Source organism: Xanthomonas sp. LMG 12460, from assembly GCF_009192895.1.
In the GTDB taxonomy this organism is placed as follows: Bacteria; Pseudomonadota; Gammaproteobacteria; order Xanthomonadales; family Xanthomonadaceae; genus Xanthomonas_A; species Xanthomonas_A sontii.
In genome coordinates this window covers 1-56698 of the sequence record NZ_NKUH01000018.1, presented here as the reverse complement: position 1 = coordinate 56698, position 56698 = coordinate 1, and the positions used below count along the sequence as shown (strand labels likewise).

Here is a 56698-nt window from a genome sequence, read left to right as displayed (position 1 = left end):
CGCCGGCGAACTGCTGGCGCTGGCGGCGCTGTTCGTGATCCTGCAGGCCGGCGATCCCTGGCAGATGGGCCTGTCCAGCCTGGCGCTGCTGGCGATGCTGGTCGGCCTGCCGCTGCTGTTCGTGGCCCTGGGGCGCTGGGTGGCGCCGCAGGCGCCGGGCTCGGAGTTCTCGCTGCTGGTGATGGTCGGCCTGATCGCCGCCTACATCACCTATTCGCTGGGCGTGTACTACCTGGTCGGTGCGTTCATCGCCGGGCTGGTGGCGCGGCTGCTGCGCCAGCGCATGCCGCTGCTGGCCTCCGACGAGAACCTGCAGGCGGTGCGCCTGTTCGCCTCGTTCTTCGTGCCGTTCTACTTCTTCAACGCCGGCACCAAGGTGCCGAGCGGGGCGCTGAGCCTGCATGCACTGGGCCTGGGCCTGGCCCTGACCGCCTGCGTGTTGCCGCTGCGCATCGGCATTCTGTGGCTGCAGCGGCGGGTGCTGTTCGGCGAAGGCGCGCGCAGCAGCCTGCGGGTGTCGCTGGCGCTGTCGCCGACGCTGATCTTCACCCTGGTGCTGGCCGGCATCCTGCGCGACCGCTTCGCCATCGCCGACGCGCTGTTCGGCGCGCTGCTGCTGTACGCGGCCCTGACCACGCTGCTGCCGGCGCTGCTGCTGCGCATGCCGTTCGACGTCAGCCCGCTGGAGATGGCGCCGGCCGCGTCGACCGATCCCGCGTCGGCGCAGGCACCGACGGCGCCGGACGAGCCGGTGGCCGAGGCGCCGTTGGCGGACGCACCGACGTCGCCTGCCGGCGCGCCGGAAACGGCGCCGCGGCCCAAGCCCGGGCCGGCGTGATGAGCGGGGACGCTTGAAAGCCAGCGTGCGGCCCCCATACTGGCCGCCTCCGTTGCTCTCGCGTTTTTGCCGCCATGCCGATCTACGCTTTCCAATGTGCCGCATGCGGTCACAGCTTCGACCGCCTGCAGAAACTGTCCGATCCCGATCCGGAGACCTGTCCGTCCTGCGCCGCCCCTGCGGTCAAGCGCCAGCTCACCGCGCCGGCGTTCCGCCTGTCCGGCAGCGGCTGGTACGAGACCGACTTCAAGAAGGACGGCGACAAGAAACGCAACCTGGCCGAGTCGGGGAGTACGGCCAGCAGCGGGGACAGCAAGCCCGCGGCCGCCGCGACGACGTCCGACGCGCCGGCCAAGCCCGCTGCGGCGGCCACGCCTGCCGCCGCGCCTGCCGCGGCCAAGCCTGCGGCGACCTGAGTCCCGCCAGGCCGCGCCAAGCCCGCGGCCTCTCGTAGGAGTGGCTTCAGCCGCGACCGAGCCTTGCCCGGTCGCGGTCGATCCAAAAGAGCAAGAGCCGCTCCCGAAGTCGACCTGTCACGCCATGCATCCGGCCACGCAGCACGCCGCGTGGCCCGTTGCCTTGGCTCAGCGCGCCCCGAAGCGTGCCCGGCAGCCGCCGTTGACCCACACCGTATTGCCTTCGTAGCCCCAGGTGCGGCCTTCCGCGCAGGTGGTGCCGGACAGCTGTTCGATCAGTTCCGGGCGGCCCTGACGGCGGTCCCAGGCGCAGGTGCGCAGGCGCTTGTCGTCGCTGCTGCAGGTCACCGTGTAGCCGCTGTCCAGCGGCGGCCGGCCCGGCCCCCAGCCACCGCCGCCGCGGCCCTGGGCGAACTCGCCGCGACAACCGTCGTCGACCCACACCGCGCCATCGCGCGAGCCCCAGGTGCGGCCCTCGATGCAGCGGGTGTCCGACAGCTGCCGCACCAGCATGGCGTTGCGCCAGCCGGTCGGGCAGATGCGCTGGCGCTGGTCCTGGCTCTCGCAGCGGACGGTGCCGGCCACGCCGCCACTGCCGCCGCCGTCGCCCCAGTTGCCGCCCCAATTGCCGCGACCTTCGACGAAACGACCACGGCAGCCCTGGTCCACCCACACCACGCCGGGCGCCGAGCCCCAGGTGCGGCCTTCGATGCAGGGCGAATCGGACAGGGTGCCGACCAGTCGCGCAGGCCCGCGAAACGGCGTGGCGCATTGCTGGCGCCGGCGGTCGTTGCTGGAGCAGGCGACGGTGCGGCCGTCGAAGCCCGGTTCCTGCCGCCAGCCGCCGCCGCTGCCGCGCAGCGAGGTGGCGATGTCCTGCTGGATGTTGCCGAAGCCCCAGCCGCGGTCGATCTGGTCCAGGTAGAACTCGAGCTGGTCGTCGGGGATCTGCCGGCCGCGCGACTGGTCGGCGTACTCGCGCTCGATCACCCGGACCCGCCCGGGGACCGACAGTTGCCGCAGGTCCTGCGGCGCGTAGGCGCGGGCGCTCTGGGCCGCGGCCGGGGCGCTGGCCAGGGCCAGCGCGGCGATCATCAGCCAGCCACCAAGGTGCTTCAACATGGGTTCTCTCCTCCCCGTGAATGGTGCGCGGACTATAGCCGCAGGCCAACTTAAGCCAGGATGAGTCATGCGCGATTTGCCCGGGCCGACGCGCCGCCGCAGAATACCGGGCTTGCCGGCGCCTTCTGCGCCGGGCGCCCCCTGTTTGGAGCTAGCGATGCGTACCCACTTCTGCGGCCTGGTCGACGAGACCCTGATCGGCCAAACCGTCACCCTGGCCGGCTGGACCGACGTGGCCCGCAACCTCGGCGGCGTGTGCTTCATCGACCTGCGCGACCACGAAGGCATCGTGCAGGTGATGGTGGAGCCGGAGAACGCGGAGGTGTTCAAGGTCGCCGCCAGCCTCGGCTACGAGGACGTGCTGCAGGTCGAGGGCGTGGTGCGCGCGCGGCATGCGGTCAACGACAAGCTGCGCAGCGGCAAGGTCGAGGTGATCGCCACGGCCATCACCGTGCTCAACAAGGCCGCGCCGCTGCCGTTCCACGCGCACGAGAACCCGGGCGAGGAAACCCGCCTGAAGTACCGGTATCTGGACCTGCGCCGCCCGGAGATGCAGCGCATGCAGCGCACCCGCATCAAGCTGGTGCAGGCGCTGCGCCGCTACCTGGACGAGCGCGGCTTCCAGGACATCGAGACGCCGATTCTGACCAAGGCCACCCCGGAAGGCGCGCGCGACTTCCTGGTGCCGGCGCGCATGCATCCCGGCGAGTTCTACGCGCTGCCGCAGTCGCCGCAGCTGTTCAAGCAGATCCTGATGGTGGCCGGCTTCGATCGCTACTACCAGATCGCGCGCTGCTTCCGCGACGAGGCGCTGCGCGCCGACCGCCAGCTCGAGTTCACCCAGCTCGACATGGAGTTCGCCTTCGTCCGCGAGCGCGACGTGCAGGACTTCGTCGAAGCCATGGTCCGCGCCATCTTCAAGGAGGTGGTCGACGTCGAGTTGGCCGCCGAATTCCCGCGCATGACCTGGGCCGAGGCCATGCGTCGCTACGGCTCGGACAAGCCGGACCTGCGCATCGCCCTGGAACTGACCGATGTCGCCGAGTTGGTCAAGGACAGCGACTTCGCGGTGTTCACTGCGGCGGCCGCCGACCCCGACGGCCGCGTCGCCGCGTTGCGCATTCCCGGCGGCGCCAGCCTCTCGCGCAAGCAGATCGACGAGTACGCCGCGCACGCCGCCAAGTACGGCGCCAAGGGCCTGGCCTACGTCAAGATCGCCGACAGCGGCGAGATCAGCTCGCCGATCCAGAAGTTCTTCGGCGAGGCCGCCTTCGCCGCGCTGCTCGCCCATGTCGGTGCCGGCAACGGCGACATCGTGTTCTTCGGCGCCGGCGCCTACGGCAAGGTCTCCGACTTCATGGGCGCGCTGCGCCTGAAGGCCGGCAAGGACTTCAACCTCATCGCCGACGGCTGGCGGCCGCTGTGGGTCACCGATTTCCCGATGTTCGAGTGGGACGAGGAGGCGCAGCGCTACGTGGCCCTGCATCATCCGTTCACCGCGCCGGCGGTGGACGATATCGCCGAGCTGCGCACGCATGCCAAGACCGCGGTGTCGCGCGGCTATGACATGGTGCTCAACGGCAACGAGATCGGCGGCGGTTCGATCCGTATCCACCGTCCGGACATGCAGAGCGCGGTGTTCGAGCTGCTCGGCATCGGTGCCGAGGAAGCGCGCGCCAAGTTCGGCTTCCTGCTGGATGCGCTGAACTACGGCGCGCCGCCGCACGGCGGCATCGCCTTCGGCATCGACCGCATCGCCGCGCTGATGGCCGGCACCGAGTCGATCCGCGACGTGATCCCGTTCCCCAAGACCACCGGCGCGCAGGACCTGATGACCGACGCGCCGTCGCCGATCGCCGACGCGCAGCTGGCCGAAGTGCACGTGCAGGTGCGCCCGCAGGCGCAGTGATCCCTTTCTTCCAACCGTAGCGCAGGCCGACACATGAGCGAGACCGCATTCAATCTGGAGTGGGAAACCCTCGGCAACGAGGGCGCAGTGGAGGCCATCGTCACCCAGCGCGCGCGCGTGTTCGGCGGCTGGCTGGTGCGCGCCGGCAGCGGCGCCAACGCGCCGCTGGCGTTCGTGCCGGATCCGGAAGGCCGTTGGGACGGCGAGGACTTCGGCGAGGACGATTACGAGTACGAGGAAGACGACGAGGAAGAAGAGGACGAGGAAGAAGAAGGCGACGACGAAGACGAGGGCGACGGCGAAGAGGCCGACGCCGACGCCGCGCACCCGGCGCGCTGAGCCGTGCTGATTCGTCGCGCCACGCCGGACGATGCCGCGGCGGTGACCCGCATCGCCACGGCCACCTTCTGCGAAACCTTCGGCCATCTGTATCCTGCGCAGGACCTGCAGGCCTTCCTCGACGAAGCCTATTCGATCGAGCGCGCGCAGGTGGTGCTGGCGCATCCGGACTACGCGATCTGGCTGGTCGAGCATGACGGCGAGGTGGTGGGACACGCTGCCGCCGGCCCTTGCGGCCTGCCGCATCCCGACGTGACGCCTGGCGATGGCGAACTGAAGCGCCTGTACCTGCTGCGCGCGCACCAGAACGGCGGCTGGGGTGCCCGGCTGTTCGATACCGCCCTGGCCTGGCTGGAGCGCGACGGCCCGCGCACGCTGTGGCTCGGCGTGTGGTCGGAGAACCTGGGCGCGCAGCGGTTCTACGCGCGCTACGGCTTCGAGAAGGTCGGCACCTACGAATTCCCGGTAGGGCAGGTGCGCGATCTCGAATTCATCCTGCGCCGGCCGCCGCGCGCGGCCTGACGCCTGCCGCCGGACCTCGTCCGGGCATGCCGCGTCGACACAGCGGCAACGAGTGCGCGCTACAGTGCTGGCCTGTCCAGCTTGAGGAGAGCACGCCATGTTCCGACCGTGGATGGGAATCGCCGCCGTGGTGCCGCTGCTGGCCGCGTGCGCGCCACCGGCGTCGCTGCAGCCGGCCAGTGCCGGGCCGACGGTGCAGGGCGATGGCCGCTGCAACGTCGAGGCCGTGGCCTGGGCGGTGGGCCAGGAGGCCACCCAGGCGACCATGAGCCGGGTCTGGAAGGAGAGCGGAGCCGGCGTGGTGCGGCCGATCGCGCCGGGCCAGGCGGTGACCCGCGACCTGCGCCTGGATCGGCTCAACGTGTTCCTGGATGGCAGCAATCACATCGTCCGTACCACCTGCGGCTGAGTCGCCGATGGCCGCCGCGCCCCAGGTGCTGTTGCTGCATGGCATCTGGAACGCGCGGCCGTGGCTGCTGCCGCTGGCGTTGCGCCTGCGCCGCGATGGCTGGCGCGTCGCCAGCTTCGGCTATTCGACCGCGTTCGGCGGCGCCGAGGCCGCGCTCCCACGGCTGCACGCCCGCATCGAACGTATGGCAGCCACCGGTCCGGTGGCGCTGGTCGGGCATAGCCTCGGCGGCCTGATCGCCTTGCAGGCCTTGCGGGAGGTGCCCTCGCTGCCGGTGACCCGGGTGGTGTGCCTGGGCAGCCCGCTGGCCGGCAGTGCCGCCGCGCGCGCCCTGGCGCAACGGCGGCTCGGACTGGCGCTGGGCCGCAGCGCGGCGCTGTTGCAGCAGGGTGTGGCGCGCTGGGACGGGCTGGCCGAGGTCGGCGTGGTCGCCGGCACCGTGGCGCGCGGGCTGGGCGCACGCTTTGTCGCGCTGGGGCCGGAGTCCGACGGCAGCGTGGCCCTGGCCGAGACCCGCGTGCCCGGCCTGGGCGATCACTGCCGGGTGCGCGCCAGCCACAGCGGCCTGCTGTTCTCGGCGCAGGCCGCGCGGCAGACCGCCGCCTTCCTGCGCGACGGCCGCTTCGCCGCCTGAGCCGGTCGCCAGACATCGAGCGTCCGGCGGCGGCGGTGGCCGGCGCCGCGTCGCGGTGTCCGCCCGACCGCCTTGGCGCCGGCACAGGCGATGCCGCCGCTCAGGGCGTCACGAAGGTCTTCAACCAGTCCAGCGTGGGGTTGAGCGCCCAGGCGGCGGTGCCGCTGCGGTAGTTGCCGTCGACCAGCACGCCCGTGCACTGGGTGCCTGGATAGCCGCCGAAGCCCATGAAGCAGTGGTCGGCGTAGAGGTCCTGCACCTCCCGGTCCTTGACGACGTACCAGCCGCTGCCGTTGCTGCGGAAGCACGACTGCTGCCCGTCGCAGCGCAGGCCGGTGACCAGTTGCGCCTGGGTGCGGGCGACGTTCTCGGTGCCGCCGACGAACATGTCGCGCTCGCCGTTGATGATGCGCAGGCGATCGGAAGGCAGGCTGTGGTTGCCGTCGGCGATGCAGGAGGCCAGGTTGTAGTAGGCGGTGTAGGTCGTACCGGTGCCCTGGCCGAACGAGGCGGCGACCCGGGGATCGTAGTCGTGCGCCAGCACCGAGATGATCGAGCCCTGGCTGAGCCCGCCGGTCACCACGCCCTTGGAGCAATCGGCCTTGTCGCGGGCGCAGAGCTGGGCGATGGCGCTGTTGATGTTCTGCGCGTCGAAGATGGCCTTGGCGCGGTTGCCGATGACGCCGCAGCTGCCGAAGCTGGCGTTGTCGTACTCCACCGAGGCCGCCACGAAGCCCTTGGCCGCGGCGGCATTCACCGCGGCCATCGCCCAGTTGCTCTGGTAGTTCTCGCCGGTCCCGCCGATATGCACGTAGACCGGGTACCTGCCCGTCGCGCGGGGTTCCTGGCCGCTGATCGAATAGGTGGTGACGCCGGCGTTGTAGCGGCCCCTGAAGGCATCGGTCTGGGCGCTGGCCAGGCCCGGGGCGGCAAGGGCGAGCAGGCCCAGGCAGCGCAGGGCCTGCGACAGGAACGGGGCGGGGGTGGTGCGGGGCATGAGGGATCTCCTTTCGGTGCGATGGAAAGCGGGCGCGACTTACGCGTTCAGCCTCCAGGTGGGGCATGACAGTTCTGGCAGCGATGTGGCGCGCATGGGTAGACAGTCCGCCAAGGTTCGACCGGCAGCACGGGCCGACGCGCGCTGGAGTGGGCGCCGGCCGGGGAACGGGCGGCATGCGCCGGTCGCACGCGCGGTCGGTCGTCGGCGCGGCCGGGCCGCGGGATGTGCGCGGCATCAGGTAAAATCCGCGTCTTGTCCTTACAACTGTCCGGAACGCCCCATGGGTAGAGGCCCCTCGATCGAAGCCCGCAAGAACGCATCCGATGCGAAGCGCGGCAAGATTTTCACCAAGATCATCCGCGAGATCGGCGTCGCCGCGCGCGCCGGCGGCGGCGATCCGTCCAACAACCCGCGGCTGCGCGTGGCGATGGACAAGGGGCTGGCCTCGAACATGTCCAAGGACGTGATCGAGCGCGCGATCAAGAAGGCCACCGGCGAACTGGAAGGCGTGGAGTACGAGGAAGTGCGCTACGAGGGCTACGCCCCGGGCGGGGTGGCGGTGATCGTCGACTGCCTGACCGACAATCGCGTGCGCACCGTGGCCGACGTGCGCCATGCCTTCAGCAAGTGCGGCGGCAACATGGGCACCGACGGCTCGGTGGCCTTCATGTTCAAGCGCCTGGGCGTGCTCAGCTTCGCCGCCGGCGCCGACGAGGAGAAGATCACCGAGGCGGCGATCGAGGCCGGCGCCGACGACATCGTGGTCTACCCCGAGGACGGCGCGATCGACGTGCTGACCGCGCCGGAGGCGTTCCAGTTAGTCAAGGACGCCATGGACGCGGCCGGCCTGGCCGCCGACCACGCCGAAATCACCTTCCGCGCCGACAACGACATCGCCGTGGACGGCGACACCGCGGTGCAGGTGCGCAAGCTGCTGGACATGCTGGAAGACCTGGACGACGTGCAGAACGTCTATTCCAACGTCGACCAGGCCGCGCTGAGTGACGGGGGCTGACACCATGAAACCCGGGGGCCGGGGCCCAAGACCCGGAACCCGGAGCGGCGTCGTGCCGGTGCCGGAGGCATCGCCGACGTCGATGGCTGCCACGGGCATCTCTGCCCGCACGGGCGCTGCTTTTACGATTCCCGATTCCCGATTCCCCAATCCCGGCTCCACCCGCATCCTCGGCATCGACCCCGGCTCGCAGCGCACCGGCGTGGGCATCATCGATGTGGACGCGGCCGGCCGTACCCGGCATGTGCACCACGCGCCGCTGGTACTGCTGGGCGAGGGCGACTTCGCGCTGCGGCTCAAGCGCCTGCTGCACGGACTGGATGCGCTGATCGAGGAGTACCGGCCGCAGGAAGTGGCGATCGAGCGCGTGTTCATGGGCAAGAGCGCCGACGCGGCACTGAAGCTCGGCCATGCCCGCGGCGCGGCGATCTGCGCGGCGGTGCTGCGCGAACTGCCGGTGCACGAGTACGCCGCCAAGGAGATCAAGCTCGCCGTGGTCGGCAAGGGCGCGGCGGAGAAGCAGCAGGTGCAACACATGGTCGGTCTCATGCTGAGCCTGACCGGCAAACTTCAGGCCGACGCCGCCGACGCACTGGCCGTCGCCATCACCCATGCCCACGTGCGCGCCACCGCGCAGCGCCTGGGCGTCAGCACGCAGCAGGCGTGGAGTAGAAAATGACAAAGGCTGGGAATCGGGAGTCGGGAATCGGGAATCGGAACAGCAGAAGCGGTGAAGCGGCCACCCGCTTTGCCCATTCCCCATTCCCCATTCCCCAATCCCGGCGCCTCGCACGAGGCGCCCAATGATCGGCCGTCTGCGCGGGATCCTGGCCTACAAGCAGCCGCCGTGGCTGGTGATCGACGTGGGTGGGGTGGGGTATGAGCTGGAGGCGCCGATGAGCACCTTCTACGACCTGCCCGACGTCGGCCGCGACGTCATCCTGTTCACCCACTATGCGCAGAAGGAGGACAGCGTGTCGCTGTACGGCTTCCTGCGCGAGGGCGAGCGGCGGCTGTTCCGGGACGTGCAGCGGGTCAGCGGGATCGGCGCGAAGATCGCGCTGGCGGTGCTGTCCGGGGTCAGCGTCGACGAGTTCGCGCGGCTGATCACCGCCGCCGACGTCACCGCGCTGACTCGCATCCCCGGTATCGGCAAGAAGACCGCCGAGCGCATGGTGGTGGAGCTGCGCGACCGCGCGGCCGACTTCAGCGGCGGTGCGCCGATCACCGGGCAACTGGGCACCGACGCGGTGTCCGAAGCCACGGTGGCGCTGCAGCAGCTCGGCTACAAGCCGGCCGAGGCGGCGAAGATGGCGCGCGACGCCGCCGCCGACGGCGACGAGGTCGCCACGGTGATCCGCAAGGCCCTGCAGGCGGCGCTGCGCTGACCTTGGGTCGGTTTGGCTTTCCGCTCTTTCTTCACGTTCTGGCGCTACTCTTCCCACCATGTCCAGCTCCTCCAGTTCCGCCGCCCGCCCGGGCAGCCACGATCCGCACGCCAAGACGGGCTTTGGGGTGATGCTGACCGCCATTGGCGTGGTCTTCGGCGACATCGGCACCAGTCCGCTGTACACGCTCAAGGAAGCGTTCTCGCCACACTACGGGCTGACCCCGGACCACGACACCGTGCTGGGCATCCTGTCGCTGGTGTTCTGGGCGCTGATGCTGGTGGTCACGGTCAAGTACGTCACCGTGATCATGCGCGCCGACAACGATGGCGAGGGCGGCATCATGGCGCTGACCGCGCTGGCCCAGCGGACTCTGCCGGGCGGCTCGCGCTCGATGTACGTGGTCGGCATCCTCGGCATCTTCGGCGCCTCGCTGTTCTTCGGCGACGGCGTGATCACCCCGGCCATCTCGGTGCTGTCGGCGGTGGAAGGCCTGGAGGTGGCCGCGCCCAAGCTGGAACCGTTCGTGGTGCCGATCACCCTGGTGGTGCTGGGCATGCTGTTCATGGCCCAGCGCTACGGCACCGAGCGGGTGGGCAAGGCGTTCGGGCCGATCACCCTGGTCTGGTTCGTGGCGCTGGGCGCGATCGGCGTCTACAACATGACGCGCGCGCCGGAAGTGCTGCACGCGCTGAACCCGTGGTGGGGCGTGCGCTTCTTCGCCGAACACAACTGGCACGCGGTGTTCGTGCTCGGTGCGGTGGTGCTGGCGGTGACCGGCGGCGAGGCGCTGTACGCGGACATGGGCCATTTCGGCGCCAAGGCGATCCGCCGCTCGTGGCAGTGCGTGGTGCTGCCGATGCTGACCCTGACCTACCTTGGGCAGGGCGCGCTGGTGCTGCGCGATCCTGCGGCAGTCAGCAATCCGTTCTACGAGGCGGTGCCGGAGTGGGCGCTGTACCCGATGATCGTGCTGGCCACCGCGGCCACGGTGATCGCCTCGCAGGCGCTGATCACCGGCGCCTACTCGGTGGCCAGCCAGGCCATGCAGCTGGGCTACATCCCGCGCATGCACATCCGCCACACCTCGCACTCCACGATCGGCCAGATCTACGTGCCGGCGGTGAACTGGTGCCTGCTGGCGCTGGTGGTGGTGGCGGTGATCGGCTTCGGCGACTCCACCTCGCTGGCCACCGCCTACGGCGTCTCGGTCACCGGCACCATGCTGATCACCACCGTGCTGATGGTCATCTACGCGCGCGCCAACCCACGCGTGCCGGCGCCGCTGCTGTGGCTGTTCGCCCTGGTCTTCCTGGCCGTGGACTGCGCGTTCTTCTACGCCAACATCATCAAGTTCCTGGACGGCGCGTGGTTCCCGCTGCTGCTGGGCCTGATCCTGTTCACCCTGATGCGCACCTGGCGCCGCGGCCGCAAGCTGCTGCACGACGAGATCCGCAAGGACGGCATCAAGCTCGACACTTTCCTGCCCGGGCTGATGCTGGCGCCGCCGGTGCGCGTGCCCGGCACCGCGGTGTTCCTGACCGCCGACCCGATGGTGGTGCCGCACGCGCTGATGCACAACCTCAAGCACAACAAGGTGCTGCACGAGCGCAACGTGTTCCTGACTGTCGAAACCCTGCAGGTGCCGTACGCGGCGGCCGGGCAGCGGCTGAAGATCGACGCGATCGGCGACGAGTTCTATCGCGTCTACGTGCGCTTCGGCTTCATGGAGACCCCGGACGTGCCGCTGGCGCTGATGCGCTCCTGCGACCAGGGCGGGATCTACTTCGACCCCATGGACACCACCTATTTCGCCAGCCGCGAGACCATCGTGGCCAGCGCCAACCGCGGCATGCCGATCTGGCGCGACAAGCTGTTCGCAGTCATGCACCGCAACGCCGCCCCCGCCACCGGCTTCTTCCGCATCCCCGGCAACCGCCTAGTGGAACTGGGCGCGCAGGTGGAGATCTGAGGCCGCGACGGTGTCGCGGCCTTGGGAATGGGGAGGCGGGAATGGGGAACAGGGAAAGGCAACGGCCGCGGCGTCTGGCCTGAAACCAGGCGGCGACCATCAAAGTAAGCGCCAGCCGTGCCGCCAACCGCTACTATTGTCCGCTCGATTCCCCATTCCCGATTCCCCAATCCCGGCTTTCCATGGACCGCATCATCGCCAGCAGCGCCACCCGCGAGGATGACGCGGCCGAGGCCAGCATCCGCCCCAAGCGGCTGGACGACTATCTCGGCCAGCAGCCGGTGCGCGAGCAGCTGTCGATCTACATCGAGGCGGCCAAGGCGCGCGGGGAGGCGATGGACCATGTGCTGATCTTCGGGCCGCCGGGCCTGGGCAAGACCACGCTCAGCCATGTCATCGCCAACGAGCTGGGGGTCAATCTGCGGGTCACCTCCGGCCCGGTGATCGAGAAGGCCGGCGATCTGGCCGCGCTGCTGACCAACCTGCAGCCGCACGACGTGCTGTTCATCGACGAGATCCACCGCCTGTCGCCGGTGGTGGAAGAAGTGCTGTACCCGGCGATGGAAGACTTCCAGATCGACATCATGATCGGCGAGGGCCCGGCCGCGCGCTCGATCAAGATCGACCTGCCGCCGTTCACCCTGATTGGCGCCACCACCCGCGCCGGCCTGCTGACCGCGCCCTTGCGCGACCGCTTCGGCATCGTCCAGCGCCTGGCCTTCTACACCCCGGACGAGCTGGCGCAGATCGTGCGCCGCTCCGCCAGCATCCTCGGCATTGCCTGCAACGCCGATGGCTGCGCCGAGATCGCGCGCCGCGCGCGCGGCACCCCGCGCATCGCCAACCGCCTGCTGCGGCGGGTCCGCGACTTCGCCCAGGTCCGCGCCGGCGGGCAGATCGACCTGGCGGTGGCGCAGGCCGCCACGCAGATGCTCAAGGTCGACGCCGAGGGCTTCGACGAGCTGGACCGGCGCATGCTGCGCACCATCATCGAGTACTTCGGCGGCGGCCCGGTCGGCGTCGAGTCGCTGGCCGCCTCGCTGTCGGAGGAGCGCGGCACCCTGGAGGACGTGATCGAGCCCTACCTGATCCAGCAGGGCTACCTGATCCGCACCGCCCGCGGCCGCATGGCCACCAACAAGGCCTATCTGCACCTGGGCTTGCAGCCCAAGCACCGGGAATTGGGAATCGGGAGTGGGGAATCGGGGGCGCTGTTCTAGGATGTTCTGGTTACCCAGCTATCGACAGGAGCGCCGCTCTTGACTGCCGATTCCCCATTCCCCGTTCCCGATTCCCGGCTATTCAGTTGGCCGACACGCGTCTACTGGGAAGATACCGACGCCGGTGGCGTGGTCTACCACGCGCGCTACGTGGCCTTCCTGGAGCGGGCGCGCACGGAGTGGTTGCGGGCGCTGGGGTATGGTCAGGAGCGTCTGCGCCTGCAACACGATCTGGTGTTCGCGGTGCGCGCGATGCAGCTCGACTTCCTGCGCCCGGCACGCCTGGACGATTCCCTGCAGGTCGGCGTCGCGCTGTCGCAATGCAAGCGCGCCAGCCTGGTGTTCGCGCAGTCGATCCGCCGCGACGACGGGGAGCTGCTGTTGCGCGCGCAGGTGCGGGTGGCCGCGCTCAGCGCCGGCAGCTTCCGCCCGCGCGGCATGGACGACGCGCTGCACGATGCATTGAAAGTTCTTGAAATCACTGAAGCCGAATTACTGAGGAACGACGGATGATCGCATTGCTCCTGGCCCTGCAGGACACGGTGGTGGAGGCGCTGCCGCAGGACGTGACCCAGACCGCCACCCAGGCCGTCGCCAGCACCGCCGCCCACGGCGGCATCAACTACCTGGACCTGATGGTCAAGGCCAGCCTGCCGGTCAAGGTGATCGTGCTGCTGTTGCTGCTCGGCTCGCTGATCAGCTGGGTCATCATCTTCCGCAAGGGCAAGGTGTTCAAGGACGCCAACCGCGAGGCCGACGACTTCGAGAACCGCTTCTGGTCCGGCACCGACCTGAGCAAGCTCTACGCCGGCGCCACCGACCGCAACCGCGTGGTCGGCGGGCTGGAGGCGATCTTCGAGGCCGGGTTCCGCGAATTCACCCGCCTGCGCGACAAGCGCCGGCTCGATGCACGCATCCAGTTGGAAGGCGCGCAGCGGGCGATGCGCGCGACCTACGCGCGCGAGGTCGACCGCCTGGAGCGCAACCTGGAACTGCTCGCCAACATCGGCTCCACCGCCCCGTACGTGGGCCTGGTCGGCACCGTGTTCGGCATCATGGTGACCATGCACGACATGATCAACAGCGGCCAGCAGGCGGGCATCGCCGCGGTCGCGCCGGGCATCTCCGAGGCGCTGTTCGCCACCGCCATCGGCCTGTTCGTGGCGATCCCGGCGGTGTGGGCCTACAACCGCTTCACCACCCGGGTCGAGCGCCTGGCCGTGCGCTTCGAGACCTTCTCCGAAGAGTTCAGCTCCATCCTGCAGCGCCAGGCCAGCGGCGACTGAGCGTCGCCCGCCTGTCCACGACTCCCAGGATTCCCGCATGACTGCCGCCATTTCCCGCCGCAAGCGCCGCAAGCTCAAGTCCGAGATCAACGTCGTGCCGTACATCGACGTGATGCTGGTGCTGCTGATCATCTTCATGGTCACCGCGCCCTTGCTCAGCCTGAGCGTGGACGTGGACCTGCCCGATTCCACCGCGCGCTCGGTGGAGAGCAAGAAGGATCCGGTGATCGTCACCGTCGATGCCGAAGGCCGCTACACCCTGACCCTGCAGGACGGCAAGCCGGAGAAGATCGCCGCGCCGGAGCTGAAGGCGAAGATCCAGGCCTTCGTCGGCCAGAACAAGGACGTGCCGGTGTTCGTCGCCGCGCCCGGCACCTCGAACTACCAACTGGTCATGGACACCATGGTCATGCTGCAGCAGGCCGGGGTGCCCAAGGTCGGCTTGATGAGTCAGCCCGGAAACAATGCACGCTGAAGCCGAAAACCGACCGCCGCTGGCCAGGGGCGACAACGACGGCCTGATGTACGGCATCGCGCTGGCGGTGGGCGTGCACGTGCTGATCGCACTGCTGTTCTTCCTGGCCTGGTGGTGGTCGCCGGTGCGCCAGGTCGAACCCGCCGCCGGTTCGCCGATGGTCGAGGCCTCGCTGGTGGTCTCGGCCGCCGACGTGCGCTCGGCGCAGAAAGCGGTGAAGGACGCGCCCAAGCCCTTGCCCGAGCCGCTGCCCGAACCGGTCAAGGACGTCGCCGAAGAAGACACGGTGCCGCCGCCGCAGCCGCTGCCCACGCCCAAGCCGCAGCAGGCGCCGACCCCGCAGCAGCAGAAGGCGCAGGACTTCGTCCCGGTGCCGGACAAGGTCGACCAGGACCGCGCCACCCGCACCGCGATCTCCCAGGAAAAGGAGAAGCAGGAGCAGGAGGCCAAGCGCCGCCAGGAACAGATCGACCTGACCGAGCAGAAGCGCCAGCAGGAGGCCGAGCAGAAGCAGCGCCTGGCCGCGCAGCAGGAAGAGGAGCGGCAGAAGAAGATCGCCGACATCCGCAAGCAGCGCGAGAAGCTGGAGCGCGAGGCGCAACTGGCCCAGCAGAAGCTGCAGCAGATCGCCGACCTGAACGCCAAGAAGGCGTCGGCGGCCGCGGCCACCACGCCGCAGCAGGCGCCGGGCCAGAACGGCACCAACACCGACCTGCAGGCCAAGTACGCCGCGGCGATCCAGCAGGCGGTGCTGAGTCAGTGGGTGCGCCCGGACTCGGTGCCGCTGGGGCAGAAGTGCAAGATCTCGATCACCCAGATCCCAGGTGGCCAGGTCATGCAGGCCAAGGTCAGCCCCGACTGTCCCTACGACGAGGCCGGCCGCCGCTCGATCGAGGCCGCGGTGCTGCGTGCCCAGCCCTTGCCCTACCGTGGCTTCGAGACCGTGTTTGCGCGCAACCTGACCTTCAACTTCACCGCCCAGGACCAATGACCCCGGCGGCTGACGCCGCGTTGCGCGCGCCCCAGCCATCCACCCGACATGCGATGGGCGATAATGTGCTGCGTCCTGCCATCGGCTTCACATGGCGATGGTTCATGATTGCGAATACGTTCACCCGCGCATTGCTATCTCTTGCGCCTTTCCGATCCTGCTGAGCGACCCATGAAGAAACTGCCGCGCTGGCTTGCCGTTCTCACCGCCCTGTTGCTGCCTCTCGCCGCGTCCGCGCAGGACAAGGGCCTGGAAATCGACATCGTCGGCGGCAATGCCTCGGCGACCCCGATCACCGTCGTGCCGATGCCGTACCAGGGATCGGCGACCCCGCCGAGCACCGACGTCGCCGCGGTGGTTCGCGCCGACCTGGATCGCTCCGGCCAGTTCCGCAACCTGCCCGAATCGCAGATCGTGGAGCGCCCGACCCGCGGCAGCGAGGTGCAGTTCGCCACCTGGCGTGCGCTGAAGCAGAGCTATCTGGTGGTCGGCCGGGTGATGGATGCCGGCGAAGGCGCCTACCGGGTCGAGTACGAACTGTTCGACGTGGGCAAGGGCGAGCGCATGCTCGGCCTGGCGATGACCGCTCGCGCCAACGCCATGCGCGACGTCGCCCACCAGATGGCCGACGCCATCTACGAGAAGATCACCGGCGTGCGCGGCGCGTTCTGGACCCGCATCGCCTACGTCACCGCCAGCGGCAAGGGCGGGGCGATGCGTTATGCGCTGATGGTGGCCGACTCCGACGGCTACAACCCGCAGACCATCGTCCGCTCGGCCGAGCCGCTGCTGTCGCCGAACTGGAGCCCGGACGGCAAGAAGCTGGCCTACGTGAGCTTCGAGCGCGGCAACTCGTCGATCTACATCCAGGACATCGCTACCGGTGCGCGCCAGCTGGTGTCCAGCTTCCGCGGCATCAACGGCGCGCCGTCGTTCTCGCCGGACGGCAAGAAGCTGGCCCTGGCGCTGTCGCGCAGCGGCAACCCGGAGATCTACGTGATGGATCTGGGCAGCAAGCAGCTGACCCAGCTGACCAACCACTTCGGCATCGACACCGAGCCGACCTGGGCGCCGGACGGCAACAGCATCTACTTCACCTCCGACCGCAGCGGCCGCCCGCAGATCTACCAGGTGCCGGCCACCGGCGGCAGCGCCACCCGCATCACCTTCCAGGGCAACTACAACGCGACCCCGAGCGTGTCCTTCGACGGCAACAAGCTGGTCGTGGCCCAGGGCAGCGGCAACACCTACAAGATCGCGATGATGGACCGCAGCCTGGGTTCGCCGCGCTGGAGCACGCTGTCGACCGGCTCGCTGGACGAGTCGCCGAGCTTCGCCCCCAACGCCAGCATGGTGCTGTATGCGGCGCGTGAAGGCGGCCGTGGCGTGCTGTACGCGGTCTCGGCCGATGCCCGTGTGCGGCAGCGCCTGGTGCTCGCCGATGGCGACGTGCGCGAGCCGTCCTGGTCGCCGTATCGCACCGCACGTTGACATGTAAGTTTGGTGTTAATATTTCGCTGTTGAACCCCTCATCGGCCCAGGAGCCACAAGGTATCCCCATGAACAAGACCACCCGCGTTCTGCTTGTTTCGCTGTTGTCCGTTGCAGCTCTGGCCGGCTGCGCCAAGAAGGTCAAGGAACAGCCCCAGACCGACACCACCGGCACCACCGGTACCACCGCCCCGACCGGCCCGTCGACCTCCGGTCTGTACGGCCCGGGCGACCTGGACACCGATTCCTGCCTGCGTCAGCGCGTGGTCTACTTCGACCTGGACAAGGACACCGTGAAGCCGGAGTTCCAGGCGATCATGGCCTGCCACGCCAAGTACCTGCGTGACCGTCCGTCCTCGCGCATCACCCTGCAGGGCAACACCGACGAGCGCGGTTCGCGCGAGTACAACATGGGCCTGGGCGAGCGTCGTGCCAACGCCGTGTCCTCGGCGCTGCAGGCCAACGGTGGCTCGGCTGCGCAGCTGACCGTGGTCAGCTACGGCGAAGAGCGTCCGGTCTGCACCGAGTCGAACGAGTCCTGCTGGTCGCAGAACCGTCGCGTCGAGATCGTCTACACGGCGCAGTAAGAAAAGATGCGTATCGGTGTCCTTACATCGATGATCGTCGCGGCGGCCCTAGTGGCCGCCGCGCCGGCTCATGCGCAGCGCGCAAGCCTGGCCGACCGCGTTTCCGCGCTCGAGCAGCAGGCCATGAATACCCAGGCCAACACCGACATCCTGAACCAGCTCAACCAGCTGCGGACGCAGATGCAGTCGATGGAAGCCACGATCGAACAACTGCAGCACAGCAACGACCAGCTCAAGCAGCAGATCAAGGACCAGTACCTGGACCTGGATGGCCGCGTGGGCCGGCTGGAGAGTGGTGCAGGGGCAGGGGCGACGCCGTCGCTGCCGCCGGCCAGTGGCACCGCACCGGCTGTCGCGCCGGCCGCGCCCGCAGGCAAGCCGTCCGCCGTCGCCGAGCCGCCGCCGTCTGTGCACGGCGACGCCGGCACCCTGGCCGCCGCGGGTGACGAGCGGGCCGCCTACAATGTCGCCTTCGATGCCCTGAAGGCGGGCAAGTACGCCGACTCGGCGAACCTGTTCCAGAACTTCCTGCAGGCCTACCCGAACGGCGTGTATGCGCCGAACGCGCTGTACTGGCTGGGCGAGAGCTACTACGCCACCAAGAACTTCCAGTTGGCCGAGGCCCAGTTCCAGGACCTGATCGGCCGCTATCCGACCCACGACAAGGCGCCGGGCGCGCTGCTCAAGCTGGGCCTGTCCCAGTACGGCGAAGGCCGCGTCCAGGATGCCGAGCAGACCCTGCAGCAGGTCGGCGCGAAGTATCCTGGCTCCGATGCCGCGCGGACCGCGCAGGACCGCCTGCAGTCGATCCGTCTCGGCCAGCAGCTGCGCTGAGCCCCTAACGCTGCCGCCGCCGTCGCGGGAGCACTTTTCTCCCGCCATGGCCGCCGTTCCCAGCGATATCGTCCAAAGCCCGCTGCCCCGCCTGAAGCTGACGGAGATCTTCCTGTCGCTGCAGGGCGAAGCCGAGAGCGCCGGCTGGCCCACCGTGTTCGTGCGCCTGACCGGCTGCCCGCTGCGCTGCAGCTACTGCGACACCGCCTACGCCTTCCATGGCGGGCAGTGGTGGGACATCGACGCGATTCTTGAAGAAGTGGCGCGCCATGGCGTGCGCCACGTCTGCGTCACCGGCGGCGAACCGCTGGCGCAGAAGCGCTGCCTGCAGCTGCTGCAGCGCCTCTGCGACGCCGGCTACGACGTGTCGCTGGAGACCTCCGGCGCGCTGGACATCGCCGAAGTCGACCCGCGGGTGTCGCGGGTGCTCGACATCAAGACCCCGGCGTCGCAGGAAGCGCACCGCAACCGCTGGGAGAACCTGCCGCTGCTGACCGCGCGCGACCAGATCAAGTTCGTCCTGTGCGGCCGCGCCGACTACGAATGGGCGCGCGCCGTGGTCGCCGAACACCGACTGGACACGCGCTGCACCGTCTGGTTCTCGCCGAGCAAGAGCGAACTGACCGCACGCGACCTGGCCGACTGGATCGTCGCCGATCGCCTGCCGGTGCGGTTCCAGATGCAGTTGCACAAGCTGCTGTGGAACGACGAGCCGGGGCGGTAGCTGCGCGCTGGCGCGCAGCTAGGAATCGGGAATGGGGAAACGGGAATTGGAGAGCGCCGCGCGGTAGGCGTGGCTCTACCTGATCCGCTTTCGCTTCTCGAAGACCTTCGGTCTTCCAGGTCCAGCCTGACTGCTACGCTTTTCCCATTCCCGTTTCCCCATTCCCCACTCCCGGCACCCAGATGAAAAACGCCGTCGTCCTTCTCTCCGGTGGCATGGACTCCGCCGTCGTCGTCGCCATCGCCCGTGCGCAGGGTTTCGCGGTGCATGCCTTGAGCGTGCGCTACGGCCAGCGCCATACCTCCGAACTGGACGCCGCCGCGCGTGTTGCTTCGGCGCTCGGCGCGGTGGCGCACAAGACCGTCAACGTCGACCTGCGCAGCATCGGCGGCTCGGCGCTGACCGACGACATCGAGGTGCCGGACGCCGGTGGCGACGGCATCCCGGTCACCTATGTGCCGGCGCGCAACACCATCATGCTGTCGGTGGCGCTGGGCTGGGCCGAGGTGCTGGGCGCGGCCGACATCTTCTGCGGGGTCAACGCCGTGGACTATTCCGGCTATCCCGATTGCCGCCCCGAGTTCATCGACGCGTTCCAGACCCTGGCCAACCTGGCGACCAAGGCCGGGGTGGAGGGTGCCGGGCTGCGCGTGCATGCGCCGTTGCAGCACATGAGCAAGGCCGACATCGTGCGCGAAGGCGTGCGCCTGGGCGTGGACTTCGGCCTGACCGTGTCCTGCTACCGCGCCGACGACGCCGGCCGCGCCTGCGGCCACTGCGATGCCTGCCGCCTGCGCGCGGCCGGCTTCGCCGACGCCGGCGTCGCCGACCCGACCCGCTACGCCTGATTTCGCGAAACGCCCCATGCTGGGGTAGACTACGCGCCCCGGTGCAACGCCGGGGTCTTGTTTTGGGCCGTTAGCTCAGTCGGTAGAGCAGAAGACTTTTAATCTTTTGGTCGATGGTTCGAATCCATCACGGCCCACCACTCCGCTCAGCGGGTCACGCGTCGCCTTTGGCGGTTTTTTCGCCAGCTTCGGACATCACTCCTGAATTCAACGCGAGGTGCGCTGCTTCCTTGTCGGGATTGCGTGGTCGTCGGCTTGCTGCATTCACTTCCGCCATTGCGCGAAAGCTGCAAGCGTGGCCAGTCGCACTGGTTGGCAGCCACCGCATCCCGATCGCTCACCCCAAAGGCTGCAGGAGCAACGCGAGGCACAAGCCCAGCATGAACAGCGCGACCGCCGCATCCAGCAACCGCCACGCAGCGGGCTTGCGGAACACGGGCTGCAGCAGCCGCGCGCCGTAGCCCAGGCTGCCGAACCAGGTCGCGCTGGCCAGGCAGGCGCCGAGTGCGAAGGCCCAGCGCAGTTGTCCCGGGTAGCGCGTGGAGAGGCTGCCCAGCAGCACCATGGTGTCCAGGTAGACATGTGGATTGAGGAAGGTGAAGGCCAGGCAGGTCAGCAGGACGCGTTGCCAGCTCCGCTGATCCTCGCCGTGCGCCAGCAGGCCGCCAGTGCCGCGCCAGGCGCGTCGTGCCGCAAGTAGCGCGTAGGCGCCGAGGAAGGCCGCGCCGCCGAAGCGCAAGGCCTGCAGCACGCCGGGCCAGGCATCCACCACGGCACCGATGCCGGACACGCCGAGGACGATCAGCGCGATGTCGCTGGCGGCGCACACTACCACGACCAGGCCGACATGCCGACGCTGCAGTCCCTGGCGCAGCACAAAGGCGTTCTGCGCGCCGATGGCGACGATCAGACCGGCGCCGGCGACGAGGCCGGCCAACAGTGCGTGCAGCCCCATAGCGTTGAGGTTCTGGAACATGGGCGAGCATGCTGCACGCGTCGGTGTGATTAGCCAAACTCGTTTTTCTGTACGCTCTGAAGAATCTCTAATCCGCAAAACCGCCATGGATCTGCTCCACCCCCAGCTGTCCGCCTTCGCCGCCGTCCTGGAAGAAGGCAGCTTCGAGGCCGCCGCGCGCCGCCTGGCGCTGACGCCGTCGGCGGTCTCGCAGCGGATCAAGGCACTGGAAGACCGGCTTGGCCAGGTGCTGATCGTGCGCCAGGCTCCATGCCGGCCGACCCCCGCCGGGGAGCGCCTGCTGCGCAGCGTGCGGCCGATGCAGGTGCTGGAGGCCGAGGCGGTGGCCGACCTGTTGCCCGCGCCTGCGAGCAGTGCAGCGGCACGCAGCATCGCCATCGCCGTCAACGACGATTCGCTGCAGACCTGGTTCCTGGATGCGCTGGCGGCGCTGCACGACGCGCATGGCTACCTGTTCGATATCCAGGTGGACGACCAGGACCACACGCTGGAGCTGTTGCGCAGCGGCGCGGTGCTCGGTGCCGTCACCTCCGTTGGCAAGGCGTTGCAGGGCTGCAATGTGCTGTCGCTGGGCGCGATGCGCTACCGCGCGATCGCCTCGCCGGCGTTTTTCGCCCGCTACTTTGCCGACGGCCTGGATGCGGCGGCGCTGGCCCGCGCCCCGATGATCGTCTACAACCGCAAGGACGCGCTGCAAGAGCGTTTCGTGCGGCGCATCACCCGCGCGCGGTTGCACCCGCCGATCCACTACCTGCCGACCTCCATCGGCTTCGTCGAGGCGGCCGCGCGTGGACTGGGCTGGTGCCTGGCGCCGGAGCCGATGCTGGTGGCCGCGCTGCGGCAGCGGCAGATCGTGGTCGTCGATGCGCAGCGCTGGCTCGACGTGCCGCTGTACTGGCAGCATGTCGCGGTCCGTTCCAGGACGCTGCAGCACATCGCTCAGGCGCTGCGTGCCGCAGCGAAGGGCATGCACGCGTCAGCGCCGCTTGCCTGAGCGTCGCTCGCGGTGGGTCGCTTGCTCCGGCGCCGACCATCGTCCAGGGCGACCTCCTGCTTGTGACGGCAGCAGTGCATCGACGCCGAGTGCTGCTGGGGATCAGGTCGGGGTCGTTTCGCAGGTGACGCCGCTCGGCCTCATGCCGCCTCGCGCAGGAACGCAGCGCGGGCGTCTGTGTCCGCAGGGCGCATCAGGATCCCGGTCAAGGCGTCGGTGATGGGGGGACGAGCCGTCAGGGAGAAGGCAACGGCGGACGACGGCATCAGGCCTGCGCCGTGCTGAAGATCCCGGCCAGGCTCTCGCTCAGGATCAACTGCAGATGCATGCGGTTGAGCTCCACGCCGGTGGTCATCATCATGTGCAGGCCGCCGCACATCGCCGCGACCGCGTAGACGCGGGCCTGGAATTCGGCTTCGCTGCCGCTCCAGCCGTGGTCGCGCAGCATGCGCCGCAGCAGGTCGCCGAGGTTCTGCACCAGGGACACGTTGAGCCGACGCGCGTACTGCGCCAGTTCGGGGTCGCGTGCGGCGGCCAGGTCCATCTCCAGATCCAGGCGCCGCCGCCGCTGGTTGGCATCGGCCACCAGCCAGTCTTCCAATGCCCCGGCGATGAACGTGGTCGCGTCCTGGTGCGGCGGCGGTTGCAGCAGCCACATGGTGCGGATCGCACGCTCGTAGCCGCGTTCCATCAGCGCCTGGACCAGGCTGCGCTTGTCGTCGAACTGCCGACGTACCGCGCTGCAGGAAACCTCGGCGGTCCCGGCGATCAGTTCGAAGGTGGTGGCGCCGAGGCCGTTCTCGACGATGCAGCGCTCGGCCGCATCGAGGACGTCATCGTGCAGGCGCTGCTCGCGTTCGCGGGCGCTGTGCAGCCGGACTACGTTGGACATGGCGTGAGCTCGGGGGGAAGCGATGCCACATGAAGGGGAGGTATGCCGGGCGACCGGCCGCGACGCGCACGCGATGCGTGACGCCGCCGCGGACGGCATGCCGACAAAGGCAGCGCGATTGTAGACGCGATGCGTCGCGGTCGCGCGTGCGGCGGCAAGTCGGTCGATCCCGTAGCCACCACCGTGACGGGCGGCACTCTCGAGTGGGGGTGTCGATGCGCGCTTCGCGCGCGCAATGGACGCAGCGGGCATGACTGCATGACTGGGTGCTGGAGCGCGAGCGTGGGAGCGGGCGGTTTCAGTGGTGCCGGCACGACACGGCGCACCGCGGGATGCTGCGATTGCGGATGTGAACAGGGGGACACGCGCTGTCGGAAAGTTCCAGGCCGCGTGCGGACCAGCCTGGGAGTCCGGCGGGCACTACTGTCAACTTCGGGAAGTGCGCGGTAGGAGTGCCTTCAGCCGCGACGGGCGTTACCGGGAACGCTCCGTGGGGGGATGACGCAACGTACATCGGTTCGAGCGTGGCGAGAGCGGATCATTGGCGCTGCCCTCGTGTCGCCGTGCTTACCAGCCGAACGGCGGCGGGCCGTAGGCGCCGGGATAGTAGCCGCGGCCGAACACCGGGCCGTCGCCGCGGCCGACGCTGATGCTGATGCCCATTTGCCGCGGCTTGCCGTCATCGGTGTAGGAGGTCTTGCACAGGTTCAGATTGGCGGCTTGGTAGTTGCTGTTGCCGCCATGCGTTGAATAGCCGATGCCGGTGGCGACGCTGCCGTGCACGTCGCCGTTGCAGCGGTCGGCCTGCGCCTGCAGGGCCTCGGCGCGCGCCTGCGCTGCCGCCGCCTTCTGCGCCGAGGCCGAGGTGCCGCTGGTATCGCCGTAGTACGTGCCCGGCGGATCGGCCTTGGTGCCGGGATCGGCGTAGGTGATCGGTTGTTGCGGCACGCTCAGGTCGAGCTTGCGCTTGGCCGCCTCGCTGTCGCTGGTGGCATCGGCGGTCTGGGCCAGGGCCGGGCCGGCAAGCAGGGCGCAGGCGAGGAGAAGGAGGCTGCGGTTCATCGGGCATCCGCCAGAAGAGAGGGGCCCGGCGGAGCCTGTCAGACGCTCCGCCGTGACGCTGACGCTATCAATACCACGTTGAACCCGGCCTGTCGGCGCCGCGGGCCGCGCCGCGACGTGCCGATGCTGCAGGCGCCGGTGCCGCGCTTCAGTCCTGCCCGTGCACCACGTCGAGCAATTGCTGGCCGTAGCGGGCCAGCTTGCTGCCGCCGATGCCGCCGACCCGCGCCAGTTCGTCCAGGCTGCTCGGGCGCTGCTCGGCGATGTTGCGCAGGGTGCTGTCGTGGAAGATCACGAAGGCCGGCACGTTCTGTTCCTTGGCCAGGCCGGCGCGGAGGTCGCGCAGCGCGTTGAACAGGGGCAGGTCCTGCGCCTGCACCGGCACGCCGGTGCGCGGGCTGCCGCTGCGGTCGCCGCGTTCGCGGCCGCGGCTGGGCAGTTCGCGGCGCATCATGATCTTGCGTTCGCCCTTGAGCACCTGGCGGCTGGCGTCGGTGAGGCGCAGGCCGCCGTAGGCGTCGCTGTCCACTTCCAGCAGGCCGGTGGCGACCAGTTGCCGGAACACGCCGCGCCAGGCGCGCGCGTCCAGGTCCTTGCCGATGCCGTAGGTGCTGAGCTGGTCGTGGCCGAACTGCTTGATCTTCTCGCCCTCGTTGCCGCGCAGGATGTCGATCAGGTGGCCGACGCCGAAGCGCTGGCCGCTGCGGTACACGCAGCTCAGTGCTTTTTGCACCGCGACCGTGGCGTCCCAGGCGTCGGCCGGCTGCAGGCAGTTGTCGCAGTTGCCGCAGGGCTGCGGATAGGTCTCGCCGAAGCCGGCCAGCAGCACCTGGCGGCGGCATTGCATCGATTCGCAGTAGCCCAGCAACTGGTCGAGCTTGCGCCGTTCCACGCGCTTGCGTTCTTCGCCGGCCTCGCCCTGCTCGATCATCTGCTTGAGCAGCACCACGTCGCCCAGGCCGTAGCACAGCCAGGCCTCGGCGGCCTCGCCGTCGCGCCCGGCGCGGCCGGTCTCCTGGTAGTAGCCCTCCAGCGACTTGGGCAGGTCGGTGTGGGCGACGAAGCGCACGTCGGGCTTGTCGATGCCCATGCCGAAGGCGATGGTGGCGCACATCACGATGCCGTCCTCGCGCAGGAAGCGGCGCTGGTTGTCGGCGCGCACCTCGGCCGGCAAGCCGGCATGGTAGGGCAGGGCGTTCAGGCCCTCGCGGGCGAGGAAGTCGGCGGTCTCCTCGACCTTGCGCCGCGACATGCAGTAGACGATGCCGGCGCTGCCGCGGTGCGCGCGCAGGAAGTCCAGCAGCTGGCGCCGCGCATTGTCCTTCTGCACCACCGTGTAGCGGATGTTGGGGCGGTCGAAGGAGCTGACGAAATGGCGCGCCTGGGCCAGGTCCAGGCGCTCGGCGATCTCGCGCTGGGTCGGCGGGTCGGCGGTGGCGGTGAGGGCGATGCGCGGGGTCTGCGGCCAGCGCTCGTGCAGCACGGTGAGCTGGCGGTATTCGGGGCGGAAGTCGTGGCCCCATTGCGACACGCAGTGCGCCTCGTCGATGGCGAACAGGGCGATGCGGCTGCGCTCGATCAGCGACAGGAAGCGCGGGGTCAGCAGCCGTTCGGGAGCGACGTACAGCAGGTCCAGTTCGCCGGCCAGCAGGTCGCGCTCGACCCGCTGCGCGGTCTCGCCGTCCAGGGTGGAATTGAGGTATTCGGCACGCACGCCGAGCTGGCGCAGCGCCTCGACCTGGTCCTGCATCAGCGCGATCAGCGGCGAGATGACGATGCCGGTGCCGTCGCGCAGCAGCGAGGGAATCTGGTAGCACAGCGACTTGCCGCCGCCGGTGGGCATCAGCACCAGCGCGTCGTGGCCGGCGGCGACGTGTTCGACGATGTCCTGTTGCAGGCCGCGGAACTGGTCGTAGCCGAAGACGCGGCTGAGCAAGGCGTGGGCGGGGGAAGACATCTGTGTAGGATACCGCGCCGCGCAAGGGCGGTTGGCTTCCTGGTGTGCGCAAGCGCGTGTCAGGCGAACGCGCGCTGGTCTGTAGGTGGCGACTGTCTTGCGGTCGCGGCAGACGAAGCCTGCCGGGGCCGAGATGGAAAGGCGTCGGGACTGAAGTCCCTCCCACAGTGCACCCAGCCAACGTCTCGCTCCGCGCGAAGGCGCGCGCGGGCGGCGCGCCCTGCCTGCCAGGCAGGCAGGGCGGAATCCCTTACTGCAGCAGCGAGCGCAGCATCCAGGCGTACTTCTCGTGGGTCTGCAGGCGCTGGGTCAGCAGGTCCACCGACGGGTCGTCGCCGGCGTCGTCGGCGGTCTTGAGCACCTTGCGCGCGGTGCGGCACACCGCTTCGTTGCCGACCACCAGCTGGCGCACCATTTCGCGCCAGTCGGCGCTGTCGCTGAGGCCTTCCTCTTCCGGGATCGAGGTCAGCGCGGCGTATTCCTTGTAGGAGCCCGGGGCGTTGAAGCCCAGGGCGCGGATGCGCTCGGCGACGTCGTCCAGCGCCGCCCACTGCTCGGTGTACTGGGTCTCGAACATCAGGTGCAGCGAGTTGAACATCGACCCGGTCACGTTCCAGTGGAAGTTGTGGGTCTTCAGGTACAGGGTGAAGGCGTCGGCCATGTAGTGCGACAGGCCGTCGGCGATCTTCTTGCGATCGCCGCCGCCGATCCCGATATCGATGTTGGGCGCTGACGGCGCCAGGCCGGCCAGCGGCTGGCCGGCGACGGCCTTGCTGGCGGCGTTCTTGGTCTTGCCGGGGGTCTTGTTCTTGGCCATGGGAGTTCCTCTTTGGGGGTTACAGACGAGATGGCGTCACAATAGACAGACTAAAGCATGTGCTGTGATTCAACGTTCAATGGCATCCGATTGATGAACGCTATCGAAAAACCTTCCGTGCCGGCACGCCTGCGCGAACGCCGCGCCGCGATCGACGGCGCGCTGACCCGCGACCGTGGCCGCCTGCTGGGCCTATGGTCGCGCTGGCAGGCCGCGCCCGGCAATGCTGCGTTGGAGACGGCGTTCGAGCAGGCGCTGCAGGCGTCGCAGGCGCGTTGCGCCGCGCGCGCGGCGCAGCAGCCGGCGATCACCCTGGATCCGCAGCTGCCGATCGCGCGCGAGGCCGAGCGCATCGTCGCGCTGATCCGCGAGCACCAGGTGGTGGTGATCGCCGGCGAGACCGGTTCGGGCAAGACCACGCAGTTGCCGAAGCTTTGCCTGGCCGCCGGGCGCGGCGCCGCCGGCATGATCGGCTGCACCCAGCCGCGGCGCATCGCCGCGCGCGCGGTGGCCAGCCGCGTGGCCGAGGAGCTGCGCACGCCGGTGGGCGAGACGGTGGGCTTCCAGGTGCGCTTCAACGACCGCGTCGGCGAGCAGACCCGGATCAAGTTCATGACCGACGGCATCCTGCTGGCCGAGATCGCCAGCGACCGCTGGCTGTCCAGCTACGACACGATCATCGTCGACGAGGCGCACGAGCGCAGCCTCAACATCGATTTCCTGCTCGGTTACCTGAAGCAGCTGCTGCGCAAGCGACCGGACCTGAAGGTCATCGTGACCTCGGCGACGATCGACACCGCGCGCTTCGCCGCGCATTTCGACGATGCGCCGGTGATCAGCGTGGAGGGCCGCACCTATCCGGTGGAGGTGCGCTACAGGCCGCTGGAGGAGGCGGGCGGCGAGGAGGCCGACGCCGAGAGTGGCGACAACGCCGGCGACCGCACGGTCAACCAGGCGATCGTGGCGGCGATCGACGAAATCACCCGGCTGGATCCGCGCGGCGACGTGCTGGTGTTCCTGCCCGGCGAACGCGAGATCCGTGATGCGCACCATGCGCTGGAACGGCGCAAGTACCGCGAGACCGAGGTGCTGCCGCTGTACGCGCGGCTCTCCAACGCCGACCAGGACCGGGTGTTCAACCCTGGTCAGCGGCGGCGCCTGGTGCTCGCCACCAACGTCGCCGAAACCTCGCTGACGGTGCCGCGCATCCGCTACGTGGTCGATCCCGGCTATGCCCGGGTCAAGCGCTACAGCCCGCGGCAGAAGCTCGACCGCCTGCACATCGAGCCGATCTCGCAGGCCAGTGCCAACCAGCGCAAGGGCCGCTGCGGCCGCATCGCCGAGGGCATCTGCTACCGGCTGTACGCCGAGGCGGATTTTACGGCGCGCCCGGAGTTCACCGATCCGGAGATCCGCCGCTCCAGCCTGGCCGGGGTGATCCTGCGCATGTTGCAGCTGGGGCTGGGACGGATCGAGGATTTCCCGTTTCTGGAGCCGCCGGACGAGCGTGCGGTGGCCGATGGCTGGCAGCAGTTGGTGGAGCTGGGGGCGGTCGGCGAGCCGGACCGCCACGGCCTGCGCAAGCTCACCGAGATCGGCCGCAAGATGGCGCGGCTGCCGGTGGACGTGAAACTGGCGCGGATGCTGGTGGCGGCGCAGCAGCACGGCTGCCTGCGGCCGATGCTGGTGATCGCGGCGTTCCTGGGCATCCAGGATCCGCGCGAGCGCCCGCCGGAGGCGCGCGAGGCCGCCGACAACGCGCATGCCAAGTTCGCCGATGCGCGCTCGGAATTCGTCGGCATCCTGCGCCTGTGGGACGGCTACCGGCAGGCGCACGAGGACCTGACCCAGTCCAAGCTGCGCGACTGGTGCGGCCGGCATTTCCTCGGCTTCCTGCGCATGCGCGAGTGGCGCGAACTGCACCGCCAGCTGCATCTGCTGTGCGCGGAACTGGGCTGGACCGAGGAGCCAGCGGAGGCCTCCCTGCGGCCGCTGCTGGCCGGCGCTTCCGCGCCCGCGCCGGCGCGCGATGCCGAGACCGCGGCGCGTGCGACCCGCGGGCAGTTGCACCGCGCCGCGCGCCTGGCCCGCGAAGGCCGCGGCACCGGTACGCCGGCCACGCCCGCACCTGCGGCTCCGCCCCCGCCACCGGCGCCCGCCGAGGCAGGGGAGGCGCCGCGCGCCAGCGAACGCGAGCGTGCCGCCGCCTACCAGGCGCTGCACCGCGCCTTGCTGGCCGGGCTGCCGACCCAGGTCGGCCACCGCACCGAGAAGGGCGATTTCCTGGCGCCGCGGCAGCGCCGCTTCCTGTTGTTCCCCGGCTCGACGCTGTCGCGCAAGCCGCCGCCGTGGGTGCTGCCGGCGACGCTGCTGGACACCCAGAAGGTGTGGGGCCTGACCAATGCGGCGATCGAGCCGGATTGGGTGATCGCCGAATTGCCGCACCTCCTGGCGCGCAAGCATTTCGATCCGCACTGGTCGCGCGCGCAGGGGCAGGTGCTGGCCTCCGAGCAGATCAGCCTGTTCGGGCTGGTGCTGGCGCCGAAGAAGCCGGTGCACTACGGCCGCATCGATCCGCCCGGCGCGCACGAACTGTTCGTGCGCCAGGGCCTGGTGCCGGGCGAGATCAACACCCGCGCCAGCTTCGTCGCCGACAACCAGAAGGTGCTGGCGCAGGCGCACGAGGAGGAGGCCAAGCTGCGTCGCGCCGGCATCGTCGCCGACGAGGACTGGCAGGCGCGCTGGTATCTGGACCGGATTCCCGGCGAGATCCATTCCGCCTCCGGCCTGGACGCCTGGTGGAAGGCGCTGGCGCCGGAGCAGCGGCGCGCGCTGCACTGGTCGCTGGCCGACCTGTTGCCGGGCGAGGGCAGCGCCGCCGAGCGCTATCCCACGTACTTCCCGCTAGGCGATGCGCGGCTGCCGCTGCACTACCGCTTCGAACCCGGCGCGGCCGACGACGGCGTGACCCTGGAGGTGCCGGTGCACCTGCTCAACGCGCTGGACCCGGCGCGGCTGTCGTGGCTGGCGCCGGGCTTCGTCACCGACAAGGCGGCGGCGCTGATCCGCAGCCTGCCCAAGGCGCTGCGGCGCAACTACGTGCCGGCGCCGGACTTCGCGCGTGCGTTCTACGAGGCCTTCCCGCAGCCCAGCGCCGACGACATCCGTGGCGAGCTGGCGCGGTTCCTGCAGCGTGCCACCGGTGCGCCGCTGAGTGCGCTGGAGTTCGACGAGAGCACGCTGGAGCCGCATCTGCGCATGAACCTGCGCCTGCGCGACGAGGCCGGCAAGGTGCTGGCCGAGTCGCGCGACCTGGACGCGCTGCGCGCGCGCTTCGGCGAACGTGCCGGGCAGGCCTTCGCCGCGCGCGCCGGCCGCGCCATGGCCGCGACCGGATTGCGCGAGTTCCCGGCGACGCCGATCCCGCTGCAGGTGCCGGGTGAAGCCGGCGTGCCGGCGTATCCGGCACTGGTGGACGAGGGCGACAGCGCCGCCCTGCGCATCTTCGCCGACCGTGCGCAGGCCGAGGCGGCGCATCCGCGCGGCGTGCGTCGGCTGCTGGAGATCGCCCTGGCCGACAAGGTCAAGCAGGCGCGCAAGCAGTTGCCGGTCTCGCCCAAGACCGGGCTGTTGTACGCGGCGATCGAATCGCAGGAACGCCTGCGCGGCGACCTGGTGGAAGCGGCGTTGAATGCGCTGCTGGAACAGGGGCTGGAGGCGATCCGCGATGCGGACAGTTTTGCCCAGCGTCGCGATGCCGCGGCCAAGCAGCTGTTCGGCGAGGCGATGGAGCGGCTGAAACTGGCCGAGGCGATCATGGGCGCGGCCGCGGAACTGAAGCCGCAACTGGAATCGCCGCTGATGGGCTGGGCCAGCGGCAACCTCGACGACCTGCGCGCGCAACTGGCAGCCTTGCTGCATCCGGGCTTCCTGCGCGAGACCCCGGCCACGGCGCTGGCGCAGTTCCCGCGCTATCTGCGCGCGATGATCCTGCGCGCCGAGCGCGCCAAACGCGATCCGGCGCGCGACCAGGCGCGGATGCTGGAGTTGAAGCCGTTCGTCGACGCACTGGCCGACGCGGCCGCGGGCGGACGTGGCGACACACCGGAGTGGCAAGCGCTGCGCTGGGACCTGGAAGAACTGCGGGTGTCGCTGTTCGCCCAGGAACTGGGCGCCCGCGCCGGCATCTCGGCCAAGAAGCTGGCGCAGCGGGTGGCTCTGCTGCGGTGATTGGGGAGTGGGGATTCGGTGTGAGATTCCACCGCTGTTCCCGTACCACCCGCGTGACCAGCATTCTTGTGGGAGGGACTTCAGTCCCGACGCGTTCAGCGGCAGGCGTCGGGGCTGAAGCCCCTCCCACAACGGGGATGCGCCGCTTGGACGGTCAAGCGATCTGCTCTGCAACGGCGCGTGGTGTTGGTGCTACGCACCAACGCAGTCGCGTCTTGTTGTGTCGCAGGAGCGGCTTCAGCCGCGCCCATCGTGGCGTCATGCGTCGCGGCTGAAGCTGCTCCTGCGCGTACGCTCCAGGGCGATTGGAGGTGCCCTGCATTCCCGCTGCTCTGGCGTTCATGCGTCGCGGCTGAAGCCCCTCCGACAGCAGCCGCTCCTGCGACATGCGATCACGGCCCTCAACCTCTCAGGGGGCAGCAATCCTGCGAATCCCGAATCCCGAATCCCGAATCCCCAATCCCCGCCCCTCAATCATCCACCCGCTCGCCCATCAGCTCGCGCTGGCGCTTGTCCAGTTCCTCGGCGTAGCGCTTGCGCACGAAGCTTTCGCTGAGCACGCCCAGGACCTTGCCCTGGTCGTCGACAACCGCCAGCTCGTCGCTCTGGGTCAGGTCGAACTGGCGCATGGCGGTGACCACGTCGGTGTCGGCGGGCAGGGCCACGTCGCGGTTGCCGGCGTAGTCGACGATGGCCGCGTCGGCGTTGACGCCATCGGCGTAGGCGGCGGCCAGGGTGACCAGACCGGCGTAGTGACCGTTCTCGTCTTCCAGCACCACGCGGGTGCCCGAGCCGAGCGGGAAGCGGCGGCGGAACTCGGCCACGCTGGTGGTGGCGGCCAGCGGATGCACGTCCTTCTGCATCATCCGCCCGGCGCTGAGGTGCTTGACCCAGCCGACGTCGCGCGCGCTCTTGATGGTCTCGCCGCGCAGGTGCAGGCGCCAGGTGGAGAACGAGTAGCCGAAGATCTGGCGGACGATGGTGTTGGCGACCAGCACCGCCACCATCACTGCGCTGGCCAGCACGAAATCGTGGGTGCCTTCCAGCACCAGCATCGCCATCGTCATCGGCGCGCCGATCACCGCAGCGGCCATCGCCGCCATGCCGGCCAGCGACGCGGCGGTGCCGTCGACCAGGGCCATGCCGCTGCCGAGATTGAGCACGCCGGCGAACAGCCCGCCGACCAGCGACCCCATGAACAACGAGGCGAAGAACAGGCCGCCACGGAAGCCGAAGCCCAGCGAGATGGCCGAGCCCAGGCACTTGAGCAGCAGCAGGATGCCCAGCCAGCGCAGCGAGGTCGGGCTGGTCAGGTCCAGGTGCAGCGCGCCGTGTCCGGAGGACAGCACCTGCGGGGTGATCAATGCCAGCGGGATCAGCAGCAGGCCGCCGGCGACCGGGCGTGCCCAGCGCGGCAGCGGGCTGCGGTTGATCGCCTGTTCGATCGCGCCGATCAGGCGCATCACCGCCACCGCCAGCAGCGCGCAGAGCACGCCGAGCAGTGCGTACAGCACGTAGTCGCGCGCCTCCAGTGCCGAGGCCGCCGAGGCCGGCAGCAGGTACGGCTGCACCCCGGCCAGCTGCGACACGAACACCGCGCCCAGCGAGGCCACCGCCACCGGTGCCAGCGCCGACGGCGAGTACGCGCCGATCACGATCTCGAACGCATAGAACGCGCCGGCCAGCGGCGCGCCGAAGGCCGCCGCGATGGCCGCGCCGGCACCGGCGCCGACCAGGGTGCGGATGTCGGCGCGGCGCAGGCGCAGCACCCGGCCCAGGTGCGAGCCGCTGCCGGCGCCCATCTGCGTGTACGCCGCCTCCAGGCCGACCGAGGCACCGACGCCGTTGGAGAACAGGGTCTGCACCGAGACGATCAGGTTGTCGCGCATCGACATGCGCCCGCCGTACAGCGCGTTGGCTTCGACGGCGTCGACCAGTTGCCGCTTGCGCGCGCGTGCGGCCATGCCCAGCAGGCCGACCAGCAGCCCGCCCAGCGGCAGCACCAGCAACTGCTGCACGCTCAGTTCGGACATGGCGCTGAGCCGCTCGTCGGCCTCCAGGCCGTACAGCAGAGCCTGCACGCCGTGTGCCAGGCTGCTCTGCAACAGGGTCAGCAGGCCGGCGATCACGCCGACCAGCAGGGCCAGGGCGATGAACCAGACATCGCTTGCGCGCAGGCGCCGGCGCAGCGCGTCGGCGAGGCTGTGCGAGGCGTCGGCCAGTCCCGGCCGCGGACGCAGGTTCACGGCGCGCGATCCTATTTGACGCGACGGACCTTGGCGCGGGTGTTGTAGTTGTCGATCTGCATGTACCACACGCCCATGATGCCGGGGGTGATCTTCACCTTGGGCGCGGTGCGGTGCACGCTGGGCAGGCTCGCCGCCTCGGTCTGCTCCCATTCCTGACCGTTGGCCAGCACGTACTTGCGGCCTTTGGCGAAGCCGGAGAACTCGCCCACCAGGGTGCTCTCGATCGGCTCGGCGCTACCGAAGTCGAAGAAGCCGCGGTTCTTGGTGATCACCTCGCGGCGGCCCTCTTCCTTGGCCTTCTCCAGCGCCACTGCGGTTTCCTTGGCGACCTTGCCCTGCAGCCAGTCGTTCAGCGCAGCCAGCTCCTGCGGCGACAGCTTGTCCAGACCGGCCGCCTTGAACTCCTGCGGCGACATCTGCGTCTGCAGATCGCCGGAGACGGTGCGCTGGGCGAGCGCCGGGGCGGCGGACACGGCGAGCGCCGCGCACAGGACCAGGGGAGCGAGACGCGCAAGAGACATGGCGGGGATCCGGGAAGTGGGATGCGCCGTAGTGTAGTCGCAAGCGGTGACTGCGCACGGGATACCGGGCGCGCCGGGACCGTGTCGGCGCCCGGTTCAGTCCTCGGCGGCGGCGGGCGCGTCCGACCTGCGCGGCGGTCGCCGGTACACGAAGTCCGGCGCCGGCGCGGCGGCTTCGCGCTGCGCCAGCGCCTGCAGCGCCGCGTGCCCTGGGGCGCGTTCGCAGACCGGGTCCAGGGTCGCGGCATCGCCGCTCAGCGCCAGCGCCTGGCAGCGGCAGCCGCCCCAGTCGATCTCGCGTTTCGGACACTCCTGGCAGACCCGCGGCATCCAGGCGCTGCCGCGGAAGCGCACGAAGGCCTCGCCGTCTTCCCAGATCGCCGCCAGCGGGCGCGTGCGCAGGTTCTCGAAGCGCATGTCCGGCAGGGTTTCGGCGGCGTGGCAGGGCAGCACGTCGCCGCGTGGGGAGATGTTGACGAAGCGCTGCCCCCAGCCGCCCATGCAGGCCTTGGGCCGGTGCGCGTAGTAGTCGGGGGTGACGAAGTCGATGTGCAGGCGGTCCTGCAGGCGCAGCCGGGCGGCCTCCACCGCGGCCACGGTCGCATCGATCTGCGCGCGGCTGGGCATCAGCGCGGCGCGATTGCGCAGGCCCCAGCCGTAGTACTGGGTGTGCGCCACTTCCAGGCGTTCGGCACCGAGCTCCAGCGCCAGGTCGATCATCGCCGGCACGCGTTCGGCGTTGTGGCGGTGGATCACCGCGTTGATCGTCAGCGGCAGGTCGAGCGCGCGCACCGCCGCGGCGAAGGCGCGCTTCTTGGCCAGGCTGTCGCGGTAGCCGGCGATGCGGTCGGCGCCGGCGGCGTCGGCGTCCTGGACGCTCAGTTGCACGTGTTCCAACCCGGCCGCGGCCAGGTCCGCCAGCATCGGTGCGCCGCCGGCCACCCCGGAGGTGATCAGGTTGCTGTACAGGCCCAGCGCACGCGCATGCGCGACCAGATCGGGCAGGTCCTTGCGCAGCATCGGTTCGCCGCCGGAGAAGTGCGCCTGCAGCACCCCCATCGCCGCGGCCTGGTCCAGCGCCGAGCGCCAGCCGGCGGTATCCAGTTCCTCGCGCAGGCCGGCCAGTGCGATGGGGTTGGAGCAGTACGGGCAGGCCAGCGGGCAGCGATGGGTCAGCTCCAGCAGGATCGACAGCGGCGGCGGCACCGGGGCGTTCATGCGCGCAGCAGCCGCTTGGCGTGCAACTGCTGCGCCAGCTCGCGCACGTCGCGTTCGACCTCGGCCGGGTCGGCCTCGAATTCTGCGGCCAGTTCCGCGGCGATCGTCGCCAGGCTGCGGACGCCGTCGCAGCGCGAGACGATGGCGTGGGCGATGGCGTCCAGTTCGATCACCCGCTCCGGTGCCAGCAGCACCCATTGGTCGCGCGCACGGTCGTGCTGCAGGCGCACGCCGGCGGCGAGCCGCGGTTGGCTGCTGGCGTCCAGCGTGCTCATGCCGCGGCCTGCGCGGCGTCCGGCACGAACGCGTCCGGCCAGGCCACGCCCGGCTGCACGTAGGCGAAGTGCAGCGCATCCAGTTGCGACCACAGCACGCCGCACTTGAAGCGCAGCGCGTCCTGCACCAACTGCTGCTTCTCCACGGTGTCGGCATGGCGCTTGACGTAGTCCAGGGCGAAGTCCGAATCGCGTGGCGCTTCGTGCAGGCGATGCTCGAAATACGCCAGCGCCTCGCGCGAGACGAAGTCGTAGTGCTGCAGCATGCCGGCCACGCGGTGGCCAATGATGCCGGGGGCGAACAGTTCGGTCAGCGACGAGGCGATGGCTTCCAGCAGGCTCTTCTCCCGCACGAAGTGCAGGTAGGCCTGCACCGCGAAGCGGGTGCCGGGCAGCAGGCCGCGCCCGGACTGCACCAGGTCGCGATCCAGTCCCAGCGCGTCGGTCAGGTGCAGCCAACGGGCGATGCCGCCTTCGCCATCGGCGCTGCCGTCGTGGTCGACGATGCGCTGGCGCCAGATCCGGCGCAGCGCCGGGTCGTCCATCCGCGCCAGGATCGCCGCGTCCTTGAGCGGGATGCAGCGCTGGTACTCGTAGCGGTTCAGCGCCCAGGCCTGGACCTGGCCGCGGTTCAGGCGCCCGCTATGCAGCAGGGCGTGGAAAGGGTGCTGGTCGTGGTACAGCCGCGCGCCGATCCCGCGCAGCGCGGTTTCCAGTTGTTCCGGGCTCAGCAGTGCGCTCACGGGCTTGGTCTCGCAGGTGATGCGGGAAGGCGGGTCACAGTGCGATCTCCATGCCGTCGTGGGCCACGTCCCAGCCGTGCGCGGCGACGGTGGCGCGCTCGGCGGAGCCGGCGTCGAGGATGGGGTTGGTGGTGTTGATGTGGATGAAGACCTTGCGTGCCACGCCCAGGTCGGCGAAGGCATGCAGGGTGCCGGCCTCGCCGTCGATGCTCATGTGGCCCATGCGCTGGCCGGTCTTGGCGCTGACGCCCAACTGCACCAGTTCGTCGTCGCGCCACAGGGTGCCGTCGAAGAACACCAGTTCGGCGCCGCGCAGGCGCTCGCGCAGGGCGTCGGTCAGCGCCGCGCAGCCGGGAATGTAGTGCAGGCGGTGCGTCCCGTCGTCGATGGTCAGGCCCAGCGTCTCCTCGGCCGAGCCGGCCAGGTCGCCGCTGTGGCGGGATTCCATGAACAGCGGCACCTTGCCCGGCACCGCGAATGGTGTGACCTGCAGGCCGAGCAGCGACAGCGGTGTGTCCAGGGTGAACGGATGGCGGTGCACGTAAGCCGGGTGCAGCGCGTCGAACACCGGGTTCTGCGCCAGCAGGTCGAGCACGCGGCTACTCGCGTACAGGTCGAAGCGCTGGCTCTCGCGCATCGACAGCAGCCCGGCGATATGGTCGATCTCGCCGCTGGTCAGCAGCACCGCCTCGATCGGCGAATGGCGCTGGTCGCGCTGCGGCCATAGTGCGGGGGTGGCCAGCACCTGCTGGCGGAAATCGGGTGAGGCGTTGATCAGCAGCCAGCGCTGGCCATCGACGCTGACTGCGATGCTGGCCTGGGTACGGCGTTGGGCACCCGGGTGTTGCTGCCACGCGCGCTGGCTTGCAGGCGTGTGGCAGTTCCACTGCGGATGCCCTCCGCCTGCCGCCGATCCCAATACGATGAGGTGCATCCGGTCTCCGTTTTTAGCGCCTGGCCGGTCGCGCTTCGGTCGCGGGAAGGGAGGAGTGCGCGGGTCAGAGCTCGCCGGAGGCGTAGCAGTTGATTTCCGCGCCGACGCAGATTTCGCGGATCACAGGCTTGTTCCACTTCTTCATGTGCGTTCCTCTTCGAGTCGGTCTAGGGACGACGGCAGCGGCGCATGCAGACAGCAGCGGGTCACCGTCGCGTTCGAGCATAGGCGCGGGGATTGGGGCGGTTGTGAAATTCCGGTAAAACCGCTGCAAGTCGCAACCGGATCACAGTGACGCGGCGGTGCGTATCCGCGGGGCGCCCCCGCCGTGCGGCCGGCGCAATTGTGAGAACGCGCACAAGCGAGTTAGTGTAGGCGGCACCGTTTCGTCGACTGCGTCCGTCCTTGAACCACACCGTCCACTCCGGCCTGGAGGCGTTGCTGCAGCGCCCGTCGGCCGCGACCCTGGCGCCCGCCCTGCGCGCGGCGCTGCTGCAGGCCTGGCAGGCACAGGCCGAGCCGCTGCCGCGGCTGCCGTGGCCGGTGCTGGCCGACACCCTGGACGCGCTGGCGCTGCTGTCCGCCGACGAGGCCTCGCTGCTGGCGGCGTTGCTGTTCGACCTGCCGGCCTTGCGCGCACAGTTGCCGCAGCTGCCGGTGGCGCCACCGGCGCGGGCGCAGGCGGTGGCCGGCCTGCTGGAGGCGCAGGACGCCGCCGACCCGGTGTGGGCGCTGCATGCCGGGCGCGAGGCCGGGCGCAACAGCGAAGGCCTGCGCCGGCTGCTGCTTTCGATCGTGCAGGACCTGCGGGTGGTGCCGGTCCTGCTGGCGCGGCAACTGGCGCAGATGCGCGTGGCCGACAAGGCGCCGGAAGCGCAGCGCCGCGCGCTGGCGCAGCTGACCCGCGACATCCACGCGCCGCTGGCCAACCGCCTGGGCATCTGGCAGTTGAAGTGGGAGCTGGAGGACCTGGCGTTCCGGCACCTGGAACCGGACACCTACCGGCGCATCGCCCGCGAGGTCGACGAGAGCCGGGTGGCGCGCGAGCGCTATATCGAGGCGGTCAAGAAGATCCTGTCCAAGGCGCTGGCCGAGCAGGGCCTGCGCGCGGAGATCAGCGGGCGGCCCAAGCACATCTACAGCATCTGGCGGAAGATGCAGAAGAAGCGCCTGGCCTTCGACCAGCTGTACGACCTGCGCGCGGTGCGGGTGATGGTCGACGACGTCGCCGCCTGCTATGCGGCGCTCGGCGTGGTGCACGCGCTGTGGGCGCCGGTGCCCAGCGAGTTCGACGACTACATCGCCCGGCCCAAGGCCAACGACTACCGCTCGCTGCACACCGCCGTGGTCGGCCCGGAAGGGCGCACGATCGAAGTGCAGATCCGTACCCACGACATGCACGCGCAGGCCGAGCTGGGCGTGGCTGCGCACTGGAAGTACAAGGAAGGCGGCAAGGGCGCGGAGAAGGCCTTCGACCGCAAGATCACCTGGATGCGGCAGTTGCTGGAGCAGTCGCAGGACGGCGAGCAGGGCGGGCTGGCCGGGGCGCTGGACGCCGAACTGGTCGAGGACCGGGTCTATGCGCTGACCCCGATGGGCGAGGTGATCGACCTGCCGCAGGGCGCCACGCCGCTGGATTTCGCCTACCACGTGCACACCATGGTCGGGCACCGCTGCCGCGGCGCCAAGGTCAACAACCGCATCGTGCCGCTGACCCACAAGCTGCGCAGCGGTGACCGTGTCGAGATCCTCACCGGCAAGGAGGCCGAGCCGCGCCGCGACTGGCTGTTGCCGGCCAACGGCTACCTGGCCAGCGGGCGTTCGCGCGACAAGGTGCGCGCCTGGTTCCACAAGCTGGACCGCGCGCGCAACGTGCAGGCCGGCAAGGAGCTGCTGGAGCGTGAGCTCAAGCGCCTGGGGCTGCAGCACGCCGACCTGTTGCCGGCGGCGAAGAAGTTCCATGCCGACGGCGTGGAGGAACTGTACATCCAGGTGGCGCTGGGCGACGTCGGCCCCAGCCAGGTCGGGCGCGCCCTGCACGAGGCCGAGCGCGCCGCGGCGCAGCCGGCCGCGCCGGCCATGCCACGGCCCACCGCCCGCCGCACCGGCCTGGGCAAGTCCAAGTTCACCGTGCAGGGCGTCGGCAATCTGCTGGTGCAACTGGCACGCTGCTGCCAGCCGGTGGCCGGCGAGCCGATCGCCGGCTACCTGACCCGCACCCGCGGCGTCACCGTGCACCGCAGCGACTGCGCCGCGTTCGCGCGGCTGGCCGCCAGCCATCCGCAGCGGGTGCTGCCGGTGGAGTGGGGCCAGGCCGGCGGTGGCTACGAGGTCGACGTGCTGGTGCGCGCGGTGGACCGGCGCTGGCTGCTCAAGGACATCACCAACCTGATCGCCCAGGAAGAGGCGCACGTGCTGGAGATCAACAGCGAGAACGTGCGCGACAGCGGCCTGGCGCAACTGCGGCTGCGGCTGAAGGTCGGCGACTACGGGCAGCTGTCCACCTTGCTCGGCAAGCTCGACGCGCTGCCGGGCGTGCACGAGGCGCGGCGGCTGGGCTGAGGGGCGGCGGCATGCCGGCCGGGAGGCCTGCCAGCGGATGGGCCACCTACCGTGCGCGCGGCCGGCGCGACGCACAGCTGTTCGTCATCGGGGCAACGCTAAGCTTGTGCGGTGAGCATGCCGCCGGATCAGGTCAGGGACGAACCCACGCGCAGACAGCGGCCGGTGCCGCTGTGGCGCGATCGGCGTGTCTGGCGCTGGGCGCTGGCGGTGCTGCTGGTGCTGGGAATGACCGTGGTGGTGTTCCGCCGCCCGCTGGCCGACCTGATCTGGCCGGAGCCGCGCATCCAGCAATTGCTCGATCAGGGCCACGCGGCGCTGCGTGCGGGCCGGCTCAGCGCCGCCGACGGCAGCGGTGCGCGCGAGCGCTTCGAGGCCGCGCTGGCGCTGGACAGCGACCGCATGCAGGCGCGCGTCGGGTTGGCCGCGACCGGGCGCGCGGCGTTGGGGCAGGCGCGCGCGGCGCTGGCCGCCGGCCGCTTTCCGCAGGCGCGCGAGGCGCTGGCGCTGGCGCGCGCGCTGCAGGTGCCGCGCGCCGATGCCGATCGCATCGAGGCGGCATTGCGCGCGCGCGAGGCCGCGCACGCCGGCATCGATCAACTGCTGCAACGGGCGGCGCAGGCGCGCCACGACGGGCATCTGGACGACGGCCCGGACGCGGCCCTGCCGCTGTACCAGCGCGTCCTGGAGTACGCGCCGGAACGCACCGCGGCGCTGGAAGGCCGCGAGGATGCGCTGTCGGAACTGCTGCAGCACGCACGCAGCGACCTGGCGCGCGGCGACCTGGCCGCCGCCGCGGCGCTGGTGGAGCGCGCGCGCGGCTACGACCCCGGCCATGTCGACTTGCCCGAGACCCAGGCGGAACTGAACCGGGCGCTGGAGCGCCTGCAGCGCGAGGCCGAGCAGGCCCTGCGCCGGCAACGCCTGGACGCGGCGGCACACGCGTTTGCGCAGTGGCACGCGGCGGTGCCGGACGCAGCCGGCGCCAGCGACGGCCTGGAGCGGGTGGCGGCGGCCTATGCGCTGCAGGCGAGCCGTGCCGCCGCCGATTTCCGTTTCGGCGAGGCCGAGCGCGCCTTGCGCAAGGGCCAGGCCCTGGCGCCGGATAGCCGCGCGCTGGCCGACGCGAAGCAGGCGTTGCAGCGCGCCCGGCAAAGCCAGGCCACGCCGCCCTCGCGGGTGTCGCCGGCCGAGCGCGAGCGCCGCCTGCAGCGCCTGCTGACCGATCTGCAGGCTGCCGAGGCGCGCGGTGCCTGGCTGACCCCGCCCGGCGCCAGCGCCTACGACACCTTGCTGGCGGCGCAGACCCTGGCGCCGCGCGATGCGCGCGTGCGCGCGGCCGAGCAGCGCGTGCTGGCGGCGCTGCGACGCTGTTTCGACGACGCCATGCGCGGCAATCGGGTGCTGGCGGCGAGCGCCTGCTACGACGCCTGGCGTGCGCTGGCGCCGGGCGGCAACGGCCTGGCCACTGCGCGGCGACGCCTGGCGCAGCGCTGGCTGGCGGTCGGCGACGAGCGCCTGAGCGGTGGCGATGCCGCGTTCGCGCGGCAGGCGTTGCAGCGCGCCCGCGCGATCGATCCGGCGACCCCGGAGCTGGCCGCCTTCGAGCGTCGCTTGCGCAGCCTCAGTCCGGGGCGTTAGTGGGCGCAGTGAAGTGGGAGCTTCCCCAGGCTGATGGTGCGGCGCGTCGGGACTGAAGTCCCTCCCACAGGGGGCGTTGAGAGGTTCCGGCGATCGGTTGTATATCCGGGGCTGCGAGCGTCTTGGTTTGCAGTGCGCGCGTGGGTGCGCGACAGCGCCCGCCGGGTGCCGGCCAGAGCGGCGATGCTCGCAACACCATTGTGGGAGGGACTTCAGTCCCGACGCGATAGAAAACGGCGCGCCACCGCCGCTCAGGCCAGGAACGCCTCGCGCACCGTGGCGCGGGCGGCGTCCAGCGAGAAGTGGGTTTCGATGTTGCGCAGGCCGTTGTCGGCCAGCCGTTGCCACAGCGCCGGATCGGCGTAGAGCTGCGCGATGGCGTCGGCGAACGCGGCGGGGTCGTCGGCGATCAGCACGTCCTCGCCGTCGCGCAGGTGCATGCCTTCCACCGCGCACGCGGTGGCCACCACCGGCTGGCCATGGGCCATGCTGAGGTTGACCTTGCCCTTGACCCCCGCGCCGAACCGCAGCGGCGCCACGGCGATGCGCATGCCGTCCATGTAGGCAGCGATGTCGGGCACGTGGCCGAGCAACTCGACGCCCGCGGTGGCCTCGCCGAGGCGGCGGATGTCCTCCGGCATGTCCGCACCGATGCAGTGGAAGCGCACCTCCGGCAGACGCGTGCGCACGGCAGGAAATACCTCCTGCAGGAACCAGCGCACCGCGTCCACGTTGGGCGCATGGCGGAAGCCGCCGACGAACACCAGGTCGCGGCGCTGCGCCCACGGCAGGCCGGGGCCGGCGACCTCGTGCAGGTTCGAGATCAGCGCCGTGCGCACCTGTGGCGCCTCGCGCTGCAACTGTTCGCGTTCGACCGCGCTGACCAGCACGGTCACGTCGACCTGCGCCATCACCTCCAGCTCGCGCGCGCGGGTGCGCTCGGCCTCGCGCAGCAGGCGCGCATCGCCGGCGAGTTCGGCACCGCGGCGCTCGCGCAGGTAGTGCAGGTCCACGGTGTCGAACAGGCGCCGTGCCTGCGGCGCGAACCGGCGCAGCAGCGGCAGGCAGGCGTGGGCGACGTGGTGGCGCACCAGCAGCACGCTGTGGAAGCGCGCACCGTGCTGCTGCAGGAACCAGGTCAGGTTCTTCAGGTACGGCGCGTACCACACCTCCACGCCGAGCCGTTGCAGGGTCTCGCTATGGCGGCTGGCATAGCTGCGCTCGCTGGGCACGAACACCACGTGCGCGCCTTCCTCCAGCAGCAGGCGGATCAGGTTGAGCTGGCGCAGCGAGGCGGAATCGCGGTCCGGCTGCGGCAGCGCTTCGTCCAGGATCAGTACCTGGCGCTGCCGGCGATGCAGCAGCGCTGGCACCGGTACCTCGCCGGGTTGCAGGTGCTGCGCCAACACCTCGGCCCACTTGCTGGCGAAGACCGCACGGTTGCGTACCTGGTAGGCCTTGATCCCGCTGCCGGTGTCGGTGCCGTTGCTGGTGCCCTCGTCGTGCACCACGCGGCTGGCCGGTTGCACCAGCGTGCGCAAGCCGGCGGCGCGTACCGCGAAGGCCAGGTCGGTGTCCTCGTAGTAGGCCGGCATGTAGCGCGTGTCGAAACCGCCCAGCGCCAGGAAGCGCGCGCGCTCGATCGCCAGCGCCGCGCCGCTGCCGTAGTCGACGTCGCGCAGGTAGGCATAGCGCGGATCGTCGGGCGACTCGAAGCGGCCGTAGCTCCAGGCGCTGCCGTCGGCGAAGACCACGCCGCCGGCATCCTGCAGGCGGCCGTCGGGATACAGCAGTTGCGCGCTGACCAGGCCGGCCTGCGGCAGCTGCGCGAAGGTGTCCAGCAACGCGTCCAGCCAGCCCGGCTGCGGCACCGTGTCGTTGTTGAGGAACACCAGGTAGCGGCCCTGCGCGCGTGCGGCGCCGTCGTTGCAGGTGGCGATGAAGCCGCCGTTGCGCTCGCGCACGTGGTAGTGCAGGCCGACGATCTGCGGTAGCCACTGCGCCGTGTCGTCGTTGCTGCCGTCGTCGATCACCAGGATCTCGCAGGGCGCGGCCGGCGGATGCGCGGCCAGCGCGCGCAGGCAGGCGAGGGTATGCGCGACGTGGTTGTAGACCGGGATCACGATGCTGACCAGCGGCGCAGGACTGTTCGGCACCGCGAACGGCGCGAACGGTGCAGATTCCACCGCGAACAGCGCGCGCTGCGGCGGCGGCAGCGGTTGCGCATGCACGCGCAGGCGCTCCCAGGTGCTGCGCCAGCCGCGCGTGCGCAGGCTGGTCAGGCCGCGCCGGACCAGGCCGGCCAGGCGGTTCAGGGCGTAGCGCGCATTCGCCCACGACATCGACATCCGGTACCACTCCAACTTAAACGAAGAGGCCGTCGCGCCGCGCTGCCCGCTGGGCTGCGCTAGACTCGGCGGAATTTACATTCTCGCATTCCCGTGCCCCGACGCTACGACGATCACGACACCGACGATCAGGACGACGCCCTGGACAGCCCCGCCGCCGTATGGCGCAGGCGCCTGCTCACCTGGGGCCTGGCTGCCGCCGCACTCGGCCTGGGCTTCCTGATTCCGTACACGGTCTATCTGAACAAACAGGTCACCCAGCGTTTCGGCGAACTGCGCTGGCAGATCCCCACTCGTGTCTACGCGCGGCCGCTGGTGCTGGCGCCGGACACGGCGATGGACCCGCAGACGCTGAAGACCGAACTCGATGCCGCCAGCTACCGCGCCGATGCCGGCGCCGAGCGCCCCGGCAGCTACCAACAGGACGGCAGCCGCTTCACCATCGCCAGCCGCGGCTACGTCGATGTCGACGGGCGGGTCGCGCCGCGCCGCATCGAGGTGGGCCTGGCCGGCGGGCGCGTGGTGGCGCTGCGCGATGCGCAGACGCGCAAGGCGCTCAAGGCCGCGCGGCTGGATCCGGCGCGCATCGCCACGCTGTACGGGCAGAAGCAGGAAGAGCGGCGCCTGGTGCGCGTGGACGAGGTGCCGGAACTGCTGGTCACCGGCCTGCAGGCGGTAGAGGACCGCGACTTCAATTCGCACCATGGCATCGACCTCAGCGGCATGGTCCGCGCGGCCTGGGTGATGGTGCGCTCCGGCGGCAAGAGCCGGCAGGGCGCCAGCACCCTGACCCAGCAACTGGCGCGCAGCGGCCTGCTCGGCATCGGCAAGGAACAGACCGTCACTCGCAAGTTCAACGAGATCCTGTACGCGCTGATCATGGAGGCGCGCTACGACAAGCGCACCATCCTGGAGGCGTATCTCAACCAGGTGTACCTGGGCCAGCGCGGCAGCCAGGCGGTGCATGGCGTGGCCTCGGGCGCGGAGTTCTGGTTCGGCCGCGAACTCGATGCGCTGGCGCCGGAGCAGGTGGCGCTGCTGATCGGCCTGGTCAAGGGGCCGTCCTACTACGACCCGCGGCGCTATCCCGAGCGCGCGCTGGACCGGCGCAACTTCGTGCTCGGCAAGCTGCGCGAGAGCGAGCTGATCGACGAGCCGACCTATCGCAAGGCACTGGCCGCACCGCTGGGCGTGCCGGCCGAACCCGGCCTGGTCGCGGCCAACCGGTTCCCCGCCTATGTCGACCTGGTGCGGCGCCAGCTGGCGCGCGATTACCCCGAAAGCGCGCTGCAGGGCGCCGGCCTGAGCGTGCTCACCGGCATGTCGCCGTCGGCGCAGGCCTATGCCGAGGGCGCGGTGACGCGCACCATCACCGCGCTGGAAACCAACAAGAAGCGCCCGCCGCTGCAGGCCGGCCTGGTGCTCACCGACACCCACAACGGCGAGGTGCTGGCGGTGGTCGGCAGCCGCGACGTGGCCCAACCCGGTTTCAATCGCGCGATCGAGGCGCAGCGCCAGGTCGGCTCGCTGCTCAAGCCGTTCGTGTACCTGTTGGCGCTGGCGCAGCCGGACCGCTACTCGCTGGCCAGCTGGGTCGACGACACCCCGGTCACCGTGCAGCTGGGCCGCGGCCGCACCTGGAGCCCGGGCAATTCCGATGGCCGCAGCCACGGCACGGTGCGCGTGGTCGATGCGCTGGCGCACTCCTACAACCAGGCCACGGTGCGCATCGGCATGCAGGTCGGGCCGGAGCGCGTGGCGCAACTGGTGAAGGTGCTGGCCGGCATCGAGGCCGAGGTCAATCCCTCGCTGATCCTCGGCGCCACCGACCAGAGCCCGTACGCGATGGCGCAGCTGTACCAGTTCCTGGCCTCCGGTGGCGAAATCCAGCCGCTGCATGCGGTGCGCGGCGTGCTCGATCCGCAGGGCAAGCTGCTCAAGCGCTACGACAAGACCCCGGCGCCGGCGCAGGAGGGCGACTCCATCGCCGCCAACCTGGTGGGCATGGCGCTGCAGCAGGTGGTCAGCAACGGCACCGCGCGGCAACTGCTCAGCGATGGGTTGGGCAAGCTGTCGCCGGCCGGCAAGACCGGTACCAGCAACGATGGCGTGGACAGCTGGTATGCCGGCTACACCGGCGACCACCTGGCCGTGATCTGGATCGGCAACGATCAGAACAAGCAGACCGGCCTGTACGGCGCCACCGGCGCGATGCGGGTGTGGTCGGGCATCTTCTCGCGGCTGCCGAGCGCGCCGCTGCAGGTGCAGGGCAAGGGCATCGATTGGCAGTGGATGGACCCGGTGGGGTACAACAGCACCGACTCGACCTGCCCCGGCGCGCGCCAGTTCCCGTTCGTGGTCGGCTTCGTGCCGGCGTATGCCGCGTGCACGCCGCCGCAGGCGCTGCCGGAAGACGCCGCGCCCGCCGAGGGCGAACACCAGGGCGGCGGCTGGCGCAGCTGGTTCGGCCTGGACAAGAAGAAAGACCCGCCTGCCGACGCGGCCGCGCCGCCGCCGGCGCATTGATTCCCGGATCCCGGATACCGCTCATGACCCCACGTCTTCCCGCCATCGCCGCCCTCAGCCTGCTGCTCGCCTCCTGCGTCAGCGCACCGCCGCCGCCGCCCCCGGCCGCACCGGTGGACACCACTACGCCGGCGCAGCGCATCGCCGCGATCGACGCCAGCGGCGGTGCCGACGACACCGAACTGAGCGTGCAGCCGCTGCGCGATCCGGAAGTGGAGGATCTGCGCGAGAGCGCCAAGCGCAAGCGCAGCGCCGGCGACCTGGCCGGTGCCGCCGCAGCCCTGGACCAGGCGCTGAAGCTGGTGCCGGACGACCCGGCGCTGCTGCAGGACCGCGCCGAAGTGGCGCTGCTGCAGAAGGACGACGCCCAGGCCGAAGCCTTCGCCAAGCGCGCCATCGACCTGGGCTCGCAGACCGGTCCGCTGTGCCGCCGCCACTGGGCGACCATCGAACAGGCGCGCCTGGCCCGCGGGCAGAAGGAAAACGCAGCCTCGGCGCACGCCCAGATCGCCGGGTGCACGGTGCCGGGGATCAAGAGGTACTGAGGGCCGGGAATGGGGAGTCGGGAATGGGGAATGGATAGAAGCTGCGTTTCTGGCGGCTCGTCCCCCTGGCGGCGTTCGGTCTTCCCGCTCTGCCGGCGGCAGTCACAGTGAGCGGGTAGCGCTGCTGCTCTAACCATTCCCTATTCCCGACTCTCCATTCCCATGTCGTTAGCTCACGCAAGCACCGAAGCCCTCAGCGAAGGCGGGGCGCTTGCGCGTCAGCTCGATGCGTTCGTGCCGCGGCCGGCGCAGTTGCGGTTGACCGCGGCGATCGCCGAGGCGTTCGAGCAGCGCGACGTGCTGCTGGCCGAGGCCGGCACCGGGACCGGCAAGACCTATGCGTATCTGGTGCCGGCGCTGTTGTCGGGGCTGAAGACCATCGTCTCCACCGGGACGCGCGCGCTGCAGGACCAGCTCTACCACCGCGATCTGCCGCGGGTGCGGGCGGCGCTGGGCGTGGGCCTGAGCAGTGCGCTGCTGAAGGGACGCGCCAACTATCTGTGCAAATACCGCCTGCAGCAGGCGCGCGGCGAGCCGCGCTTCACCGCGCGCGAGCAGGTCGCGCAGTTCCAGCGCATCGTCGCCTGGAGCGGACGCACCCGCTTCGGCGACATCGCCGAGCTGGACGCGCTGGCCGACGATTCGCCGCTGCTGCCGCTGGTCACCTCCACCGTCGACAACTGCCTGGGCACCGAATGCCCGTTCTGGGGCGAGTGCTTCGTGGTGCAGGCGCGGCAGCGCGCGCAGGCCGCCGACCTGGTGGTGGTCAACCACCACCTGCTGCTGGCCGATCTGGCGCTGAAGCAGGAAGGCTTCGGCGAGATCCTGCCCGGCGCGCAGGCCTTCGTGATCGACGAGGCGCACCAGTTGCCGGAGCTGGCGGCGAACTTCTTCGGCGAAGGCTTCGGCATGCGCCCGCTGCAGGAACTGGCGCGCGACTGCGTGGCCGAGAGCCGCCAGGTCGCCGGCGCGCTGGCCAGCCTGCAGGCGCCGGCGCAGGCGCTGGAACAGACCCTGCGCGAATTGCGCGCGGCGATGGAGGGGCTGCCGGCGCGCGGCACGCAATGGCGGCTGCTGGCCAAGCCGCAGGTACGCGACGGTTTCGACGCGCTGCTGGCCGATCTGGCGCGGCTGCAGGAGCCGCTGACGGTGCTGCGCGAGGCTTCGCCCGGCTTCGACGCCTGCGCGGCACGCGCGCGCGAGCTGCGCACGCGGCTGGGCCGCTGGCTCGGCGAGGATGCGCCGATTCCGGATTTCGAGGCCGAGCCGGAAGCGGACGCGCCGTCGAACGATGTGCTGTGGTACGAACTGACCCCGCGCGGCTTCCGCTGCCAGCGCACGCCGCTGGACGTGTCCGGGCCGCTGCGCGCGCACCGCGAGGCGTCGCGCGCGGCCTGGGTGTTCACCTCGGCGACGCTGGCGGTGAAGGGCGAGTTCGAGCACATCGCCACCCGCCTGGGCCTGCGCGATCCGATGACCTTGCTGCAGCCCAGCCCGTTCGACTGGGCGCGGCAGGCGCTGTGCTACCTGCCGGCGCTGCCCGATCCCGCCGCGCGCGGCTTCGGCACCGCATTGATCGCCGCGTTGCAGCCGGTGCTGGAGGCCTCGCAGGGCCGCGCCTTCCTGCTGTTCGCCTCGCACCGCGCGCTGCGCGAGGCGGCCGAGGCGCTGCGCGACGGGCCTTGGCCGCTGTTCGTGCAGGGCGAGGCGCCGCGCGCGACCTTGCTCGAGCGCTTCCGCGCCTCCGGCAACGGCGTGCTGCTCGGCTCGGCCAGTTTCCGCGAGGGCGTGGACGTGGTCGGCGATGCGCTGAGCGTGGTGGTGATCGACAAGCTGCCGTTCGCCGCGCCCGACGATCCGGTGTTCGAAGCACGCCTGGAGGCGATCCGCCGCGACGGCGGCAACCCGTTCCGCGAGGAGCAGTTGCCGCAGGCGGTGATCGCGCTCAAGCAGGGCGTGGGCCGGCTGATCCGCAGCGAGCGCGACCGCGGCGTGCTGGTGCTGTGCGACCCGCGCCTGCTCTCCAAGTCCTATGGCCGCACCTTCCTGGAGTCGCTGCCGCCGTTCGCCCGCACCCGCGACGTGGAGGACGTGCGCCAGTTCTTCGCCGCCGAGGCCCCGGCGCTGGGCGATAATCCCGAGGCCGCGACGCCACCGGCCACGTCAAACTAGCCGACGCGCCGCCTTTGCTTTTCCGATTCCCCAATCCCCATTCCCGATTCCCAGCCTCCAATGAATCTGCTCGCCTTCGAAACCTCCACCGAAGCCTGCTCCGTCGCCGTGCTGGTCGGCGACCGCGTGCTGGAGCGCTTCGACCTGGCGCCGCGGCGGCACGCCGAACTGGCGCTGCCCTGGGCCGAGCAGTTGCTGGCCGAGGCCGGCATCGGCCGCCGTCAGCTCGATGCAGTGGCCTTCGGCCGCGGCCCCGGCGCGTTCACCGGCGTGCGCCTGGCGATCGCGGTCGCGCAGGGCATCGCCCTGGCCCTGGACCTGCCGGTGCTGCCGGTGTCCACGCTGCAGGTGCTGGCGCTGCGCGCGCCGGCCGACGCGCCGCGAGTGCTGGCGGCGATCGATGCGCGCATGGGCGAGGTCTACACCGCGGCCTACGCGCGGCAGGCCGATGGCGGCCTGCAGGCGCTGGCCCCGGAGCAGGTGCTGAGTCCGGAGGCCTTCGTGTTGCCGGAGCCGGATGCGGCCTGGGCTGCGGTCGGCACCGGGCTGGCGGCGGTCGATGGCACCTTGCAGCGCCGCTTCGGCGCGCACTGGCGCAGCGCCGATGCGCAGGCGCTGCCGCATGCCGCCGACGTGCTGACCCTGGCCGCGGCCGCATACGCGCGCGGCGAAGGGATCGCGCCGGAACGCGCCGAACCGGCCTACCTGCGCGACAACGTCGCCCTGACCCTGGCCGAGCAGCAGGCGCAGCGGGCCGCACGGTGAGTGCGTGCGGCGTGCCGTCGGCGCGTCAGCGGTCGAGTACCAGCGGCGTGGCGCTTTCGTGCGCAGGCCTGGCGACGCACAGCAGCGCACAGCCTGGTTCGATCTGGGTGTCGGGCGGACGCAGGTAATGCACTGCGCCGGACAGCACGCGCGTCGCGCAGGTGCCGCAGGAACCGTAGCGGCAATCGGAGGGCGCAGCGATCCGCTGCGCTTCTGCCAGCTCCAGTAACGTGCCGGCGTCCGGGGTCCAGACCGCCTCGCGTCCCGAGCGCTGGAACCGCACGCGCACCCGTGGCGCATCTGCGGGCGCTGCGGGGTTCGTATCGCGGACGAGGCTCGATGGGCCGAATGCCTCGAAGCGGATGCGCGCGTCCGCCACGTTCAGCGCGCGCAATCCACGGTACATATCGCGCATGAAGTCTGGCGGTCCGCACAGGTAGAAGTCGTAATCGTCGAATGCCAGGATCCGCTGCAACCGCGCGATGCCGATGCGGCCGGCGCCGTGGCCGGCCGCTCGGCTGTCCAGGCAATGCAGCGACAGCCGCGCGTCGGCCGCGGCGAGCCGTGCCAGTGTGGCGGCGAACGGACGATCGGCGGCCTCGCGGGCGCCGTGCACGAAGATCAACCGCCGCCGCGAGGCGGTGTCGGCCAGCGCCTGGCGCAGCATCGCCAGCATCGGCGCGATGCCGATCCCGGCCGAGACGAACACCACCGGCCGCGGGCTGGCGGCATCGAAGACGAAATCGCCGCGCGGCATCTGCGCGTCCAGCGTCGTGCCGACCTGCGCATGGTCGTGCAGCCAGGCCGATGCCCGGCCCTGCCGTTTCACGGTGATCCGGTAGAGCGCGCCACCCGGCGCGTCGGACAGCGTGTAGTTGCGCACCGTCGGCGCGGCATTGCCGCAGATCGGGAAACGCAGCGTAAGGTGTTGGCCGGCTGCGTACGACGGCAGCGCGCCGCCGTCCTCGGCGGCGAAATGGAACGAGCGGATGGCACGCGCTTCGTCGACGATCCGCACGATCCGCAGCGGCCGCCAGGCGCGTTCGGCGGCAGGCGTCGACGCCGCGGCGAACTGCGCTGGGCGCTGCACCGCCGACCAGCGCCACGGCAACACGGCGCGCGTGTGGCGCACTTCGCGGAGATGGAAGCGCACCACGCGCTGCGCGCCCGCGAACGTCGCCAGTAGCGGCCCGTCCCAGACGATCTCCGCGCGGGCGGCCAGGTACAGCAGGTCGCCGCGTTCGAAGTCGATGAACAGCAGCCCCGCGCGCGGATCTTGCAACAGATTGCCGAGCGTATTGAAGTAGCGGTTGCCGCTGAAATCCGGCGTGGTCAGGGTGCGCGCATCGTCGACGCGCACGAAGCCGGGCAGGCCGCCGCGGTGCGACACGTCCGCGCCGCGCGCGGCGCCGGCATCCTCCGAGGTGTTCGCGCTGGCGATGAAGAAGGTATCGCAGCGCGCGAGCAGCGCGCATTGCGCATCGCTCAGACGCGCCGACACGGCAGTCGCGGTATGCGCGTGGACCTCGCCTGCGGCGAACGTCGGGCTGCGGCTGTTGATGTACTGCGGGCAGTTACCGAAGCTCTGCTCCACCGCGACCGTCAGCGTGTCGCCATCGACTGCGCTGACGCTGCCGTTGACGCGATTGCGTCGTCGCGTTTCGAGCGCGATGCCCAGGCCGCCGAACGGCGCGCCCGGCCGCCAGGTGCCGGCCAGCGGGTCGCCGGGCAGGGGCGGCGCGGCGATGCGCAGCGTGCGCGGGTCCGGTGTGCTCAGGAAGCCGGGCTGGCCCACGCGCAGCGTCGCCCACGGCTGCCCGTGCGCGTCGCTGCCGGCGAGTACGAACAGCGGCAGTTGCGCGAAGAAGTCCCGATGCTGTTCGGGCATGCAGCGGCGGATGCTGCGCCGCCCGGCCGCCGCCGCGACCGCGCTGGCCCCGGCCCGCTGCTGGACGGCAAGTTCGCCGGGGTGGAACGGCGAGGTCTCCAGATCCCAGCCGGCGACGCCAGCGGTCGGCGCGTTCATCGCGGTCTGCGTGCCGTCGGCCGGCAGCGCTCAGCCGGCCGACGCGCCGGGCGGCAGCGCCGGCAAGGCGACGAATCCCGGCAAGGCTTCGATCCGGGCAAGCCACGCCCGCACTTGCGGGTAAGGTTCGAGCGCGATTCCGCCTTCTGGCGCATGCGCGATGTAGGTGTAGCCGGCGATGTCGGCGATGGTCGGTTGCGCGCCGGCGGCGAACGGCGTGTCGGCCAATTCCTGGTCGATCGCATCGAGCAACCGGGTCGCCGTACGCCTGGCCGCCGCCAGGTCGAGCGGCATCCCGAATGCGGTCGCCAGCCGCGCCGCGGCGGGCCCGTAGGCGATCGGCCCGGCCGCGTACGACAACCAGCGCTGCACGGTCGCTGCGCCGAGCGGCTCGTCCGGCAGCCACTGCGGATGGCCGTAGCGTTTGGCCAGATAGACCAGGATCGCGTTGGAATCGGCGAGCACCCTGCCGCTGTCGTCGATCACCGGTATCTGTCCGAGCGGATTCAGCGCCAGGAACGCCGGTTGCCGTTGCGCGCCGGCGGCGAGATCCACATCGATGGTCTCGAACGGCAGTCCGAGCAGCGACAGGAACAGGCGCACCCGGTGCGCGTGTCCGGACAGGGGCGCGGAATAGACCCGGATCGGAGCGGCGGGACGATCGGTGCCGCGAGGACTGAGGGTGGACATGGAACGGCTCCGCAATCGTGCATCGCCGGGGATCGGCGACGATCGGCTGCAGCCTAGCGCTGGCCGCGGCCGGCAAGAAGACGGACAATGCGAGAAACATTATCCTTTCCGGAAGGACAATCGGGCATGGCCGACCTGCGCGACGTCAACCTGAATCGTCTGGCGATCTTCGTCGCAGTGGTCGAGGCCGGCTCGCTGACTGCCGCGGCCGAGCGGCTCGGCTTGGCCAAGACGGTGGTCAGCACGCACATGCAGCGCCTGGAATCGGAGGTCGGCGCGAACCTGCTGGTGCGCACGACGCGACGGCTGAGCGTGACCGACGCCGGACGCGGGTTCTACGAGGCGTGCCGCGACATCGTGCGCGCGGCCGAGCATGCGCTGCAGACGGTGTCTCCCGACGCCGGCCCGTTGCGTGGCGCGCTGCGGGTCAGCGTGCCGGTCGACTACGGCGCGCAGGTGGTGGCCCCGGCGGTGGTCGCTTTGCGCGACAGGCACCCCCGCCTCGATGTCGAACTGGTCGCGAACGATCGCATCGTCGATCTGGTCGCCGACAATCTCGATGTGGCGATCCGCATCGGCCGTCTCGCCGATTCGACCTACCGCGCGGTACGGCTCGGCAGCTATGCGGTGTGGCCGGTCGCCAGCCCGCAGTTCGTCGCGCGCCACGGGCTGCCGCGCGACCCGGCGGCGCTGGCTGCGCTCCCCTTCGTGCTGCTGTCCAGCATTGCCCGTCCGCGCACCCTGGAGCTGGTCAATGCGCGCGGCGACAGCGTCGCGGTGCGCTGCGTGCCGCACTTCGTCGCCAATACCGCGACCGGCTGCCGCGCGATCGTGCTGGCCGGTGGCGCGTTCGGCCTGCTGACGGATTTCTCCACCGCCGCCGACGTCGCCGCCGGCCGGCTGGTGCGTCTGTTGCCGGCGTGGCGTTCGGCATCGTTCGGCATCCATGCGGTATACCCGCCGACGCGGCTGCCATCGCCGAAGGTGCGCGCCTTCATCGATGCGATGAAGGCGCGGATCGCATCGATGCGCACCGAGGCGGAGGGCGGCACGGCGGCCGTTGCCGGTGCGGCGCCTGCACGTGCGCGGCGACGGCCAGCGCGCTGATCGCGCGCCGGTCGCCGTGCCGCCGATCAATAGTCGTAGCTGACGCTCAACCGCAGCGACCGCGGCGCCTGGCGCAGCAGGGCCGCGCCATACACCGGGTCCGCCTTACCTGGGTCCGACTCCGAGTACGGATACTTCCACAGCGTGGCCTGGCCGTTGAAGACGTTGAACACGTCCAGGGTGAAGGCCAGTTTGCGGTCGGCGTAGGCCGGCCGCCACGACACGCCGAGATCCAGTTGCTGCAGCCACGGCAGGCGGCCCTGGCTGCCCGGAGGCGCCGGTTGGCCCTGGTAGTAGTGATAGGCGATGCCGTAGCCGGAAGGGTCGCTGTGGTCGGGGCCGTAGGAGCCCAGCGCACTGAACGGCGAACCGGAGATCAGCTTGAGGTTGGCCGACACCAGCCATGCGGGATTGAGCTGGTAGTAGCCGTAGAACTTGAACTGATGGGTGTGGTCGTTGCTCTGCGGGCCGTTGGTGTGCTCCATCAGCTGCGCGAAGTCCCAGGCCTGAGTGGTGGACACCGCGGTCTGGCCGATGCCCGACAGCAACTGGCCCTCGGTGGTGCCGTAGCTGCGCGACCAGGTGTAGTCGAGGCGGCCGTACCAGCGCTGGTCGAACGGATGCTCCAGCGACAGGTTGAGTCCGTAGTAGTTGCGCTTGAACGCCGGGAAGCCGAACTGCGCGTTGCTCAGCGGCACCTTGACGTAGTTGCCCGAGGTGTCGACCAGGGTGAAGGTGTTGGCCCGGCCCGGGTTGATCAGCCAGCAGCTGACCGGGTTGCTGGCCAGGGTCACCGTGTGCCCTTGCGCCGCGGCGGCGGCGAACACGGTATCGCTGTCGCAGTAGTCGTCCACGCCGCTGCGCAGGACGCGGTAGGTGCCCTTGGCGCCGTAGACCCAGCTGTCGCCCCAGGCCTTGGTGAAGCCGAGGATGAACTCGTCCTGGAACGAGGGCTTGATGCCCTGCGTGGCGACGGTCTTGGGGTCGGGCAGGATGCCGTAGTTGTTGTTGGACGAGACCGCACCGGAGATCTGGGTCAGGCCGGTCGGGTAGCCGTTGGCGTCGATGCCGCCGTAGGTGTAGTAGGTCGAGGTGGCCAGGGTGGCGCCGGCGGCGTTGAACGCCGGGTTCAGCGGCAGGGCCAGGTAGTAGCGGCCGGCGTTGCCGTACACCTTGAAGCGCGCATCGCCGTCGACGTCCCAGCTGAAGCCCAGCCGTGGCGCCCATTGCCCGCTGGTCTGCTTGATGTACGGCGCGCCGTCGCGGTTGTAGTTGGTGAACTGGTCCAGGCGCAGGCCGAGGTTGAGCAACAGCCGGTCGTTGACCTGCCAGTTGTCTTCCACGTACTGCGCCCGTTGCGCCGAGCGCACCGAGGCCAGCGCGCTGTAGACGTACTTGCGCACGTAGTAGCCGCCCTGGCCGTTGGGGTAGCCGCCGGTGGCCGGTACGCCGAGGCCGGTGTTGATCGGCACGTTGGGATTGGCCTGGCCGTAGATCCAGTAATAGCCATCGCCCGAGGCCACCGAACCGCGGTTGAGCGCGCGCGCGTTCTGGTTGTCGATGCCGATGGTGATGCTGTGCGCGCCGATGGCGTAGTTCAGGTCCAGGCGCAGGTTGTCGGTGCGGTTGCCCCGCGCTGGATCGATCAGCAGCGCGGTGGTCTGCGCGTTGGTGATCGGGGTGCCGCCGGTGTAGGCCGGGTTCTGGAAGCCGGGGCTGGAGACATAGGTCAGCGCGCCGTTGTAGCTGGGATTGCGGCTGTAGTCGTCAGTGCGCTGCTGGCCGTACAGCGCGCTGAAGGTCAGGCGGTCGGTGAGGTAGCCGGTGTACTTGGCGCTCCACAGGTCGCCGCCGGTCTTGGTGGTGTCGGCGTTGCCGCGCAGGGCGCCGATGTCGCGGCCGCTGTACTGGTAGTACGTGCCGCGGGTGATGTAGCGGCTGGAGGCGCCAGTGATCTCCAGCAGTTGGTTGTCGCTGATGTTCCAGTCGAGCTTGGCGTACCAGCTCGGCCGGCGGTACTGGTAGTCGTAGTAGTACGGCCCTGGCGTGGTCTCGCGTGCGCCGTAGAAGCGATCGCCGTCCTGGCGTTGCAGTTCGTAGGCGCCGAAGAAGAACAGCTTGTCCTGGATCAGCGGGCCGCCGGCGTAGACGCTCTGGGTGCTGAGGGTGGAGCCGCTCTCGCTGTCCGGCCGGTACAGCGCGCCGTTGCCAGGCGCGTACACGTCCTTCTTCGCGGAGCGCAGCCCGTCCGGCTCCCAGGTCGCCTGGCCACCGAAATGCCATTCGTTGCTGCCGCGCTTGCCGACCGCATTGATCACGCCGCCGTCGGAACGGCCGTACTTGGCGCTGTAACCGCCGGTGTAGACCTCCAACTGGTCGATGCTGCCGTAGGGCAGGGTCAGCCCGCCTAGGCCGCGCAGCGGGTCGGTGGTATTGAAGCCATTGATGTAATAGGCGTTCTCCGCGGCAGAAGAGCCGCCGAAGCTGAGCAGCTGCGCGCCGGTCGGGCCGATGTAGGTGCCGCTGCCGCTGTTGCCGGCCACGCCGGGCGCCAGTTGCGCGATGGCCTCGGCCGAGCGGCCCAGCGGCAGGCGCTGCAGCTGTTCGGCATTGATCACGGTACGCGAGTCCACGCTGCTCACGTCGATCGCGGCGGCGGCGCGGTCGGCGCTGACCTGGACGCCGGCCAGGCTGGTGGTGGCGGGGCTGAAGGAGACGTCGGTGACGGCACCGACGGTGAGGCTGATGCCGTCGCGGCTGCCCAGCACGCTGCCGTCGGCGCCCTTGGCGATGATGGTGTAGGTGCCCAGCGGCAACTGGCCGATGCTGTAGCGGCCGCGCGCATCCACGGCGACCTCGCGGCTGAGGCCGCTGTCGCTGCGCACCAGGATGCGCTGGGTATCGGCGGGCGCCTGACCGGCGACGGCACCGGTGGTGGACTGGGCCTGGGCCGGCGGGAGGGCGAGGGCGGCACTCAGTGCAAGGGCGAGCAGGGCGGGCCTGCGGAGGGAGCGATGGTTGTGCATGCGGAAGGCGACTCGGGTGGTGGGGGCGGGGGGCCGCCGCGCCGACTCGAATCCGCCCGTCCTGGATGATGCGGTATGCGCGGTAACGTTCCCCCGCTCCATTAACCTTAATGGGACGCCATCACAGAAATGCCGCGTCGTTATGTCGGCGGTACCAATGGTTATGTCCTTCGCTGTCGGGCTTCATGGCGGCCGGACCCCCCCCCCCACCCCCCCCCCCCCGGGGGGGGGGGGCGGGGCGCTTTCTTTTCCCCCCGGGGGAAGGGGCCCCGAGAGGGGGGGGTGGGGGAGGGGGGGAGCCCCTGGCCGCCCAAAACCCCGGGGGCGCGACACCGCGCACCCCCCCCCCCCCCCCCTCCCCACGGGGGGGGGGGCGGTGGGTGATCTCTTTCCCCCTCGGGG

General features: G+C 70.3%; 48 protein-coding genes and 1 tRNA gene (1 of these 49 cut by a window edge). 31 read left to right on the top strand and 18 right to left on the bottom strand.

Going from position 1 to position 56698, the window contains the following annotated elements:
• Both CEK66_RS04065 and CEK66_RS04060 read left to right on the top strand, forming a co-directional pair.
• On the top strand, positions 1-838 hold the 3' portion of the coding sequence (locus CEK66_RS04065; protein WP_152236026.1) for a cation:proton antiporter. It extends 446 nt beyond the left edge of the window; 838 of the gene's 1284 nt are visible here — the last part of the coding sequence; its start codon lies off the left edge, out of view; its stop codon occupies positions 836-838.
• 74 nt (positions 839-912) lie between these two features.
• Positions 913-1254 carry a zinc ribbon domain-containing protein gene (locus CEK66_RS04060; protein ID WP_148828961.1) on the top strand — a complete coding sequence of 114 codons (342 nt, stop codon included), beginning with the start codon at positions 913-915 and terminating at the stop codon, positions 1252-1254.
• A gap of 168 nt (positions 1255-1422) precedes the next feature.
• Here the strand turns inward: CEK66_RS04060 and CEK66_RS04055 are convergent, their stop codons facing one another.
• Positions 1423-2376: a DUF3011 domain-containing protein gene (locus CEK66_RS04055; RefSeq protein WP_152236025.1), complete on the bottom strand. Its 954-nt coding sequence runs from the start codon at positions 2374-2376 to the stop codon at positions 1423-1425.
• A 157-nt stretch (positions 2377-2533) separates the two neighbouring features.
• Between CEK66_RS04055 and aspS the strand changes: the two genes are divergently transcribed.
• The 5 genes from aspS to CEK66_RS04030 all read left to right on the top strand — a co-directional run bounded on the left by aspS (position 2534) and on the right by CEK66_RS04030 (position 6189).
• A complete protein-coding gene (gene aspS, locus CEK66_RS04050) occupies positions 2534-4285 on the top strand; it encodes an aspartate--tRNA ligase (protein WP_152236024.1) in 1752 nt (583 codons plus the stop codon).
• 33 nt (positions 4286-4318) lie between these two features.
• Entirely contained in the window at positions 4319-4624 is a 306-nt protein-coding gene (locus tag CEK66_RS04045; protein WP_152236023.1) for a DNA primase, read from the top strand.
• Positions 4625-4627: 3 nt separating this feature from the next.
• Complete coding sequence (locus tag CEK66_RS04040) at positions 4628-5146, top strand: GNAT family N-acetyltransferase (RefSeq protein WP_043091795.1); 519 nt, start codon at positions 4628-4630, stop codon at positions 5144-5146.
• A gap of 97 nt (positions 5147-5243) precedes the next feature.
• Entirely contained in the window at positions 5244-5555 is a 312-nt protein-coding gene (locus CEK66_RS04035; protein WP_223875595.1) for an I78 family peptidase inhibitor, read from the top strand.
• Positions 5556-5562: 7 nt separating this feature from the next.
• Entirely contained in the window at positions 5563-6189 is a 627-nt protein-coding gene (locus CEK66_RS04030; protein WP_226977873.1) for an alpha/beta fold hydrolase, read from the top strand.
• A 100-nt stretch (positions 6190-6289) separates the two neighbouring features.
• On the opposite strand, the gene CEK66_RS04025 is transcribed toward CEK66_RS04030, so the two are convergent.
• Complete coding sequence (locus tag CEK66_RS04025) at positions 6290-7186, bottom strand: hypothetical protein (RefSeq protein ID WP_152236021.1); 897 nt, start codon at positions 7184-7186, stop codon at positions 6290-6292.
• Between the two features lie 283 nt (positions 7187-7469).
• Between CEK66_RS04025 and CEK66_RS04020 the strand changes: the two genes are divergently transcribed.
• The 15 genes from CEK66_RS04020 (at position 7470) to CEK66_RS03950 (ending at position 20160) form a co-directional block, all read left to right on the top strand.
• Positions 7470-8204 (top strand): YebC/PmpR family DNA-binding transcriptional regulator, encoded by a 735-nt coding sequence (locus CEK66_RS04020; protein WP_152236020.1) that lies wholly within the window; start codon positions 7470-7472, stop codon positions 8202-8204.
• Positions 8205-8286: 82 nt separating this feature from the next.
• Positions 8287-8883: a crossover junction endodeoxyribonuclease RuvC gene (gene ruvC, locus CEK66_RS04015; RefSeq protein ID WP_226975086.1), complete on the top strand. Its 597-nt coding sequence runs from the start codon at positions 8287-8289 to the stop codon at positions 8881-8883.
• A gap of 124 nt (positions 8884-9007) precedes the next feature.
• Positions 9008-9592: a Holliday junction branch migration protein RuvA gene (ruvA, locus tag CEK66_RS04010; RefSeq protein ID WP_017907444.1), complete on the top strand. Its 585-nt coding sequence runs from the start codon at positions 9008-9010 to the stop codon at positions 9590-9592.
• Between the two features lie 130 nt (positions 9593-9722).
• Entirely contained in the window at positions 9723-11564 is a 1842-nt protein-coding gene (locus CEK66_RS04005) for a potassium transporter Kup (RefSeq protein ID WP_225851637.1), read from the top strand.
• Positions 11565-11746: 182 nt separating this feature from the next.
• Complete coding sequence (gene ruvB, locus CEK66_RS04000; RefSeq protein ID WP_152236019.1) at positions 11747-12784, top strand: Holliday junction branch migration DNA helicase RuvB; 1038 nt, start codon at positions 11747-11749, stop codon at positions 12782-12784.
• 39 nt (positions 12785-12823) lie between these two features.
• Positions 12824-13297: a tol-pal system-associated acyl-CoA thioesterase gene (gene ybgC, locus CEK66_RS03995; protein WP_039725849.1), complete on the top strand. Its 474-nt coding sequence runs from the start codon at positions 12824-12826 to the stop codon at positions 13295-13297.
• Positions 13294-14070, top strand: coding sequence for a protein TolQ (gene tolQ, locus CEK66_RS03990; protein ID WP_017907448.1), 777 nt, complete (start codon positions 13294-13296; stop codon positions 14068-14070). Before ybgC ends, tolQ begins: the two co-directional genes overlap by 4 nt.
• Before the next feature lie 37 nt (positions 14071-14107).
• A complete protein-coding gene (gene tolR, locus CEK66_RS03985) occupies positions 14108-14545 on the top strand; it encodes a protein TolR (RefSeq protein WP_017907449.1) in 438 nt (145 codons plus the stop codon).
• Between the two features lie 46 nt (positions 14546-14591).
• Positions 14592-15536: a cell envelope integrity protein TolA gene (gene tolA / locus CEK66_RS03980; protein ID WP_173003373.1), complete on the top strand. Its 945-nt coding sequence runs from the start codon at positions 14592-14594 to the stop codon at positions 15534-15536.
• A 171-nt stretch (positions 15537-15707) separates the two neighbouring features.
• Entirely contained in the window at positions 15708-17027 is a 1320-nt protein-coding gene (gene tolB / locus CEK66_RS03975; protein ID WP_010344310.1) for a Tol-Pal system beta propeller repeat protein TolB, read from the top strand.
• Positions 17028-17095: 68 nt separating this feature from the next.
• Complete coding sequence (pal, locus tag CEK66_RS03970; RefSeq protein WP_010344309.1) at positions 17096-17614, top strand: peptidoglycan-associated lipoprotein Pal; 519 nt, start codon at positions 17096-17098, stop codon at positions 17612-17614.
• Positions 17615-17620: 6 nt separating this feature from the next.
• Positions 17621-18448: a tol-pal system protein YbgF gene (ybgF, locus tag CEK66_RS03965; RefSeq protein ID WP_043091802.1), complete on the top strand. Its 828-nt coding sequence runs from the start codon at positions 17621-17623 to the stop codon at positions 18446-18448.
• Between the two features lie 46 nt (positions 18449-18494).
• Complete coding sequence (queE, locus tag CEK66_RS03960; protein WP_043091803.1) at positions 18495-19172, top strand: 7-carboxy-7-deazaguanine synthase QueE; 678 nt, start codon at positions 18495-18497, stop codon at positions 19170-19172.
• 182 nt (positions 19173-19354) lie between these two features.
• Positions 19355-20020, top strand: coding sequence for a 7-cyano-7-deazaguanine synthase QueC (queC, locus tag CEK66_RS03955; protein WP_026143259.1), 666 nt, complete (start codon positions 19355-19357; stop codon positions 20018-20020).
• Between the two features lie 64 nt (positions 20021-20084).
• A tRNA-Lys gene (locus tag CEK66_RS03950) sits at positions 20085-20160 on the top strand.
• A 197-nt stretch (positions 20161-20357) separates the two neighbouring features.
• Here CEK66_RS03950 and CEK66_RS03945 read toward each other — a convergent pair.
• Entirely contained in the window at positions 20358-20975 is a 618-nt protein-coding gene (locus CEK66_RS03945) for a LysE/ArgO family amino acid transporter (protein WP_152236040.1), read from the bottom strand.
• 106 nt (positions 20976-21081) lie between these two features.
• Between CEK66_RS03945 and CEK66_RS03940 the strand changes: the two genes are divergently transcribed.
• Positions 21082-21990: a LysR family transcriptional regulator ArgP gene (locus tag CEK66_RS03940; protein ID WP_152236018.1), complete on the top strand. Its 909-nt coding sequence runs from the start codon at positions 21082-21084 to the stop codon at positions 21988-21990.
• Positions 21991-22255: 265 nt separating this feature from the next.
• Here the strand turns inward: CEK66_RS03940 and CEK66_RS03935 are convergent, their stop codons facing one another.
• From CEK66_RS03935 to CEK66_RS03920, 4 genes are all read right to left on the bottom strand, one after another.
• Positions 22256-22882 (bottom strand): TetR/AcrR family transcriptional regulator, encoded by a 627-nt coding sequence (locus CEK66_RS03935; RefSeq protein ID WP_017912596.1) that lies wholly within the window; start codon positions 22880-22882, stop codon positions 22256-22258.
• Between the two features lie 567 nt (positions 22883-23449).
• A complete protein-coding gene (locus CEK66_RS03930; protein WP_017908753.1) occupies positions 23450-23944 on the bottom strand; it encodes a hypothetical protein in 495 nt (164 codons plus the stop codon).
• Positions 23945-24092: 148 nt separating this feature from the next.
• Positions 24093-25901: a DNA helicase RecQ gene (gene recQ, locus CEK66_RS03925; RefSeq protein ID WP_152180778.1), complete on the bottom strand. Its 1809-nt coding sequence runs from the start codon at positions 25899-25901 to the stop codon at positions 24093-24095.
• A gap of 250 nt (positions 25902-26151) precedes the next feature.
• On the bottom strand, positions 26152-26718 hold the full coding sequence (locus CEK66_RS03920) for a Dps family protein (RefSeq protein WP_010344296.1): 567 nt from the start codon (positions 26716-26718) through the stop codon (positions 26152-26154).
• A 93-nt stretch (positions 26719-26811) separates the two neighbouring features.
• Between CEK66_RS03920 and hrpA the strand changes: the two genes are divergently transcribed.
• On the top strand, positions 26812-30948 hold the full coding sequence (gene hrpA, locus CEK66_RS03915) for an ATP-dependent RNA helicase HrpA (RefSeq protein ID WP_152236017.1): 4137 nt from the start codon (positions 26812-26814) through the stop codon (positions 30946-30948).
• Between the two features lie 470 nt (positions 30949-31418).
• Here hrpA and CEK66_RS03910 read toward each other — a convergent pair whose 3' ends face one another.
• The 7 genes from CEK66_RS03910 to pqqA form a co-directional block, all read right to left on the bottom strand.
• Positions 31419-33194, bottom strand: coding sequence for a chloride channel protein (locus CEK66_RS03910; RefSeq protein ID WP_152236016.1), 1776 nt, complete (start codon positions 33192-33194; stop codon positions 31419-31421).
• An 11-nt stretch (positions 33195-33205) separates the two neighbouring features.
• Entirely contained in the window at positions 33206-33718 is a 513-nt protein-coding gene (locus CEK66_RS03905; RefSeq protein ID WP_152236015.1) for a hypothetical protein, read from the bottom strand.
• A 96-nt stretch (positions 33719-33814) separates the two neighbouring features.
• The gene (pqqE, locus tag CEK66_RS03900; protein WP_152236014.1) at positions 33815-34936 is read right to left on the bottom strand and encodes a pyrroloquinoline quinone biosynthesis protein PqqE; all 1122 of its coding nucleotides are present in this window, start codon (positions 34934-34936) and stop codon (positions 33815-33817) included.
• A complete protein-coding gene (pqqD, locus tag CEK66_RS03895; RefSeq protein ID WP_148829440.1) occupies positions 34933-35211 on the bottom strand; it encodes a pyrroloquinoline quinone biosynthesis peptide chaperone PqqD in 279 nt (92 codons plus the stop codon). Before pqqD ends, pqqE begins: the two co-directional genes overlap by 4 nt.
• A complete protein-coding gene (gene pqqC, locus CEK66_RS03890; protein WP_152236013.1) occupies positions 35208-35954 on the bottom strand; it encodes a pyrroloquinoline-quinone synthase PqqC in 747 nt (248 codons plus the stop codon). Before pqqC ends, pqqD begins: the two co-directional genes overlap by 4 nt.
• A 34-nt stretch (positions 35955-35988) precedes the next feature.
• Positions 35989-36888, bottom strand: coding sequence for a pyrroloquinoline quinone biosynthesis protein PqqB (gene pqqB / locus CEK66_RS03885; RefSeq protein WP_152236012.1), 900 nt, complete (start codon positions 36886-36888; stop codon positions 35989-35991).
• Positions 36889-36952: 64 nt separating this feature from the next.
• Positions 36953-37114, bottom strand: coding sequence for a pyrroloquinoline quinone precursor peptide PqqA (gene pqqA / locus CEK66_RS20315; RefSeq protein ID WP_193312570.1), 162 nt, complete (start codon positions 37112-37114; stop codon positions 36953-36955).
• Positions 37115-37293: 179 nt separating this feature from the next.
• Between pqqA and CEK66_RS03875 the strand changes: the two genes are divergently transcribed.
• Entirely contained in the window at positions 37294-39450 is a 2157-nt protein-coding gene (locus tag CEK66_RS03875; RefSeq protein ID WP_193312569.1) for a bifunctional (p)ppGpp synthetase/guanosine-3',5'-bis(diphosphate) 3'-pyrophosphohydrolase, read from the top strand.
• A gap of 117 nt (positions 39451-39567) precedes the next feature.
• Positions 39568-41091 (top strand): hypothetical protein, encoded by a 1524-nt coding sequence (locus CEK66_RS03870; protein ID WP_152236039.1) that lies wholly within the window; start codon positions 39568-39570, stop codon positions 41089-41091.
• A 251-nt stretch (positions 41092-41342) separates the two neighbouring features.
• Here CEK66_RS03870 and CEK66_RS03865 read toward each other — a convergent pair whose 3' ends face one another.
• On the bottom strand, positions 41343-43439 hold the full coding sequence (locus CEK66_RS03865; RefSeq protein ID WP_152236010.1) for a glycosyltransferase: 2097 nt from the start codon (positions 43437-43439) through the stop codon (positions 41343-41345).
• A gap of 93 nt (positions 43440-43532) precedes the next feature.
• Here CEK66_RS03865 and mrcB point away from each other — a divergent pair, with 93 nt between their 5' ends.
• The 4 genes from mrcB (at position 43533) to tsaB (ending at position 49447) form a co-directional block, all read left to right on the top strand.
• Complete coding sequence (gene mrcB / locus CEK66_RS03860; RefSeq protein ID WP_152236009.1) at positions 43533-45965, top strand: penicillin-binding protein 1B; 2433 nt, start codon at positions 43533-43535, stop codon at positions 45963-45965.
• A 23-nt stretch (positions 45966-45988) separates the two neighbouring features.
• On the top strand, positions 45989-46510 hold the full coding sequence (locus CEK66_RS03855) for a tetratricopeptide repeat protein (RefSeq protein ID WP_010343249.1): 522 nt from the start codon (positions 45989-45991) through the stop codon (positions 46508-46510).
• A 162-nt stretch (positions 46511-46672) separates the two neighbouring features.
• A complete protein-coding gene (locus CEK66_RS03850) occupies positions 46673-48682 on the top strand; it encodes an ATP-dependent DNA helicase (RefSeq protein ID WP_152236008.1) in 2010 nt (669 codons plus the stop codon).
• A 60-nt stretch (positions 48683-48742) separates the two neighbouring features.
• Complete coding sequence (gene tsaB, locus CEK66_RS03845; protein WP_152236007.1) at positions 48743-49447, top strand: tRNA (adenosine(37)-N6)-threonylcarbamoyltransferase complex dimerization subunit type 1 TsaB; 705 nt, start codon at positions 48743-48745, stop codon at positions 49445-49447.
• Positions 49448-49472: 25 nt separating this feature from the next.
• Here the strand turns inward: tsaB and CEK66_RS03840 are convergent, their stop codons facing one another.
• Both CEK66_RS03840 and CEK66_RS03835 read right to left on the bottom strand, forming a co-directional pair.
• The gene (locus tag CEK66_RS03840) at positions 49473-51473 is read right to left on the bottom strand and encodes a pyridoxamine 5'-phosphate oxidase family protein (protein ID WP_152236006.1); all 2001 of its coding nucleotides are present in this window, start codon (positions 51471-51473) and stop codon (positions 49473-49475) included.
• A 30-nt stretch (positions 51474-51503) separates the two neighbouring features.
• Complete coding sequence (locus CEK66_RS03835; RefSeq protein WP_152236005.1) at positions 51504-52163, bottom strand: glutathione S-transferase; 660 nt, start codon at positions 52161-52163, stop codon at positions 51504-51506.
• Between the two features lie 126 nt (positions 52164-52289).
• Here CEK66_RS03835 and CEK66_RS03830 point away from each other — a divergent pair, with 126 nt between their 5' ends.
• Entirely contained in the window at positions 52290-53270 is a 981-nt protein-coding gene (locus CEK66_RS03830; protein WP_017914511.1) for a LysR family transcriptional regulator, read from the top strand.
• Positions 53271-53296: 26 nt separating this feature from the next.
• Here the strand turns inward: CEK66_RS03830 and CEK66_RS03825 are convergent, their stop codons facing one another.
• Positions 53297-56296 carry a TonB-dependent receptor gene (locus CEK66_RS03825; protein WP_152236004.1) on the bottom strand — a complete coding sequence of 1000 codons (3000 nt, stop codon included), beginning with the start codon at positions 56294-56296 and terminating at the stop codon, positions 53297-53299.
• Positions 56297-56698 lie beyond the last annotated feature (402 nt).

Coding starts and splice junctions, on each gene's coding strand:
- CEK66_RS03945 (WP_152236040.1), bottom strand. CDS start 20,975: ATGGGGCTGCACGCACTGTTGGCCGGCCTCGTCGCCGGCGCCGGTCTG.
- CEK66_RS04045 (WP_152236023.1), top strand. CDS start 4,319: ATGAGCGAGACCGCATTCAATCTGGAGTGGGAAACCCTCGGCAACGAG.
- ruvA (WP_017907444.1), top strand. CDS start 9,008: ATGATCGGCCGTCTGCGCGGGATCCTGGCCTACAAGCAGCCGCCGTGG.
- tolB (WP_010344310.1), top strand. CDS start 15,708: ATGAAGAAACTGCCGCGCTGGCTTGCCGTTCTCACCGCCCTGTTGCTG.
- CEK66_RS03940 (WP_152236018.1), top strand. CDS start 21,082: ATGGATCTGCTCCACCCCCAGCTGTCCGCCTTCGCCGCCGTCCTGGAA.
- CEK66_RS03905 (WP_152236015.1), bottom strand. CDS start 33,718: ATGTCTCTTGCGCGTCTCGCTCCCCTGGTCCTGTGCGCGGCGCTCGCC.
- hrpA (WP_152236017.1), top strand. CDS start 26,812: ATGAACGCTATCGAAAAACCTTCCGTGCCGGCACGCCTGCGCGAACGC.
- CEK66_RS03830 (WP_017914511.1), top strand. CDS start 52,290: ATGGCCGACCTGCGCGACGTCAACCTGAATCGTCTGGCGATCTTCGTC.
- CEK66_RS04035 (WP_223875595.1), top strand. CDS start 5,244: ATGTTCCGACCGTGGATGGGAATCGCCGCCGTGGTGCCGCTGCTGGCC.
- pqqA (WP_193312570.1), bottom strand. CDS start 37,114: ATGCTCGAACGCGACGGTGACCCGCTGCTGTCTGCATGCGCCGCTGCC.
- tsaB (WP_152236007.1), top strand. CDS start 48,743: ATGAATCTGCTCGCCTTCGAAACCTCCACCGAAGCCTGCTCCGTCGCC.
- queC (WP_026143259.1), top strand. CDS start 19,355: ATGAAAAACGCCGTCGTCCTTCTCTCCGGTGGCATGGACTCCGCCGTC.
- aspS (WP_152236024.1), top strand. CDS start 2,534: ATGCGTACCCACTTCTGCGGCCTGGTCGACGAGACCCTGATCGGCCAA.
- CEK66_RS03835 (WP_152236005.1), bottom strand. CDS start 52,163: ATGTCCACCCTCAGTCCTCGCGGCACCGATCGTCCCGCCGCTCCGATC.
- tolA (WP_173003373.1), top strand. CDS start 14,592: ATGTACGGCATCGCGCTGGCGGTGGGCGTGCACGTGCTGATCGCACTG.
- recQ (WP_152180778.1), bottom strand. CDS start 25,901: ATGTCTTCCCCCGCCCACGCCTTGCTCAGCCGCGTCTTCGGCTACGAC.
- CEK66_RS03840 (WP_152236006.1), bottom strand. CDS start 51,473: ATGAACGCGCCGACCGCTGGCGTCGCCGGCTGGGATCTGGAGACCTCG.
- pqqE (WP_152236014.1), bottom strand. CDS start 34,936: ATGAACGCCCCGGTGCCGCCGCCGCTGTCGATCCTGCTGGAGCTGACC.
- CEK66_RS03825 (WP_152236004.1), bottom strand. CDS start 56,296: ATGCACAACCATCGCTCCCTCCGCAGGCCCGCCCTGCTCGCCCTTGCA.
- CEK66_RS03920 (WP_010344296.1), bottom strand. CDS start 26,718: ATGGCCAAGAACAAGACCCCCGGCAAGACCAAGAACGCCGCCAGCAAG.
- CEK66_RS03870 (WP_152236039.1), top strand. CDS start 39,568: ATGCCGCCGGATCAGGTCAGGGACGAACCCACGCGCAGACAGCGGCCG.
- pal (WP_010344309.1), top strand. CDS start 17,096: ATGAACAAGACCACCCGCGTTCTGCTTGTTTCGCTGTTGTCCGTTGCA.
- CEK66_RS03855 (WP_010343249.1), top strand. CDS start 45,989: ATGACCCCACGTCTTCCCGCCATCGCCGCCCTCAGCCTGCTGCTCGCC.
- ruvB (WP_152236019.1), top strand. CDS start 11,747: ATGGACCGCATCATCGCCAGCAGCGCCACCCGCGAGGATGACGCGGCC.
- CEK66_RS03930 (WP_017908753.1), bottom strand. CDS start 23,944: ATGAACCGCAGCCTCCTTCTCCTCGCCTGCGCCCTGCTTGCCGGCCCG.
- ybgF (WP_043091802.1), top strand. CDS start 17,621: ATGCGTATCGGTGTCCTTACATCGATGATCGTCGCGGCGGCCCTAGTG.
- pqqD (WP_148829440.1), bottom strand. CDS start 35,211: ATGAGCACGCTGGACGCCAGCAGCCAACCGCGGCTCGCCGCCGGCGTG.
- CEK66_RS04025 (WP_152236021.1), bottom strand. CDS start 7,186: ATGCCCCGCACCACCCCCGCCCCGTTCCTGTCGCAGGCCCTGCGCTGC.
- CEK66_RS03865 (WP_152236010.1), bottom strand. CDS start 43,439: ATGTCGATGTCGTGGGCGAATGCGCGCTACGCCCTGAACCGCCTGGCC.
- queE (WP_043091803.1), top strand. CDS start 18,495: ATGGCCGCCGTTCCCAGCGATATCGTCCAAAGCCCGCTGCCCCGCCTG.
- CEK66_RS04020 (WP_152236020.1), top strand. CDS start 7,470: ATGGGTAGAGGCCCCTCGATCGAAGCCCGCAAGAACGCATCCGATGCG.
- CEK66_RS04055 (WP_152236025.1), bottom strand. CDS start 2,376: ATGTTGAAGCACCTTGGTGGCTGGCTGATGATCGCCGCGCTGGCCCTG.
- CEK66_RS04060 (WP_148828961.1), top strand. CDS start 913: ATGCCGATCTACGCTTTCCAATGTGCCGCATGCGGTCACAGCTTCGAC.
- pqqB (WP_152236012.1), bottom strand. CDS start 36,888: ATGCACCTCATCGTATTGGGATCGGCGGCAGGCGGAGGGCATCCGCAG.
- tolR (WP_017907449.1), top strand. CDS start 14,108: ATGACTGCCGCCATTTCCCGCCGCAAGCGCCGCAAGCTCAAGTCCGAG.
- ruvC (WP_226975086.1), top strand. CDS start 8,287: ATGGCTGCCACGGGCATCTCTGCCCGCACGGGCGCTGCTTTTACGATT.
- CEK66_RS04030 (WP_226977873.1), top strand. CDS start 5,563: ATGGCCGCCGCGCCCCAGGTGCTGTTGCTGCATGGCATCTGGAACGCG.
- CEK66_RS03935 (WP_017912596.1), bottom strand. CDS start 22,882: ATGTCCAACGTAGTCCGGCTGCACAGCGCCCGCGAACGCGAGCAGCGC.
- tolQ (WP_017907448.1), top strand. CDS start 13,294: ATGATCGCATTGCTCCTGGCCCTGCAGGACACGGTGGTGGAGGCGCTG.
- CEK66_RS03850 (WP_152236008.1), top strand. CDS start 46,673: ATGTCGTTAGCTCACGCAAGCACCGAAGCCCTCAGCGAAGGCGGGGCG.
- CEK66_RS04005 (WP_225851637.1), top strand. CDS start 9,723: ATGCTGACCGCCATTGGCGTGGTCTTCGGCGACATCGGCACCAGTCCG.